Below are 57,671 nucleotides of genomic sequence, written 5' to 3'. Positions count from 1 at the left end.
CTAAATGTCTTCTAAGATCAGGAATTTTACTTGTTTTCAGTGATTTCAAATCCATTCCAACCACAGAACCTTGTCCTGATTGAAGCGGCAAATCACCATAAAGCACTTTCAATAAACTACTTTTTCCACTTCCTGTTTTTCCGATTAGGTAAACAAATTCTCCTTCGTTAAGTGTGAAATTAACGTCAGATAATACTAAATGATTTCTTTGATATATAGATGATTGACTTAACTCAATTACATTTTTAGCTTCCATACTTTCTACAGTCTTTAAAACAAATGTAAAAAAAAAGCTTGAAAGAACGACCTTCAAGCTTATTTTTTATGAATTGTAGCGATTATCTTTTAGCTCTTACTTCACTAACAGTTAATGCTTTTCTTCCTTTCTTTCTACGAGCAGCTAATACTTTGCGCCCGTTTTTAGAAGCCATACGCTCACGGAATCCGTGTTTGTTTCTTTTTTTTCTGTTACTTGGTTGAAATGTTCTCTTACTCATCTTTACTAAGTTTCTAATCCATTACTCGAATGGGTTGCAAATATACAGTTATTATTATTAATTCAAAAATCAAATTGATAGAAAATTACAAAAAAGCTGAATTAATAGTAAACCGCGTTCCGTTCTACACTTTGTAATTTTCGAAGTGCAAATATAAAAACATTTTTTTGTTAAGCAAGAGAAAATTAAAACAATAACAATTAAAACTTATCAACAATATCATTTGCGAAGATCAAACGAAGCTATTTTTAGAAGGATTAGAAAAGTTTCCTTAAAACTTTCATAAAACATCAAATATCTTGTTTTTATCAGTCTTTTTTTAGCTTAAAATTCGTATATTAGCCACCTTATATAACAAAACAATATGACTGAAGGAGAAAGACTAATCCCAATTAACATTGAGGATGAAATGAAATCCGCTTACATCGATTATTCGATGTCGGTAATCGTATCTCGTGCGCTTCCGGATGTGCGTGATGGTTTAAAACCTGTACACCGTAGAGTATTATTCGGAATGTATGAATTAGGTGTTTTTTCTAATCGTTCTTACAAAAAGTCGGCACGTATTGTAGGGGAAGTTTTAGGTAAATTCCACCCACATGGCGACATTTCTGTTTACGACACAATGGTACGTATGGCGCAACCTTGGTCTTTGCGTTACTTATTGGTTGACGGACAAGGTAACTACGGTTCTGTAGATGGTGATCCACCTGCTGCAATGCGTTATACTGAAGCAAGACTTCAAAAAATTTCAGACGAATTATTAGCTGATTTAGATAAAGAGACAGTTGACTTTCAACTAAACTTTGACGATACTATCCAAGAACCTACTGTATTACCTACTCGCGTTCCAAACTTATTAGTAAATGGTGCATCTGGTATTGCAGTTGGTATGGCAACAAATATGGCGCCACATAACTTAACAGAAGTTATTGACGGAACAATTGCTTACATCGACAATCGTGAGATTACAATTGACGAATTAACACAATACATCAAAGCACCAGACTTCCCAACAGGAGGTACAATTTATGGTTACGATGGTGTAAAACAAGCTTTCGAAACTGGACGTGGACGTGTTGTTTTACGTGCAAAAACTAATTTCGAAGAAGTACATGGTCGCGATTGTATTATTGCTACAGAAATTCCTTATCAAGTTAACAAAGCAGATATGATTGCAAAAACTGCTGAGTTAGTAAAAGATGGTAAATTAGATGGTATTTCTGAAATTCGTGACGAATCTGACCGTAAAGGTATGCGTATCGTTTATGTCCTTAAAATGGATGCGGTTCCTAACGTTGTTTTAAATAAACTATATAAATTTACTCAATTACAATCATCTTTCAGTGTAAATAATATTGCCTTGGTAAAAGGAAGACCAGAGCAATTGAACTTGAAAGATATGATTTATCATTTCGTAGAACACCGTCACGAAGTGATTGTTCGTCGTACGGAATATGAATTGAGAAAAGCACAAGAAAGAGCTCATATCTTAGAAGGTTACATGAAAGTAATCGGTACACAAGATGATCTTGATCGTGCAATTAAAATCATTCGCGAATCTGCAACACCAGACGAAGCGCGTACAGGATTAATGGAAGCTTTCGAGTTATCAGAAATTCAAGCACGTGCAATCTTAGATTTACGTTTACGTACATTAACTGGTCTTGAGATTGATAAAATTCGTGAAGAGTACGAAGAAATCATGAAAATGATTAACCATTTGAAAGATATTTTAGCAAACGAAGATTTACGTATGCAAATTATCAAAGATGAGTTATTAGAAATTCGTAAAAAATATGGTGACGAACGTCGTACAGATATCGATTACGCAGGTGGAGACTTAAATATCGAAGATTTAATTCCTGATGAGCAAGTTGTTTTAACGATTTCTCACATGGGTTACATCAAACGTACACCACTTTCTGAATACCGCAAACAATCTCGTGGAGGAGTTGGTAATAGAGCCGCTACAACACGTGACGAAGACTTCTTAGAATATATGGTTTCGGCATCTAACCACCAATACATGTTATTCTTTACAGAAAAAGGAAAATGTTATTGGATGCGTGTGTACGAAATTCCAGAAGGTTCTAAAACATCTAAAGGTCGTGCAATTCAGAATTTGATTAACATCGAGCCAGATGATAAAGTAAAAGCATATATCCTTACACATGATTTAATGAACGAAGAATACGTAAATAATAATTACGTAATCATGGTAACTAAAAATGGTATCATCAAGAAAACATCTTTAGAAGCTTATTCTCGTCCACGTGTTAATGGTATCAACGCAATTACTGTTCGCGAAGGTGACACATTATTAGAAGCATTATTAACAGATGGGAAATCTCAAATCATGATCGCTTCTAAATATGGTAAAGCTATCCGTTTCGAAGACGAAAAAGTTCGTCCAATGGGCCGTACAGCTTCTGGAGTTCGTGGTATCAATTTAGGAGATCAATCAGATAATGAGGTTATCGGAATGATTGTTGTGACTGATGTAGAAAAAGAAACTGTATTAGTTGTTTCTGAACAAGGTTACGGAAAACGTTCTTCTATCGAAGATTATCGTGAAACAAATCGTGGTGGTAAAGGTGTAACAACTCTTAATATTACTGATAAAACAGGAAAATTAATCGCGATTGAAGCTGTTACAGACGAAGATGATTTAATGATTATTAATAAATCTGGAGTTGCAATTAGAACTGGTTTAGATGAAATTCGTGTAATGGGTCGTGCAACGCAAGGTGTTCGATTGATTAACTTGAAAAAGAACGATGAAATTGCAGCAATTGCAAAAGTACAAGTTGAAGAAGAATTGGAAGACGAAGTAGAACTTGATGAAGAAGGAAATCCAATTGTTGTAGAAAACACAAACGAAAACAACGAAACTCAAGCAGAAGAAACACCTGCTGAGGATCCAAATAATGAATAATCAATGAAAAAATTATTATTTAGTTTAGGATTAGTTTTAGCAATGTCAACATCATTCGCTCAAACTAACACAGAAGAATTAACGACAGAACCTACAGTTTTAGCTGAAAAATATAATAAATCAGCAAAAGAAAACTTAGCTAAAGGTGACGTTACAAAAGCAAGTCAAGATTTAGCAAAATTATCTAAATACGAAAACGGTAAAGTTTGGCAAGTCAAAAATAAAGACTCTAAAAAAGACGAATTTTACTATTCTCAAGCCGATTTAGATAAAGCTACAGCTGGTGGTAATTACGCAAAAGCAAAAGAAGTTGCTTTGCAACCAAAATATGGTTTCTTGTTGCAATCTGAGGTTTCTAATTTAGCAAACAAAGAATTAGACGCTGCAAACAAAGCAATGGACGCAAAACAATTTGCTGAAGCTGGAACAAAATTCTTAAATGTTTTCAACTTAGTTGAAGCTTTAGGTACAAAAGAAGATATCTATAAATACCAAGCGGCAATCTGTTTTTACAATGCAAATGATTACGATAAATCGTTAACGATTTTGAAAGAATTAGCAGCAAAAGGATTCACTGGGAAATCAGCTAATCAAACAAAAGATTACAACCGTGATATGTATGTTTTAGCTCTTAATGGATTATACAATGCAAAAAAATACGATGCAATCGTAGAAGAAGCAACTACAAAATATCCAAAAGATGCTGACATCAACAATATCGCAACTGGAATTTACCAAGTTTCTGGAAACGCTGATAAAATGACAAAACGTATCGAAGAAGCGATTAAAATCAATCCAAACGATGCGCAAAATTATTACAACTTAGGTGTTTTATATTTAGATGACGCTTCTAAAGCAGCAGAATCTAAAAACTTGTTTAAAAAAGCGATTGAATTAAACCCTAAACATTTCGAGTCTTATAACAATTTAGTTTTAGCTATTTTGCAACCAGACAAAGAAATTGTTGAAACTATGAACAACAATTTAGGAACATCTAAAAAAGAGAAAGAAATTTATAATGCAAACGAAGTAAAACGCAAAGCTTTGTTTACAGAAGCAGCTCCTTATCTTGAAAAAATGTACGAAATTCAACCAGAAAATCGTCAAGTTATTCGTAACTTAATTCAAGCTTACAAAACTTTAGGAAACGATCAAAAAGAAAATTTCTATCGTGACGCTGAGAAAAAATTAGTAAAATAATTATTTCAATATAACACAAAAAAGGACTTCAATTGAAGTCCTTTTTTGTGCTTTATCATTCTGAATGTAGCTTAAGTAAAACTTAAAACAAATCCCAATTTCTTAAATCTGGTAAAAAATGATGGGCTGTCAAATCATAACGAACTGGCACAACAGAAACATAACCTTCCTCTAAAGCACGTTCGTCTGTATCTTCACCTTTGTCAAGATTTTTAAACTCTCCACTCATCCAATAATACGTTCTTCCACGAGGATCTTCACGTTTATCAAATTTTTCTTCCCATTTTGCATCAGCTTGGCGACAAACTTTAATTCCTTTTATTTCATGTCCTTTCAACTTCGGAATATTAACGTTCAACACTACACCTTTTGGTAATTTATGTTTTAAAACTTGATCAATAATTGTTTTAATAAATTCTTCTCCAGCTTTAAAATCTGCATTGTAAGCAAAATCACACAACGAAAAACCTATCGCAGGAATCCCTTCTATACCAGCTTCTACAGCTGCAGACATTGTTCCCGAATAAATCACATTCACCGACGAATTCGATCCGTGATTAATTCCCGAAATACACAAATCTGGTTTACGAGGTAAAATTTGTGAAACAGCCAATTTTACACAATCCACTGGCGTTCCAGAACACGCATACTCTTTTACATCTTCATCAACTTCTATTTCATCACAAAACAATGTCGAATTTATTGTCACCGCATGCCCCATTCCACTTTGCGGACTATCTGGCGCAACAACATAAACTTCTCCAAATCCTTTTGCAATCTCTATCAACGCTCTTATTCCAGGCGCAGTTACTCCATCATCATTTGTAACTAAAATTAGCGGTCTTTCCATATTTTATTCTTACTTTTATTCATCATTTTTACAAATGTAAAAAACTTCCTTCTAATTTCTTTTTTGTTTTATATTTGAAGGAGTCTTAAATTATTAATTTATATAATACCAACGCAATATGTTAATTAAAAAAACGTATGTATTACTATCGTTTTTATCAATGAGTTTGCTTGCTTTTTGCTTTTGCAAACCCATGTTAGACACAGATGAAGAAAGAGAAAAGTTAATCGTAAAAAATACACGAAACACCCTAACTTACCTACATTACAAACCTGCTACTGTAGATGATAAATTTTCGGAAAATGTTTTCAATAAATATTTAGAATACATTGATCCAAGCAAACGTTTTTTATTGCAATCTGATTATGATCTATTCAAAAAAGATTATCACAATTTAGATGATTATTACAAATCAGAAAACTTAGGTTTCTACAATTCTACTGTTGACACAATCTACAAACGTATTGCTGACGCTGAAAAATATTCGATGGATGCCTTGTCAAAACCTTTTGATTTCAATCAAAAAGAGAATTTCAACATCGATTATAAAACATCAAAATTCGCGAAAGATAAAACCGAAGCGAAAGATTTGTGGCGCAAGTATTTGAAATACAACGTGATGTTAGAAATCATTTCAATGCAAGACGAATTAAAAGGTCAAAAGAAAGATACATTAGACAACTCTTCTTCTATAAAACCTATAAAAGATCCTTTGGCAGATGAGAAAAAGAAAATCACAAAAGATACGCCTTTTGCAGAAGTAGAAAAGATGGCGCGTGAAGAAGTTAAAGACTTGATTTCTGACTATTTCCGTCGTATAAAACAAACAAAACGCGAGAACTATTTTTCTATTTACATGAACTCGTTCACAGAACAATACGATCCGCACACAACATACTTCTCTCCAACAAGTAAAGAGGATTTCGAATTCGAAATGTCTGGACAAATGGAAGGAATTGGAGCCAAAATACAAGACAAAAGAGGTTACGCTACAATTGCTGAATTAATTGTTGGCGGACCAGCTTGGAAGAGCAATAAATTAGAAGTTGGTGACAAGATCATTAAAGTTGCACAAGGGAAAAATGGTGAAGCTAAAAACATCGTTGGGATGATTTTAAGCGATGCTATTCGCCTAATTAAAGGGAAGAAAGGAACAGAAGTTGTCTTGACTATTCAGAAAAAAGACGGTTCTCAACAAACAATCTCTTTGATTCGTGAAGTGATTGAATCAGAGGAAGTGTTTGCTCGCTCATCTGTTATTACGGACGAGAAGGGAGATAAATACGGAATCATCTATTTACCTGAGTTCTACACTCCAATGGGAAAAGAAGGCGGACGTTATCCTTCGGATGATATCAAGAAAGAAATTGATATATTGAAGAAAGAAAACATCAAAGGTCTTGTCTTCGATGTTAGAAATAATGGAGGAGGTTCTCTTGAAGAGGTAGTTAAAATCTCTGGATTGTTCATCAATCAAGGACCAATTGTTCAGGTGAGACGTTCGGACGGAATGCTTAAAATTCACGAAGACAAAGATAATTCTATCGCATACGACGGACCTTTAGTAGTAATGGTTAACGAGCTTTCTGCATCTGCGTCAGAGATTTTTGCTGCAGCAATGCAAGACTATGGTCGCGCTGTTATCGTGGGTTCTCCGCAAACCTTTGGTAAAGGTACTGTACAAACAATCTTGCCTTTAGATCGTCAGTCGGGAAGTGATGAGTTAGGCGCTATTAAGTTAACAATACAAAAATTCTACCGAGTAAACGGAGGTTCTACACAATTGAAAGGAGTTCAATCGGACATTGCATTAGTTGATCAATTCACTTACGAAGATATCAGCGAAGCTTCTCGTTCAGAAGCCTTGAACTGGGATCAAATCAAACCATTGGTTATTGCAAAATGGCCTTCTGCTTTCGATTTAGCGAAGATTAAAACGAACAGTAAAACTCGTTTGGCAAACAATGCTCACTTAGCATTAATGAACGAAAGTTTCAAGTTCATCAAATCAATGGAAGACGTAAAAGAGATTCCTTTGAACTTAGAAGATTACAAAACGTACCGTAAAACACGCGAAGATAAAATCAAGAAATTCGAAACTTTAGACAAGTATAAAAACAATTTCAAATTTACAATGAATCAAAACGATTTAGCAACTACTAAAACAGATACTGTGCTAAAAGCTAAACGTAACAATTGGTTCAAAGATATGCAAAAAGACTTTTATTTAAACGAAGCTGTTAACGTTTTAAGAGACATTAAATAATGGAACAAGAAAACGGTTCATTTTCTCAAATCATATTCAATAAATTAAGAAAGAACACCCTTGGTGTTCTTTCTTTTAGTGTAATAGTATTAGCTGCAATCATTTCTATTTTTGCTTATGTCTTTGCGTCCGACAAAACGGAAAATGCAAACAGACAGGACCTAACCATTGCATATTCACCTATAGGTTATCAGCAAAAAACAATCGAAATCCCTTTACCTAATTATTCAGGAAAAACGAACTTTTCTGATTTTATATTCGGGAAAGAAATCGATACCGAACAAATAAGTATTACATCTTACAAAAGAGATGGACAAAGCATTACTTATATTCCATATATAGGGAACGGACTAAGTGGTGAAGCAATAAAGATAGATTTGTTAACTTGGACAAAGCATAACATCAAAACGCAAGATATAGAGAAGGATTTTATCTATACAAAAACCTATTTACTTGGAACAGATTCTTACGGAAGAGACTTTTATTCTAGATTAATCATCGGGACAAGAATTTCTTTTCTTATCGGGTTTATCGCTGTTTTCATTTCATTAGTTGTCGGAATTTCCTTGGGCGCTCTTGCAGGTTATTACAAGGGACGAACAGATAACATTATAATGTGGTTGATAAACGTTGTGTGGTCTATCCCAACATTACTATTGGTTATTGCAATTACCTTAGCTATTGGAAAAGGATTTTGGCAGATATTTATCGCAGTTGGACTAACGATGTGGGTAGAAGTTGCACGTGTAGTTCGCGGACAATTCCTATCATACAGAGAAAAAGAATTTGTAGAAGCAGCAAAAGCTTTAGGATTTTCGGACACAAGAATTATCTTCAACCAAATATTACCTAACGTTGTTGCACCTATTATCGTTATATCTGCTGCCAATTTTGCTTCGGCAATTTTAGTAGAAAGCGGTCTTAGTTTTCTTGGAATTGGCGCACAACCTCCTACTCCGTCTTGGGGAAATATCATAAAAGAACATTATAATCATATTATTTTAGGGAAACAACATTTGGCAATTCTACCGGGATTAGCTATTATGTTATTGGTTCTTGGGTTTAATATCTTTGGGAATGTATTGCGAGATATTATGGATATTAAGCAGTAAGAAGCTTATAAAGTTTTATACTTTTCTTTTTTTAATACTTTAAAACACAAGTTATATCTTTATCTATGTCTTTATGTGGTTAATATTTTATCTTTTTTAACCACATAGAGACATAGGTTAAATATTGATAAAGATTTGAATAGACTTATAGTTTTCACAGTAACTTTACTTAAGTTAATAACTGAAAGTTTATAAATAAATCACAATTAATCAATTTCTATGTTTCTATGTGGTTAATATTTTACCAAAACAAAATTAAAAATCTATCTATTCTAATAATATAAATACATGGGTTTAATAATTTGGAAGATGAGTAAAAAACTCATTAACATACGTTTTTTATCCTTCATTAAATATGTTAAAACAATTGAAGTTGATTAGTATTCCTTTTGGACATTTCAGTAGTTTCATATAAGTTAATAATTGAGCTTCATAAGTAGGAAAAATATCTTGCACAGCTTTTAACTCAACAACTATACTATTTTCTACATAGAGATCACAACGAAAATCAAGATCAAGCAGTTTTTCTTTATAGACAACTGGAACCTTCATTTCTGTGAGAAAATTTATTTTCCTATGATTTAATTCTTCTTTTAAGCATTGATGATAAACACTTTCTAATAATCCTCTACCCATTATTTTATGAACTTCTATAGCAGAACCTATTATTTCATAAGTTAATTCATCTAAATATTTTTTAGTTTTCATAGTCTATGTTTCTATGTTGTTAATGATTATTCAATTGAGATATAAATAAACTTTTTATAAAACCTCCTTATCTTTTATATAAAACATAAGGAGGTTTTAAACAAAACGTCAAGTGGTTTTAATGAAAACCACTTGACGTTTTTTATTTACTTCAATTAGAAATTAGAAAAATTATCTCAACTATTTCTTTTTCTCATACTTTAAAGTAGCTAAAGTATCTCGTAAATCGAGACCAGGTCTAAAAAGTATTTTAGCACTTTTTATAGAAGCAGAATTTACTTTGTTCATTGCATCCATTCCTTCGCTACTAATACTTATTTGAAAAGAACCAAAATCTCCTAAGCGAACAATCTTTCCATCAGACAAATGTTTCGATAACATTTTAGCCAAATCAATCAATGTTGCATACACATCACTCTCACTAACAGATGAGGTTTGCGCAATTTCTTTACTCAAATTTCGAAGTGATACTTCACCATCTGCAATAGAATTTGCGTAGAACTTTTTAGGCGCCATAGGATCTCCTGGGTAAGCCTTCTGAATAACGTTGTATTTTACAGCCATAATTAAAAGTATTTATAGATTAACAGTTAATTATCTTTAAGTTAATACTTTATATTTAATTAACAAAATAAAACTATTGATTATCAATAAAATACATTATATCATAAAAATAAAAAAGGCTTTCTTATATAAGAAAGCCTTGCTATTATCTTGAAACTTTGGTCGAAAGTTTTGCTGTTGTTTTTGGTACAATTGGTTTTTGATGCAATCTCATCGAATCTTTATTTGGTGCTTTTAGCGGATAAGTTCCTGTAAGTCCAGCCAATTTAAATGCACTATATATATTCTTATTCTGCTTGTTTCCTAATGCAATTACCGTAAATTGATTGTTAACATCGTGTACAAAAACGGTGTTATTCCCGTGCCACCAACCATTGTGATACAATAATTTTTTACCATTGTCATATTCTAACAAACGCATTCCAAGCCCATAATTTTTGAAACCTTTCTGCTCGTAACTATATCCTTGGAAAGCTTTTTTCTTAATATTCTTCGGTAAGAAATCATCTGAATACATGGCTACATCTAACTTGTACAAATCTCTTGGCGTTGAGTAAATATTTTTGTCTCCATACGTGCGGTCAAAATCATCCCAAGCCCACTCGTAACCATTGTATTTGTAGGAACGTGCTACTGTATCTTTATCGCGATCATACTCAAAAACAAAGGTATTATTCATCTCAAGAGGGTCAAAAACCATGTATTTCATTGCTTTCGGATAAGGTATTTTCATAATCTTTTCGATTACTAAAGCAAGGAAAGCGAAGTTGGTGTTCGAGTAATAAAACCCTTTGTCTGCGGGACGAATTTGTTTAACGTCAAATTCTCTAAAGATATCTAACACATCTTGATTAGAAATTGGTTTCTCGCGATCCATCATTACCTTCTTGTTATTCCACAAAACGTTGGCATAATTTGGCAAACCGCTGCGGTGATTTAGCAAATTACGAACCGTGATATCATCGTAAGGAAAACCTTCTAATATTGTATTTACTTTTTGATCTAATTTGATTTTACCTTTCTCGACCAGCTTAAGTATCGCCATAGATGTAAAAACTTTCGAGATAGATGCTATGTGAATAGGCGTTTCGGCAGTGATTGGACGCTTATGTCTTTCGTCTGCCATCCCTTGATATTGCTCTAAAAGTACTTGCCCATTCTTCACAACCAACAAACCTCCGCTCACTTTCCCGTCAACCCAAAAGTCTTTATAATAGGTGTTTAGTTTATTTCTGTAATCATTAAGTTCTGCTTGTGTGTACTTCATTGGCTTGAAATCTGCTTTCCAATCCAACGAATCATAGCGCAAAGTATGAGGATCCTTCTTTCTAACTTCTTCTTTTTGTTCGTTTTTCTTGCTACAGCTTCCCATAAACAGCATTGCAGAAGCAAGAACAACCGCTACATATTTCATGTGTTTTTTCTTAATCTTATTGTTTGTTTCTACTAAAGTATATATTTATTTGTGGAATAGTTACCCGTTTAGAAACATTAAGTTTTTTTTATGATTTGTGCGAAAGTTGAGACTTAAACTCGCCTAAGATGACACTTGTTGCAACAGCTACGTTGAGACTTTCGGTAGAACCATTTTTCCCAAAGAACGGAATACTTAGTTTATTTGTCGTTAACTTCTCGATTTCTGGAGAAATTCCATTCGCTTCGTTCCCCATTACCAAGATACCTTCTTGTGGAAGTGTTTGTTCATAAATAGATTCTCCTTCCATAAAAGTCCCGAAAATGTTTCCTTTATAGTCAGACAAGTATTTCTCCAAATCGATATAATGAACTTTCACTCGTGTAAAAGAGCCCATTGTCGACATCACAACTTTTGGGTTGTACATATCAACAGATTCTTTGGTACACAAAATATCCTCTACACCAAACCAATCAGCCAAGCGGATAATTGTTCCTAAATTACCTGGATCTCGAATATCATCCAAAGCAATACTTAAACCATTCAACTTGATGTTTTCGTTATAATTAGGTAATTCACAAAGTGCTAAACCTACATTCGGAGTAGTTAAGAAACTGATCTTTTTCAAGTCTTTTTCTTCAATAAAAGTCTTTTTGATATGTGTAGCTTCTGGCCAAAAGTCTTCAGTTATAAATAATTCTTTAATATTTATAGAACTTTTTATAACTTCCCCGATATTTTTAACACCTTCTACGACAAACAAATTATATTTTTGTCTATATTTTTTAGAACCCAGAGAAGTTATTATCTTAATAACGTTATTTGATAACATATTTATGCAAAAAAAAATTACAACAAATATAACACTTATCTCTTGTTTAGGATTACTTTTTTATAGCTGTAGTACAACTAAGAAAGTACCTGAAGGAGAATATTTGTTTGTAAAGAACAAATTTATCTACGATAAAGAAGATCCCGATATTAAGAAGAAAAAAACTATAATCAACAAAGATTTAAGTGATTATGTGAAACAAAAACCAGCTGGTAAGTTCCTTGGTTTTTTCCCTCTTTGGCAATGGGTTTATAATTGGTCTCCTGCAAAATTTGATGAAACTTTTCAGGAATATTATCGACAAGATGCTTCGGTTCGTAACCAAAAATTATTGGACAGTTTACTAACGAAGAATAATCTTAGCGAATATGTTGGGCACAGTTTATGGAAAGAACGTCTTTATTATAGTCAAGGTGAGGCTCCAGTTTTGTTGGATGAACAACAATCAGAATTTTCGGCAAAGAACTTAAATAGATTATTTCATGACAAAGGTTATTTCGATTCGAAAGTAGCTGTTTCCTATAATAAAGATTCTGTTGCGAAAAAAGCAGAAACTATTTATGATATTAAGTTAGGGGAACCTTCTTATATCGAAACATATGATCAAAAAATATCTGATCAAAAAATAGAAGAATATCTTAATTCTTCTATTGGAAAACAAACTGTTTTGCATGCTGGAGATCAATATAATTTTGACAAATTTGAGGAAGAACGCGATCGTATTATCGATTTGTTAAAGAATAGAGGTTACTATGATTTTAATGATTCGGGCGAAGATTTATATTTTGAAGCGGATACATTAAAAAGTAACAAACGCCTTGATGTAACGATGTTTATTGATAAATATATTCAAGATTCTTTGAAAACGGATAGTATTACACCTTTTACGCAATACCGTTTTGGGAAGATAAATATTTATGCAGATTCTCGCAGTTTTGTTGATGATGAAAGTAAATTAATCAAAGAAGAATATAAAGATTATAACGTTTTATATACAAAAGAACCAGAATATCGACCAAAATATTTTACAGATGCATTTGTAATTCGTCCTGGTCAACTATATCGTCAACGACAAGAAATTCAGACAAAACGTAATATTTTCAAGAAAGAAAACATTAACTTACATGGATTCAGAATTAATAAACAAGATTCTATCCTAAATGTAGACGTTTTCTTTACACCAAAAAAGAAATATGACTTGAATCTCTTTGTCGAAAGTTATGCTTCTCGCTATATGAACTTTGCAATTTCTCCCGGAATGACTTTAACTTCGAGAAATCTATTTGGAGGAGGAGAAAATTTAGAAACAACTTTGAAAGGAACTTTAGGTTCTGTCAACAAAGATTTCTCAATGAATAAAGCATTCTTAAATGCTTACGAAATCGCTATCGAAACAAAGTTGAAATTTCCTTATTTATTAACACCAATTAATCTTGATAATATTTTACCAAAACGTTTTACTGCCGAATCTGCTATTCGAATGAATGCAAGTACGCAGAAAAATGTAGGTTTAGACAAAACGACTTATGGTTTTGGTTTTGATATGGATATTTCGAGTTCGGAGTTTCAACACAAAGTTTCTTTGTTTAACACAGAATTTATTAGTAACCGAAAAAAAGATCGCTATTATGAAGTGTTTACAAAAGATAATAATACAAAAAACGAAGTAAAAGATTTATACTACGCATACAATCCTAATGCACCAATTTATCTAACGGATGATGAATTAACAGACGCAATCGAGGCTGACAAAGGATTCCAAAGTTCATTAACTGGAGAAAACGCAAAGTTGTATGTTGATTTTGAGAATATGTTATATAGAAAAGCTAATATTTCCCAAAATGTATTAATCAACTCTTTTATCTATCAATTTACATTTAATCAAGAAAATTCATTTCGACCAAAAAGTAATCCTTGGTTTATTCAAGCGAGAATTGAATTAGCCGGAAATGTATTAAGAGGTTTAGACAAAGCTTTTGGCTTTAATAAAGCTGAACCTGATCGAGACGGAAATCAAGCAGGTTTGATCTTTGGAATTCCTTATTCTCAATTCGTAAAATTTGATGTGGATGTTAGACGAAAATTCAAATTAAATTCAAACTCTAGCGTAGCGGGACGTTTCTTATTCGGAATCATTCACCCATATGGAAACTCAGATGTTGCACCCTTCGTAAGAAGTTATTCGGCTGGAGGAGCAAATGACGTTCGTGGTTGGGCGCCGTTAACTTTAGGTCCTGGAAGTAAACCACGTATCGATTCTAAAAATCAAAGTTTAGAATTTGAAAGCATGAAATTGTTATTCAATGCTGAATATCGCTTCAATCTTTTTGGAAGTTTGGAAGGTGCATATTTTCTTGATGCTGGTAATATTTGGGGTGTTAATAAAAATCGTCCAGAAACATTATTTAAGTTCAAAGATTTTTACAAAGAATTCGGAATTGGTTCTGGATTAGGTTTCCGTTATCACATTGGTACGTTTGCAATTGTAAGATTTGATTTAGGTTACAAAATTTATGACCCTTCTTACGAATTGGGTGATCGCTGGCAATTTGACAATTTTAATTTGCTTAAACCAAGAATCCACTTCGGAATTAATTATCCTTTCTAAAAAAACATCTATATTTGTTTCACAAAATACTAACATAATGAGCAGAAAATTTCCTGCCGGTGTTGCTACCGGTTCATTAGTTCAAGACATTATCAATGATGCAAAAGCAAATCAATACGCTTTACCAGCGTGTAATGTCATCGGTTCAGATACTATTAACGCTGCAATGGAAGCTGCAGTTGAAGTAAACTCTCCAGTTATTATTCAATTTTCTAACGGAGGTGCTGCTTTTAATGCCGGAAAAGGATTAAAAGGAGAAAATCAACTTTCTGCTATCAAAGGTGCTATTGCGGGAGCAAAACATATTCACACTTTAGCTGAATCTTACGGAGCTACTGTAATTTTACATACAGACCACTGTGCAAAAAAATTATTGCCTTGGATTGATGGAATTATGGACGCTAACGAAGAACATTTTAATAAATTCGGAAAGACTTTATTTAGTTCTCACATGTTAGATTTATCTGAAGAGCCTTTAGAAGAAAACGTAGAAACGTGCAAAAGATACTTAGAAAGAATGTCTAAAGTTGGAATGACTTTGGAGATGGAATTAGGTATTACAGGTGGAGAAGAAGATGGTGTTGACAATTCTAATGTTGACAATTCTTTATTATACACTCAACCAGAAGAAGTTGCTTACGTTTACGAAAACTTAAAATCTATTTCTGATAATTTCTGGATTGCAGCAGCATTTGGTAATGTACACGGTGTTTACAAACCAGGAAATGTTGTATTGACTCCAAAAATTTTAGATAACTCTCAAAAATACATCAACGAAAAGTATGGTGTAGACAACGCTGTAAACTTCGTATTCCACGGAGGTTCTGGTTCTACTTTAGAAGAAATTAGAGAAGCAATTAGCTACGGAGTTATCAAAATGAACATTGATACAGATTTACAATATGCATTTATGGAAGGAATTCGTAAATATTTTGACGAAAATGCAGCTTATTTACAAGGACAAATTGGAAATCCTGAAGGTCCAGAATCTCCTAACAAAAAATATTATGATCCACGCGTGTGGTTAAGAGCTGGAGAAGTTACTTTCAAAGATAGATTAATCCAAGCTTTCCACGATTTAAATAATGTTAATACTTTAGGATAATCTTTTCTTTAAGATTATTTCTATCAAATAAAAACAGAGAATATGCCTTGGTTTATTAGAAGCAAGAAAAATATTACAACGCCTACAGAGTCTAAAAAAGACGTTAAGAAAGGCTTATGGTATAAAACGCCATCAGGAAAAATTATTGAAACTGAAGAACTAAAAGCAAATGCGTATGTAAGTCCAGAGGATGATCATCACGTACAAATTGGTTCTCAAGAATACTTCGATATCTTATTTGATGATAGTAAATTCACAGAATTAGATACAAAAGTAGAAAGTAAAGACCCATTAAATTGGACAGATACAAAACCTTATAAAGATCGTTTAAAAGAGATTAAAAAGAAAACGGGAATGACAGATTCTATTCGCAATGCGACTGGAAAAATTCATGGACGTGACATTACAATTTCTTGTATGGACTTCAAATTTATTGGAGGTTCTTTAGGATCTGTAATGGGAGAAAAAATTGCACGTGCAATTGATTATTCTATCAAAAACAAAACTCCATTCGTAATTATTACACAATCTGGTGGTGCACGTATGATGGAAGCTGCAATTTCGTTGATGCAATTAGCTAAAGTAGAAGCTAAATTAATTCAATTAGCAGATAACAACATTCCTTATATTACAATCTTAACAAATCCATCTTTTGGAGGAATTACAGCTTCTTTCGGATCAATTGGTGACGTTATCATGGCAGAGCCAGGAGCATTAATTGGATTCGCTGGACCACGTGTTATCAAAGAAACTATTGGTAGAGATTTACCAGAAGGATTCCAAACTTCTGAATTTTTATTAGAAAAAGGCTTCGTTGATATGATCGTTCATCGTAAAAAGATGAAAGATAAAATAAAAGAAGTAGCTGATATGTTAATGCCTATCAACTAATTAAAATAAGTGCAAATATATTTTTAAAATTTTATTCAAATTTGATTTGGATTATTAGAAATTGATTTTATATATTTGCACTCCAATCGCGAGAATAGCTCAGCTGGTAGAGCGCAACCTTGCCAAGGTTGAGGTCGCGGGTTCGAGCCCCGTTTCCCGCTCTTTGAAATATAAAAATTCATAAAAATCAAATTTTGCCTTGGTGGTGGAATTGGTAGACACGCAGGACTTAAAATCCTGTGTCCATTAGGACGTGCGGGTTCAAGTCCCGCCTGAGGTACTTTTTAATTTGATTTTTACAATTTACACGCGGGAATAGCTCAATTGGTAGAGCGTCAGCCTTCCAAGCTGAATGTTGCGGGTTCGAGTCCCGTTTCCCGCTCTAACTTCTTTCTTAGAAGTGGATGCCTTGGTGGTGGAATTGGTAGACACGCAGGACTTAAAATCCTGTGTCCATTAGGACGTGCGGGTTCAAGTCCCGCCTGAGGTACAATAAAGCTCAAGAATTTATTTTCTTGAGCTTTTTTTATGCTCTAAATAATTATATCTTTATCCTCATAATAAAGTACGTTTTTATCACATGATTCAAAAATCATTTCTAAGAAAGACACTCTTTACTCTTACCTTTTTACCTTTATTTTCGTATAGTCAAGAATCGAAAAGTTCGGATGATTTATTTCAAGAAGCACGTCACAAAGCTTTCGAAGAAAAAGATTATGCAACTGCCAAGAAACTTGCATTACAAGCTTTGGATCAATCGCCAGAATATACAGATATCGCTGTTTTTTTGGGACGAATATGTACATGGAATGATGAAACCGAAGAAGCGAGAAAAGTTTTTCAGAATGTTGAAAAAAACATGGATCCCTCTACCGATTTCTATTTAGCCTACACATCACTTGAATATTGGAATGATAATTATACAGAAGCCGTTTCTATCATTGATCGTGGATTAATTAAATATCCTAAAAATGAAGAATTATTGTTATTGAAAGCTAAAGTTCTTAATTCGAATAACGCTTATGAAGAAGCTTCAAAAACAATCAAAGAATTATTAGCAATTAATCCTAAAAATACGGAAGCACGCGAATTAGCAAATCGAATCGAAATCAATAATACTAAAAATGCAATTAGTGTAAATTATAATTACTCACATTTTGACAAGCAATTTACAGATGATTGGCATCAAGTTTCGGTTAGTTATAAAAGACAAACTTCGATTGGTTCATTGATCTTTAAAGTAAATTACGCAAACAAGTTTAAAGATAACGGTGTTCAATACGAAGTAGAAGCTTATCCAAGACTTTCTAATACATTTTACATGTACGTTGGCGGTGGATATTCGGATAGTGATGGAATTTTCCCTAAATATCGCACAGGAGCATCTCTTTACGCTAATTTACCTAAAAGTTTTGAAGCCGAGTTAGGTTATCGTCAACTTCATTTTTCGGATGATGTTTGGATGTTTACAGGATCAATTGGGAAATATTATAAAAATTATTGGTTCAATTTACGTGCATTTGTAACACCAAGTAACAACAATATTTCGCATTCGTATACATTTACAACGCGTTATTATACGGGCGATGCAAGCAATTATTTAAGCTTAGCTATTGGTACAGGTATTTCGCCTGAAGATTTTAACAACAATCTTTTAGAAGATACAACTTACAAACTGAAATCCTTCAAAATTGGAGCAGATTATAATTTTTCGATCAATGATTTAAACTTAATTTCAATTGGTGCGAATTATTACAATCAAGAATATCGACCAAATCAAAAAGGAAATCAATTTGATGTAAGCGTTTCGTACAGCCGAAAATTCTAATTGATATAACGGTTAAAAATAGAATCAGGAACCATTTTTTGAGTATTTTTCAAAGAATGGTTTTTTGTTTTAAAGCTTTTCAATCGATTTTTCAACTCTGCTTCCATTTTCGAATTTTGTTCAACATCTTCTGTTAAATTCTTTTCAATTCGATATAACTTCCCTCCTGACAAATGATAATTTTGAAAAACATAATCATCTAAAATATTTTTATTCTGCATTAACGGAACGCCTTGTTTTCTGAAATTCGCTTTACCGTTTTCTAAATTCTGTCCCATCCAAGTCACATAATTCGGTAATTTCAGTTTATATGAATCTCTAAAATATGTCACAAAAGTTGGTGCAACATCAAAATGCGTCACAATATTTGACATCTTTTTCGGTGACTTTAACAAAGGAGAATAAACAATAATCGGAACATGAAAACGATCAATCTTTGTTTCCATCGGTACTTCTGGCATTCGATGATCTCCAGTAATCACAAAAATAGTTTGATTAAAATCTGAACGTTTTTGATAAGCTTCGAAAAAGTTTTTTACAGCTTCATCAACACTCAAAAAAGTCACCAATTGTTGTTTATATTTTTTTACTGTCGTCAAAGTTGTCGCATCATAATTTCGAGATTTAATCAACGTTTCAAACTGTTTATTATATTTCTCAACATTGTTTATTAAGAAAGGACTATGCGTCGCTAACGTCATCAAAACATTAAAATATGGTTGATTATTTTCTTTTTGCGTTGCTAAATATTTTTTAAACACTGAATGATCGTCAAATCCCCAAGAAAATCCATTATTCGACGGAATTTTTGCATAATTATTTTCGTAATCATTTTCATCAATAATTGTTTCAACACCCGAATAATTCAAGTATTTCGACATAAAATCGAAATCAGCATCGCCACCGTAAAAGTACCCCGTTTTATAACCATTACTTTTCAACAAATTATACAAATTGTAATGTTGAGGTAAACTCTTTTGTTCCATAAAACCATTTTCAGCAAATGGCAAAGAACCCGTCAATCCAGGTAAAACTCCATATGTTCTTCCCGTCGTACTTAATCCATTTTCCCAATACAAACTCTTTTTCGAAAGCTTATCAATATATGGTGTAAAAGAACCTAAATATGCACTTTCGTTACTAAAAGCTCGTCCCAAACCTTCAATCACAATAAAAACAACATTCGGTTTTTCTGTTGTTAAATTAAATTGATCCGCGAAGAAATTTTTGTTCTCATCTTGATACAAAAATGGATAATTAGTTTTATCGAAATAATGTCGATTATCTTCATTATTTGAACTCGAATTTGAATTTAAAAAATCAATTTCCGAAAGTTTATCTTCTGCATATTGTTCAATCGAGTTTGAGAAAAAATAAGACGATTTACTCAAAATTAGATTAGATGAAAACTCATCATTTTGAGAACTTTTTAAATCCAAATTAATTGGAACAATAAGCGATAAAAAACTCAAAATTATTAATGGTAATTGAAGAATTTTTTGGTTAATTTTTAATCTATAACTGTAAATAAATATCGTTGTTAAAATAGCAATTACAGCAATTGATAAAAGGATACTTATTGTATTGACAACACCTGATGCTCCAATAATTAATTTCAATTCTTCGAACGTATAAGAAAACAAATCTGAACCTAATAAATTGAGTGTTGTTTGAAAATATTTAATCAATAAAATATTCAAAATTATTAAAAAAGAATACGCAAAAATGATCCATTTTTTTGTCCAACTTATCGAATAAAATTGTAGTAAAAAATATATAAAACTTACCACAAAAATACTATCTAAAGCAAAATCGATATTATGTACGAATAAATCAAAAAATAAAGTTTGATTAGAAGTTGTTGTAAGATTTTCTTGATAAAGATAAAATTCAAGAATTGATGACAATCCAAAAATTAAAAAATATATCAGTGAAATAAACGTAGTTTGCTGAACTAAATTAATAAATCCAAGTTTCAGTTTTTGCCAAATAGATAATTCTTTCGCTTGATTTCCTCCAAAACCTTGTCGCGTCATTTCTCCCCACGAATTATTTTTCAGAAAGAAATCCTTCACGCCTTTCACTCCTGACAACACAACCAACGGATGAAATGTAAAAGGCTCTATAAACGCCGTAAAAAATAACTTCGGAATATCACCTTTCTTGTAATAAACGTTATACGTCATCAAATCAATCAGAATAGCATAAATCGAATATAAAATTCCATAAAGCAATACAAAAGCCATTAAAGGAAAGAAAATATGCCAATTAATTAACCCTAAAAAGAATAAAACAACGAAAATGATCCAACCAATATATTCGATAATCGGTCCTAAAAATTCGAAGAAAAACCAATACGGATAACTCATCATTCCAAGTTTTCCATATTTCGGATTGAAAAATAAAATACGATGCTTCCACAATGTTTCTATCGTTCCACGCATCCAACGATTGCGTTGTTTTGTTAAAATTTCTTTACTTTCTGGCACTTCTGTCCAACAAAGCGGATCGGGAATATTCACCACTTTATAGGCCAATTTTTGTTCGTGCATATAACGTCGCATTCGCACAACAAGCTCCATATCTTCACCAACTGTATCGTGATCGTAACCGCCACACTGGAGTACAATTTCACGATCAAAAGCACCAAAAGCACCCGAAATCAGCATCAAACCATTGGCGCGCGACCACGCCATTCTTCCCAAAAGAAATGCTCGAATATATTCTAACGCTTGCGCTCTTCCTAAACGAGTTTTTGGCAAATTAACATCGACAATTTTACCATCTACAATTGTACAATTATTCGCCAAACGAATTACGCCTCCACATGCAATTACTTTTGCTTTTGCTTCATCCATAAAAGGTTTCGCAAGCTTCAGAATCGCATCTTGTTCTAAAATACAATCGACATCAATACAAACAATATAATCGTTTGCTGCAATATTAATTCCGACATTTAGCGCATCCGATTTTCCTCCATTTACTTTGTCAACAATAATTAATTTCTTGAAAACAGGATTTGTACTTTTATAAATTGCATTAATTGGTTTCGTTTCTATATTTCCTTCAACGAAATAATCAATTTTAATCAAATCATACGCTTCAATTAATCGTTGCAACGAATCATCTTTGGAACCATCATTTACAATAATAATTTCGAGTTGATTGTAATACAACGACAACAAAGAACGCACGTTCTCCACAATCGTTGCACCTTCGTTATAAGCGGGCGCAATAAGACTAAAAGTTGGCGCATTGGGCGATGTTGCAATAAGCGAATAATCTGTAAAACTGTTTTTTCGTATATAAGATTTTATCGCTCCTTTTGCATAAAAACCTATCCATCCATAGACTAAAATTAATAGGATTGAATAAAAAAGGAAGCCGTAAATAAAAAAATCGAAAGCCGTTTCTAGCCAATTCATGATTAGTTTTCTTGGATAATTTGATTAATAATTTGTTTTAATTCAGGAGAGTTTGATTGATGTGCAAGTTTTTGTAAATTGGTTTTTGAACAACAATTATTTAACGCTCTTACACTTGCTTTTTTGACAGAAAATGATGGATTTTCCTTTGCTTGAGTTTCTAAAAATGTGTTATTTTCTGGATTTGAGATTTTTTCTAAAGCTTTTAAAATTTGAATTTGAAACTTTTCGTTACACGTTTCATATTGCTCAATCAATAATTTTGATGTTGAATCATCTTCGATTCTGACTAATGTTTTAATCGTTTCTTTAACAACTTTTTCATCAGAATCGTGCAAATTATCTGCAACCAAATCGTGCATTTGCAACAATTGAAACTTGCGAATTAATTTCATTGTTAGAATTTTCACACTTTGATTAGGTGATTTTAACCAATTCGAAATTATCTTATCAACCTCATCAATATTTGGTAAAATTGTAATTGCATCCAACAATTTCAACTGTTGCCAATCCGTCAATTGCTCTTGTAAATTATCCAAAAAATATAAACCTTCGAAACCAGCAAATTTCGTTAAACCATATTGCGCTTCAGATCGTACTAAATCATTTTTATGTTGTAACATACTTTTGATTTTTGGTAAAGTTTCAACATGATTCATCGTCGTAACTTCTTGTATTGCCTCGGCTATTTCATGATTTTTTTGACTATTTAATTTCTGTAAGGATATTTTTTTTAATTCATAATGGTCAAATAAATTTTGAATACTTTCTTTTGAATGTCCAGAAAAATTTTGTTCCGCTTTTAGTAATTTTTTGATAAAATAATGTTTGAATGAACTTGATTTCAAATAATCATTAAAGTCAGTATTCGAATTGGATTGATCATCCAAAATTGTTTCATAAATTTCTTGATCAATAATCGCATTCCACTTATTTTTCTTTGTAATGATTTTATATTCAATTATACTTGTCAATAACGTATAAATAATTGTCAAAAAAAGTAAAATAAGTAGAATATAAATTCCTACGATTAACTCGGTATAGGTTATAATTTGTAGGATAATCATGCTTTTATTTTAATAATTTCTTCACGCGAACAGACAATTCAATAGGGCTAAATGGTTTCACCATAAAATCATTTGCACCCAAATTAAATGCTTCCACCACTACATCTTCTTGCCCTAAAGAAGACAAAATAATCATTGGTGTTTCGGAATTTTTACTTTTTCTAACAGCACTAATAATCTCCAAACCAGACGCAAAAGGCATCATAATATCTGTAATAATCAAATCAATATCTTCATTCTCAATCTTACTGATTGCTTCTTTTCCATTTCGTGTTAAAACAACTTTGTAACCTTCTTTTTTCAGTTTGTGTTCAATTGTTTTTAAAATCAATTCATCGTCTTCGGCAATTAAAATCTGCATAATATTGGTTTTTAAATATTTTTTAAATAGTTAATAACTAATTCTATTTCGGTTTTTACTTTAATAATCAGCTGGTTTTCTTGTAGGTAATTGATCGAAGTTGATTTTTCTATTTGTTCGGTTAAATCAGCCAAAATTGTAAGTCCTGCAGTTTTTGCTGTTCCTTTTACTTTATGACCTAATTGATTTAATCCTTCTAAATTTTGTTTGTTGAAATAAGTTTCAAATTCTTGTACAGATTTTTCTAACTCATTAATAATTATTTCTATAAACATTTTTCTAAACGATTCGTCGTCTTTCGTATAATTATTTATCATAGAAAGATCAAGGTGATTTCCAAAATCGTTGGTTTCATTCTTTTCTTTTTTAGAAAAATCTAACCATTTTTCTAGGACATCAAAAATATCTTTTTCTCGAATTGGTTTTGCTAAGAAATCATTCAATCCAGCATCAAGACATTTTTCCTTTTCGCCTTTTACATTTCCCGCTGTCACTGCTATAATCGGAGTTTCTTGAAAATTATTTAACAAACGAATAACCCTAGTTGCTTCAATCCCATTCATTTCTGGCATTTGAATATCCATCAAGATTAAATCGATCTTATTTTCTTGACAAATTGATACGGCTTCCGCTCCATTCGCAGCTGTATACAAAATAGAATTTGGTGCAATATTTTTGATAATTTGCTGATTCAGAGCCATATTTACTAAATTATCATCTGCAATTAAAATGTGAAATTGTTTCGAAAAATCTTGCGAAATTTCTTCTTGATTTTCAATTTCTATGGTTTGAATTTCTTTCGAATCAATAATTGTTTTACGCAACGTATCAAACAATTCTTCCGACTTAATTGGTTTCAATAAACGCGAAGTAATTCCTAATTCTTTTGCTTTCTGAATTAGATATTCATCCTCAGAAGAACTATGCAATAACACTAAAGGAGTTTTTGTATCCTTTGTTACGAAATACTCTTTTATTTTCTGAATTGTTTCCAAACCATTCAAAACCGGCATATGATAATCCATCAAAATAACATCGTAAACATCGCCATTCAAAACTTTCTGTAGCGCTTCCATTCCATTATTTGCAATATCAGATGTTATATTTTTGAACTGTAACATATGTTGCAAAATCATTTGATTACTTTGATTATCATCTACAATCAACACATGATTTATTTCTTCCAAATGATCAAATTGTTGCTCAATATTATATTCGTAATCAACTTCTAAATCAAAGAAAAATGTAGAACCTTTATCTATTTCGCTTTGCAATTCTAGATGGCTTCCGAAATAATTTAGCAACTTATTCGAAATTGTTAAACCTAAACCAGTTCCTCCGAAACGTTTACTAACAGTACTATCCTCTTGAGTAAATGCATCAAAAATCTTGACTTGTTTTTCTGGTTTTATACCAATTCCTGTATCACGAACAGAGAATCTCAATTTTGCTTTTTCTCCTTTCACAATTGGTTCAACTTGACTAATTTTTAGTTCTATTTCTCCACTATCCGTAAATTTCACAGCGTTTCCAAGTAGATTAATTAGCACTTGTTTCAATCGAGCTTCATCAATCCAAATAAATTGAGGTAAATTATTATCTATATTCAACAATAATTCTATTTTTTTGTTTTCGGCTTGATAAAGAATCACATTGATTACTTGATTTCCTAACTCGAACAAATTATTTTTTTCTATCGAAACATCCATTCGACCCGATTCAATTTTAGAAAAATCTAAAATATCATTTATTATTGACAACAATGAATTTGCAGAATCATTAATAAAATTCAAATATTGTTTTTGAGTCGGATTAAGTGGCGTTTTCAACAATAAATCAGAGAAACCAATCACACCATTTAAAGGTGTTCGAATCTCGTGACTCATATTTGCTAAAAACTCAGACTTTGCCTTACTAGCGATATCCGCATTCTTTTTGGCTTTTTTAAGTTCTTTATTTTTCTTGACAGATTCTGTTATATTTTGCGAAAACATAATCAGACCACCAATCTGTTTTTTGTTGATATACCACGGATGAATCGCCCACGAATAGTGTTGATCTGTATCATATTTTGGTGTACGATAAATCATATCTTCATTCGAATAATTTTCGCCTTGCAAACAAGCTTCATAAATCGCTTTTCTTTCTGCTGGAACATTGTACATTTCGTAATGAGATTTTCCGATCACATTTTTCTTTTTTATCACAAATTCATCACACCATTGATTACTCAAAGTCAGATAATTCATTTCATTATCAAACATAGCAACAGAAGCAGGTACGTGATTAATAAATGTTTCGAAAATAGCTTTTTGTCGAGCCAACTCTAACGTATAACGTTTTCTCTCATTAATATCCTGAAAAATTCCAAAAACGCTAACACATTCTCCATTTACAAATTCTGGAATTCCTTTACATCTTACCCAAATTGTTTTTTCCTTTTTGGGTAACAATCTGCAACTCCATATCATATCCGATTCCTTTTTCTACCGCATCTTTAAAAGCTTTCTTTATTTTTGGATAACTACTTTTTGCTTCATAAAAATTGAGTGCAGTTTCTACATTTGGTTCATAATCTGGTTCAACTTCATGGATCTTTTTCGTTATATCAGCCCAAATTAATTTTTGCTTAACTAAATCATATTTCCAACCTCCAACATTCGCAACTTCGTACGTATGATCTAGTAACTGACGAACACGATTAAGATCTCTTTCCAACAACGTCCTTTGTGTCATATCCACAGCAGTACTCATTACAACAGGATTTCCTTCGTTATCTTTGTCCAAAATATTACTGTATAACCAATATGTTAGCGAACCATCTTTCTTAATCAAGCTCATCAAACCAGAATCTTGCTTTTTACTCAAAATCGTTTCTATATAGGTTTGATATTCTTTTTGATTAGATTTTGGAATTATTTTTTTCAGATTCAAATCTTTTGCCTCATTTTCTGAATAGCCCATAGATTCTAATCCTTTCTTATTTATCGACAAAATATTTCCATCTAAATCATGAATTGTCATTAAACCAAGCGAAGAATTGAAGAAGTTTCTAAACTTACGTTCACTGTTTTCTAATTCTACTTTTTTCGAATTTTCAAGCGTAATATCTCGACCAAAGAAGAAGATTTCGTTGTCAATTTTTAAGTTTGATCTTGTATACCATTCCACTAACTTCTCTTCTTGAGATTCGGGAGAATACATCAAACATTTGAAATTGATTGAATCTGTATTATTTTTAAGATTTGATAAATACGTATTAACTTTCTTTTTATCTTTTTCCGAAACAAAATCTAAAAAATTTTCTGTAATAATTGTCTTTTTATCTTTTATTCCTAAAACCTCTTTAAAAGCAGGATTTATAGATTTTAGAACACCATTAATATCGGCAACTCCAATCAGGTTATTAGATATTTTATAGATATTTTGAAAGTAAGCCGCATCTTTTTTGCGCTTTTTACTCACCAATAATTTGGTAATATTTTTCCCAAGTTGAATCAATAAATTGCGTTGTTTTTCGTCCAACGTTCTTGGATAATGATCGTTTACACATAATGTCCCCAACACATTTCCATTGTCATCAATCAACGGAACACCAGCATAAAACTGAATATTTGCAGCTTTTACTCCAGCAATATTTTTTGCAGGTTCAAATTTCGTCACATCATCAATCACCAAAATTTCTTCTTCCATTAAAGAAAATTGACAAATAGTTTGTTGACGTGGAACAATATCTACCTCGATTCCGCAATTGGCTTTAATCACTTGATAGTTTTCATCAAAAATAGAAACTAACGCAATTGGCGCATTACAAATCAAACTCGCAGCATTTGCAAAAACCTCTAATTCTTCGTCTTTATCATGTTCTTGTAAATTATAATCGTAAACCGCTTGCAATCTTTGCTTTTCGTTCGTTGGGATGGGAAAATTTTTCATTAAAAATTGATCTTATTTAATAGGAAAGTAGAGGTGGTTAAAGATATTACATAAATCCAAATATTCTAAATCAATTATTTCTAAAAATAAAACCAACCTTTTTATTCATAAAATCATCTCTATTATAAATCTAAACTTTAAAAAATATGAAAATCACAATTCCAATTCCTTGCAAAGAGAAATTAACAAACGAAAATTTCTGTGCAAAATGTCAACATAAAATCACTGACTTTTCTAATTTGACAAATGACGAAATTTCGAATGAATTTCAGAAAAGCAACGTTCATTGTGGTATTTTTCATCCAAGTCAATTAGGTCAAAATCTTTTTAAGAAAACGATTTCTAATGTCATGATTTTTTCTGCTTTTGGGTTATTAAATTCATGTACAAATGGACAGGATAAACCAAATTGTACAGAACCTTTAGTTGCAAAAAATGATTCGATTCACAAAGAAAAAATAAAATTCAAAATAAAAGTTAATTTTGGAAATTCTAACTTAGAAATCAAAACATATCGTTTGTTAATTAATGATGAATTAGTAGAAAGTAAATTAAACGTTGGCGAGGAATATACAATACAATTTGAGACTTTAAAAAATACTGAACTTAACCTAAGATTAGCTTCAAATGAAATAAATTCAGAAGTTTATAAATCTTATTCATTTAAAAATTTTCCGAATAAAGTTAATTTAAACACTTCTGATTTTGAAGAGCAAGTCGTTTTGATGGGAGATATAGTGATTGATGAAAATTTTGTCCCAGAAAAATAATTTATTACCTTGCTTGCACAAAAGGGAATCGAGTGCAAATCTCGAGCTGTCGCGCAACTGTAAGTAGAGAAAAACTATAAGCCAGACCACTTTTTAGATGATGCTTTCGCGATTGAAGCTCAATCAAAACTACATATATTTTTATTATTTGTTGAATTGATTGCACTTGATTTCGAAAGCATTTTTTTATTAAAATTTAGTTTAGTATAAAATGCAAAAAGAAGAAATTCAACACATTATTGATCTTAAAACAAAACCGCTTGGAGCTTTAGGTTTATTAGAAAAAATCGCACTTAAAATTGGTTTGGTTCAGCAAAAAAATCATTTAGAATTAATAAAACCTCATCTAATCGTTTTCGCAAGCGATCACGGAATTGCACAATCTGGTGTTAGTGCGTATCCAGCAGAAGTTACGCCTCAAATGGTTTTAAATTTCCTAAATAATGGAGCAGCTATTAATGTTTTTTGTAATCAAAATGAGATTAATTTAACGATTGTTGACGCTGGTGTAAATTATGATTTCGAGGATTATTCGGTTTTGAAAAATTGTAAAGTAGCCAAATCAACCAAAAATTTCTTGCACGAACCTGCAATGACCTTAGATCAATTGGAACAATGTTTTGATTATTCGAAGACAATTGTGAACGAAATCGCTCAAAACGGGACTAATGTTATTGGTTTTGGAGAAATGGGAATTGGGAACACTTCTTCTGCGTCGATGCTTGTACATTATTTGACCGATTTGCCTTTGGAGCAGTGTGTGGGACGCGGAACAGGATTGAATGATGAGCAATTACAGAATAAAATCAATATTCTAAATGAAGCGAAGAATACACATGGGAAAATTAATAATCCAAAACAAATTTTAGCCACTTTTGGCGGTTTTGAAGTTGCTCAAATGACAGCTGCAATGTTATCTGCTTACGAACACAATATGCTGTTGATGATTGATGGGTATATTGCTTCGGCTGCGATTTTGGTTGCTTCTAAATTGAAACCAGAAATTCTAAACAACGCTATTTTCTGTCATCAAAGTGATGAATCTGGGCATCAATATTTATTGAATTATTTCAACGAAGAACCAATTCTGAACATCAATTTACGCGTTGGCGAAGGAACGGGTTGTGCATTAGCTTATCCAATTATCAAAAGTGCGGTAAATTTCTACAATGATATGGCGAGTTTCGAATCTGCAGGCGTGAGTAACAAAGAAACTGAAGTGAAATGCTAAAAAAAGAAATCGCTTATTTTTTAACCGCATTGATGTTTTTTACGCGAATTCCGATTCCGTTCAAAATTCCATATAGCAACGAAATCATGAATCAATCACAAAAATACTATGCAGCGATTGGTTTATTGGTTGGCGCTTTTAATGCATTGATTTATACAATTTGTCAATTTATTTTACCAATTGATATCGCCATTATTATCACAATGATTACAAGTGTTTTGTTGACTGGCGCCTTTCACGAAGATGGTTTCACCGATGTTTGCGATAGTTTTGGTGGTGGTTATGGCAAAGAAAAAATCTTGACAATTATGAAAGATAGCCGAATTGGAGCTTATGGTGTCATTGGCGTTATCTTATTGTTGTTATTGAAATTCTCATCTCTTCAACACATTGCCGAAAATAATTTTTGGTTGATGATTTTCAGCTTGATTGCGGCACATTCGGTTAGTCGCTTTTTTTCTGGAATGATGATTTATACACACAAATATGTGACAGATATCGACAAAAGTAAATCGAAACCTATGGCAAACAAAGCACTTCCGATAAAAAATCTTGTCATAAGTTTTCTTTTCTGTCTTGTGCCTTTTATTGTTTTTGGCGAATGGAAATTCTTGTTGATTTTACCACTTTGTTACCTAGGAAAAGTTTATTTGGGCTGGTATTTCAAGAAATATATTGGTGGATATACGGGCGATTGCTTGGGAACAGTGCAACAAGTTACCGAAGTTTTGTTTTATCTTGGCGTTTTAATTCTATGCAAGTTTCTGTAATTCGACATACAAAAGTTAATGTTCATTCATCGGTTTGTTACGGGCAAACTGATGTGGAATTAGCTGACACTTTTCATCAAGAAGTGGTACAAATTCATACTAAGATCGAAAACGACTTTGAGATAATTTTTTCAAGTCCACTGAGTCGCTGTCAACGATTAGCAGAAACTTTCTCGAATGAAATTATTTTTGATGAACGATTAAAAGAATTCAATTTTGGAGATTGGGAAATGAAATCGTGGAACGAAATTCCTTCGGAAGAAATAGAACCTTGGTACGCCGATTTTGTCGAAACTAAAACACCAAACGGCGAATCAATGCAAGATATGTCTACGCGACTTTTTGATTTTATGGACGAGTTACGAAATACTCAACACGAAAAAGTGCTGATTGTTGCACATGGTGGAATCATCCGTTTGATGTGGTGTTATTTGTTGCAAATACCAATCAAAAATGCATTCAAAATACCTATAAATTATGGTGAAATGTTTCAGTTTAATTTAGGAAAAACAAATGAGGAAGATTTTATTTTAAGGAAAGAATAAACTACAAACATTTTATCTTTTCTAACGACTTCCATTCATGTTCGATATTGGTCATCAGAATTGCGTTATCAAACTGAACAGAACCTTTTAGAAAGATTGTTTCATTTTCAAAAAAACTTGATTTCACATGTAAAACTTCCAAAGGTTCTACTCCCCAATTATAGGTTTCGAGTTTTAGACCTTCAAAATTATTTCCATTTGGAGAATAACCGACAGAACCATTCTCGAAGAATTTTGAAACTTCATTCAACGTTTCGAAAATCGAATTCGAATTAAATTCAACAGATTTTTTTGCATCAATTTCAATTCGTGTATCGTCAGAACTCGTGAAATCTAAATGATAATTATCGTTTTCTTCTATAACATTAAACTTCGCAAAATAATGTTTCCCAGGAAAAACTCGACCACCAACAAGCGTATTCAATTTTAGAGAAGTATCTCTCATCGGGATATATACACCTTCTTTTGTCACACCATTTTCTTCCCATTCAACCGCGATTCGATGCGCTGCATTTTCAGAATTCACTCCTACAAAATCAGGTAAACCTTTTGGTTTTATATCTTTTAATCGAATCAAACAGATTCCAGCAATTGCTTTTCCTTTGTACAATTTTGGACGAAAAGGTTGAGGTAAAATCGTCTCAATATAGTGTGATTCTACACAAAAATTGATTAACATTCTACGTTCTATAATACCATAAATTGTAGGGATTTTCATAATTTATTCTTTGTAAGTTGTTTCTTGTATTTTCCAATAATTCAACGTCAAATTATCACTATATTTTAAATAAAGTTTAATTTCTCCATTTTGATCAATTTTACCAATTTTTTCTTGAATTAAATAAACCTCCATTTTATCTAAAATTTCATCAGGCTTACCAATCAATTTATAAACCTCATTTTTTGAAGTTCCATTTGAATTATATGAATCAAATTTTAAAACATTATTAACCAAATCATCCAACATCTTATAACGATAATTTTGTCCGTAAACTCCTTCCTCAAAAGGAATCCATTTATCTGATTCAAACTTTTTCTTAGAATTACAACTCATCACAAGAAGAAAAACACCACAAAAAATAAATAATTTCTCCATAAAATAATTCAATTCCCTAATTTCTCAAAAAAAATCAACAAGTCAAATATTTCAAAATTAATTTATTAGAAAAAAGTTGTAAAATTTATTCGAAAAACACTTGCAAAAGTAATATTAATGACCTTATATTTGCACTCACAACGCGGGAATAGCTCAATTGGTAGAGCGTCAGCCTTCCAAGCTGAATGTTGCGAGTTCGAGTCTCGTTTCCCGCTCTTTGAAATATTAAATTCAAAAATCAAATTTTGCCTTGGTGGTGGAATTGGTAGACACGCAGGACTTAAAATCCTGTGTCCATTAGGACGTGCGGGTTCAAGTCCCGCCTGAGGTACTTTTTAATTTGATTTGAAAATTTACGCGGGAATAGCTCAATTGGTAGAGCGTCAGCCTTCCAAGCTGAATGTTGCGAGTTCGAGTCTCGTTTCCCGCTCTGTAAAAGCCGAAGATTAATCTTCGGCTTTTTTTATTTAGAAAAATTTGATTCCTAAAACATAAAAAAACCTCAAACAATCACGTTTAAGGTTTTACTTTTTTATCTAATCGTTGTCTTATTTCGCTTCTTCAGCCAACATTTGTTTATATTTTTTGCCTTCGATTAATCTTTTTTCCGCCCAAATTGTTCCTCCAGGAATAACTGCTGCGATAAAAAAGATCATAAAAATTTTCCAAGACCAATTGTATTTTTCTTTCAATAAATAAACCAATATAATATAAGCTATAAACAATCCTCCGTGTACGCGTCCTGCGTGTGTTACCCATGTAGGATCTTCCCAAATATATTTCATTGGCATTGCGATAAAAAACAAAACTATCGCAGAAATAGCTTCTAAATATCCAGTAATTTTAAATAATTTCAACATTCATCTTAAATTTGAAGTCAAAAATAATTTTTAATTTCCACATGAACACTAATAGATATCAGTAAAACAAATACTTAACATCTATTTTACACGTTATTATAAGCAACAATGCGATTTTTAGGCTACATATTCTTCTTTTTTATCCAAACTATTTTTCTTTTTGGACAAGAAAAAACATATCATTTTTTACGGTATAATGATGATACAAAATCGTATACAAAAGATTTCGAAAGCAAAAATCTTGATTCATCTTTAGATTCGCTTCAAAAAACAGGTTATTATACTTTGACGATTGATTCGATAAAAAATGAAAAAGTTTATCTAAATAAAGGAAAATTGTACCAAACAATTTGGGTGAAAAACAATGAATTGTTCGAAAATAAAAATAATTATTTCCCAACAAATAATTTAGATTCTATTCTAAATAAAATAGCAACAACCAACACTAATCAAGGTTATCCGTTTGCGCAAATAAAACTTGTTCCAAATGGTTTTGAACAAAATGAACAGAAAATTGAATTGGTTTTAGACAAAGGAAATCTGCGAACAATAGATGGTGTAAAATTGGTTGGTTACGAAAAATTATCCAAAGGTTATTTGCGTCATGGACTCAATATAAAAACTGGCGAAGTATACAATGAACAGAAGTTGGCAACAATTTCGACATTAATGCAACAAACCAATTATATTGCAGAAGCGCAATTACCACAAACTTTATTTAAGCCTGATTCTACGATTTTATATTTGTATCCTCGCAAAGTAAATTCAAATTATTTTGATGGTGTTTTAGGTTTTGGAACAGATGATAACGGCGATTTTAGATTGAACGGAAATGTACAACTTTCGTTGAACAACGTGTTCAATAGTTTGGAAGAAATCAGGTTAAATTGGATTGGAACAGCAAATAAAAATACGTCGTTGAATATTGGTGTTAAAGTACCTTATTTGTTCAAATCTGCGATTGGTTCGGAAACGAATTTCAAGCTTTTCAAACAAGATTCTGTTTTTGTGAATTTAGATTTTTCGGAGCGATTATTTTATCAACTCAACCTCAACTCGAATATTGGTGTAAGCGGAATTATACAATCGTCTAACTTTTTGTTGGAAGATGATTCCTATCTAAAATCGAGCTACGACGATTATTCGAAAATTGGTTTTGGTTTGAGTTATCACTATTTCCTGAAACATCCTTTTCGTTTGATGGAAGGAAAATCTATGTTGAATGTTGTGGTAAATTCGATTCGTAAAAAGGAAAAGAATTTTTCGTGGACAGAAGATTTGGAAAATAAAACCGTCAATCAAATTGAAGTTGGTCTAAAAACATTTCGTTTATTCGAATTGTCCAAAAAACATTTCTTAAAAGCTGGTGCAGAATTTAGAGGTTTGCTCACGAAAGACGATGATTTCTCCGAAAACGAATTGTACAGAATTGGTGGTTTTGGTAGTTTTAGAGGTTTTAACGAAGAAAGTATTACAACAAATATGTACGGATTTTTGAGTGCAGATTATCGTTTTGTTCCAAGCGAAGCATTCTATATTGGACTTTTCGCCGATTATGGTTTTATAGATAACAAACGCGCAAATCTGAATACGTCTTTGTTAAGTTTAGGAACTGGAATTTCTTTTTTAACGAAAATGGGAATTTTCAATTTGAGTTATGCAGTTGGTAAAACAGACGAAACTTCATTCGATTTTAAAGAATCTAAAATCCACTTTGGGATATTAAGCCAGTTTTAAAAAAACATTACAAAGTTTATTTATCTGTAACCTACATTTATTTAAATCATATCTGTTTGTAATGTCCGTAAAAAAACTTTTATCACAAACAAGTCTGTTTTAATTTACCAAACGTACTGTGTGAATGAATACTAAGAATTTTTATTAAAAAAACTTTAAATTTTTATAGGTTTATTGTTAACATTTTCGTGAAATTAGCTACTTATAAAATACTCACACAAAATAAATTTAAAAATGCGTAAAATTTTTTATCCAGTTTTAGCTTCAGCTTTATTTTTAGCTTCAGCTCAATTGGTGTCTGCACAAGACAATTTAGTTAATTCTTTGAACAAAAATGTTAGTGAAAATAGTAAAGAAGCTTTCAAATTTACTGATGTTATCAATTTAGCTAAAACTCCAGTAGAAAACCAAGGTTCATCAGGAACTTGTTGGTCATATTCAGGAAATTCTTTCTTCGAATCTGAAATGTTAAGAATGGGAAAACAACCTATTCAATTGTCTCCAATTTTCAATGCGAGAAATACATATGTTGAGAAAGGAAAACAATATGTACGTATGCACGGTGCAACAACTTTAGGTGACGGAGGTTCTTTCTATGATGTTTTGAATACAATCAAAAAATACGGAGCTGTTCCAACTGAAACTTACACAGGTTTGAATTACGGAACAAAAACAAATCAATTTGGTGAAATGGCTGCAATTCAAGAAGGAGTTTTGAAAGCGGTTGTTGCAAATCCAAATGGTAAATTAACACCAAACTGGGAGAAAGCCTATACAGCTGTTTTGGATAGCTATTTAGGAGAATATCCAAAGGAATTCACGTATAACGGAAAAAAATACACACCACGTACATTTGCTGATCAAGTGGTAGGAATTAATCCAAACGATTATGTTGCGATTACATCTTTTAAAGATCACGACTATTACAAACCGTTTGTATTAGCGATTCCTGATAACTGGGCGTACGAATCTTTCTACAATGTTCCGATGACAGAGATGACTGATAACATTGATTATGCTTTGAAAAACGGATTTACAGTTGCTTGGGCAACAGACGTTTCTGAAAAAGGATTTAGCTGGAAAAATGGTGTAGCGTATGTACCAGAAGTTGATTTTGCAGATATGAATGCGCAACAAAAAGCAGATATGTTCAAAGGTCCAAAACCAGAAAAAGTAATTACAGAAGATATGCGTCAGGCTGCTTTTGATGATTACCAAACGACTGATGACCACGGAATGCACATTGTTGGTATTGCAAAAGATCAAAACGGAAAAGATTACTACATTGTGAAAAACTCTTGGGGTTTAACTAACGATTACGAAGGATATCTTTATGTAACAAAAGCTTTTGTTCAGTACAAAACAACAAATATTTTAGTTCATAAAAACGGTGTTCAAAAACAAACGTTGAAAAAATTAGGAATTTAATTTCTGATACAATCATAATAAAAGCATTTCTTCGGAAATGCTTTTTTTGTTTAAAAACGAATATTTCAAATGGTTTGATGTACTTTTGCAGTCTAATTTTTAGTCAATAAATATGCCTCAAAATGTAACGATACGCATATCTCCTACAGAAGCTGCAAACGAGAAACTTCTGAAACAACGTTTAGCATCTGCTGTTAAAACAAAACCAGAGAATATCAATGCTTACCAAATTATTCGTCGCTCTTTAGATGCACGAAGCCGAAATATTATTTCCCAATTACAAGTCAATGTTTTTGTAAATGAAGAATTCTCTGATGCTTTCGAGTTTCATCCAAATCTTCAAAATGTAGAAAATAAACACGAAGTTTATATTGCTGGTGCTGGTCCTGCTGGATTATTTGCTGCGTTAGAATTAATAGAACAAGGTCTGAAACCAATTATTATCGAGCGTGGTAAAAATGTTCGTGATCGTCGTCGTGATTTAGCTGCGATGAATAAAGAAGGAAAAGTAAATCCTGAATCTAACTATTGTTATGGCGAAGGTGGCGCTGGAACTTATTCGGACGGAAAATTATATACGCGTTCTACAAAACGTGGAAACATTCTGAAATCATTGCAATGGTTTGTCCATTTCGGTGCAACAGAGCGTATTTTACAAGAAGCGCATCCACATATCGGAACAAATAAGTTACCTGGGATTATCGCCAACATGCGCGAAGCAATTATCGAATGTGGTGGTGAAGTTTGGTTTGATACAAAACTAACGGATATTATCATCGAGAATAATCAAATCAAAGGAATTGAAATTAATCATGATAAAAAAATTAAAACTTCTTCTTTGATCTTAGCAACGGGACATTCGGCTCGTGATATTTTCAGAATGCTAGATGAAAAGAAAGTTTTAATCGAAGCAAAACCTTTTGCATTAGGCGTTCGTGTAGAACATCACCAAAGTTTGATTGATTCTGCTCAATATCATTGTCCAATCGGAACAGAACGCAACGAATTTCTTCCGCCAGCCTCGTATTCATTAGTTTCTCAAGAAGCAGGTCGCGGCGTTTTCTCTTTTTGTATGTGTCCCGGTGGAATTATCGCGCCCGCATCTACAGACGAAGGAGAATTGGTAGTAAATGGTTGGTCACCTTCTAAACGTGACGGATTCTTTGCAAACTCGGGAATGGTTGTAACAGTTGATGAAAAAGATTTTGCTAAATATGGTTTTACTGGACCTTTGGGTGGAATGAAGTTTCAACAAATGGTCGAGCAAAAAGCGTGGCAAGTTGGTGAAGGTAAATTAAAAGCTCCCGCACAACGAATGACTGATTTTGTTTCAGGGAAATTATCCAATTCATTAAACGATTGTTCTTATTTACCAGGTTTAACATCAGGTTTATTGAGCGAAGTTTTACCAAAAGAAGTTCATCAATCTTTGAAATTAGGTTTCCAAACATTTGGTAAAAAAATGAATGGTTACTATACCGAAAATGCAAATATTGTGGCAACAGAATCAAGAACTTCTTCGCCTGTTCGTATTCCGAGAAATGAAGAAACCTTAGAACATACGCAAGTTGCTGGTTTATTTCCTTGCGCTGAAGGAGCTGGTTACGCTGGTGGAATTATTTCTGCCGCAATGGACGGAGCAAAAGTTGCAATTGCTGTGAAGAATTTTATCGGAAAATAGTTTTATATTTAATACTCAAAATAAAATACAGATGTCAAGCTGAACTTGTTTTAGCTTCACATCTTTAGGAATGATGAATTTAGAAAAAGTAAATAATTTCAAATTTTTATTGATTTCAGTAGTACTGATTTTGATAGGTTATTCAATCAACTTAATCGGTTGGAATATTGGAACAATTACAATTGCTTATTTTGGATTAGGTTTATTCTTTTTAGGAATTATTTCATTCATCATTTTACTATTTTTAGCTTTAATTAAAATTGTTAATAGAATTTAATGAATCTCTTAAAATCTATACTATTTGTCGGTTTAGGTGGCGCTTTTGGTAGTGTTGCAAGATTTTTAATTTCGTACGGAATCGGAAAATATTATTCACAACCTTTTCCATTTGCTACGTTTTTGACAAATATTATCGGTTGTTTTTTGATTGGCACTTTATATGGATATTCAATCAAAAATGGTTTAGGAAATACCTATTTCAATTTTTTACTGATAACTGGATTTTGTGGAGGTTTCACGACATTTTCAAGTTTTTCGTATGAAAATTTCAACTTAATTCAACAACAAAATTACATCACACCAATTATTTATATTTTTTTGAGTGTACTCATTGGTTTACTCTTTACAATGATTGGTTTTAGATTAACAAAATAACTCTATATCGAAAATAGTTTTCTCTTATTCGTTTTAATGTATTACTTTTAAGCAACTTAAAAAATTAATACATGAGGAAATCTATTTTGATCTGCGGAATCATTTTTGGTTCTGTATTTACTCACGCACAATTAAAAACAGTGAAAAAAACTGACAATAAAGGATATACCTACGAAATGGTAGAAAATGATCCTTCGAATACAAGAATTTATACGCTAAAAAATGGTTTGAAAATCTATTTGGCTCAAATAAAAGACGAACCAAGAATCCAAACTCATATAGCTGTAAAAACAGGTTCTAACAACGATCCAGAAGACAATACTGGTTTGGCTCACTACTTAGAGCATATGGTTTTTAAAGGAACTTCTAAAATTGGAACACAAAATTGGGCTGTTGAAAAACCTTTGATCCAACAAATTTCAGATTTATACGAACAGCACAAAGCAGAAAAAGATCCTGCAAAAAAAGTAGAAATCTATAAAAAAATTGATCAAGTTTCGCAAGAAGCATCCAAATATGCTGTGGCAAACGAATACGATAAATTAATTTCATCTTTGGGAGCATCAGGAACTAATGCACATACATCTTTAGAAGAAACAATTTATCATAATAATATTCCGAATAATGAATTAGAGAAATGGTTAACAGTAGAATCTGAGCGCTTTAGTGAATTAACTTTACGTCTTTTTCATACTGAATTAGAAGCCGTTTACGAAGAATTTAATCGTTCACAAGACAATGATGGACGTTTAGTTTTTTATAAAATGATGGAAACATTGTTTCCAAAATCGCATTACGGAACACAAACAACTATTGGAACTTCAGAACATTTAAAAAATCCATCAATGGTTGCAATTCATAATTATTTCGATAAATATTATGTAGCGAGCAATATGGCTGTGATGTTGATTGGTGATTTCGATTTTGATACGGCTGTTCCAATGATTGACAAATATTTTGGAAATTATGCTACAAAAGCAGCTCCTGCACAATATGTTGCAAAAGAAGAGCCGATTAAAACAATTGTAACAAGCGAAGTTTTTAGTCCATCTTCGGAACGTGTTCAGTTTGCTTACCGTTTTAACGGAGCAAAAAGTTCTGATGCAAAATATGTAACATTAATTGATTATATTTTAAGTAATTCTACAGCTGGATTAATCGACTTAAATATCAATCAACAGCAAAAAACATTAGGAGCAGGAAGCTCTTCTTCTTTCTTTAGAGATTATGGTATGCATTCTTTTTCTGGATCTCCAAAACAGGGACAAAGTTTAGAAGAAGTACGTGATTTATTAATTGCTCAGATTGAAAAAATCAAAAAAGGGGAATTTGATGATTGGATGATAGAAGCAGTTGTAAATGATTTAAGAAAATCTCGTATGAAAAGCTGGGAAAATACTCGTTCTTTAGCAGCAAGTTTGTACAAATCATATATCAATGATGTTCCTTGGGCAGAAGTTGTCGATCAATACGATGATATGGGTCGTGTAACAAAGCAAGAACTAATGGACTTTGCAAAGAATAATTATACGAATAATTATGTAATTGTTTACAAACGTCAAGGTGAAAACAAGGATTTGGTACGTGTTTCGAATCCTGGAATTACGCCAATTCAATTGAATCGTGATGCTGAATCTACTTGGTACAAAGATTTCATGAAGATTAAATCAAGTGAGATTAAACCAGTTTTTGTTGACTTCAAAAAAGAATTGAACGAAAGTAAAATCAAGAATGCAAAATTCACTTCGATTCAGAACAAGACAAACGATATTAGCTCTGTTTACTATATCGCGGATATGGGATCAGACAATAACAAAAAGCTTGGTTTAGCGATTAATTACTTAAATTATTTAGGAACGTCCAAATATTCGCCAGAAAACTTGAAAAAAGAGTTTTATAAAATTGGTGTTGATTATGGAGTTAATCCTGGTACAGAAAGAACTTCTGTTTATATCACAGGTTTACAAAAGAACTTAACAAGCGGAATCAAATTATTTGAACATCTTTTAAGTGATGCCGTTGCAAATAATGAATCTTACCAAGAATATGTGAAAACAATCTTGAAATCAAGAGAAAATTCAAAAAAGAACAAAAACGTGATTTCTTCTTTGTTGAACACTTATGCGCAATATGGACCAAATAATCGCTCGAGAGATATTATTTCTGAAGCTGATTTGAAAGCTATTGATCCAAAAGAATTAACGCAAATCATCAAAGATTTCTTTAATTACAAGCACCAGATTTTCTATTACGGAAATAATGAAGCGGAAACGAAAAAAGCAATTGAACAAAATCATAATTTCGGGAAAAATTTAGATTATCCTAAGAAAAAAGAATATCCACAACCAGCTACAGATGGCAAAGTATATTTTGCTCCTTACGATATGGTACAAGCGGAAATTAATTTCTTTGCTCGTGATACTAAATATGATCCAACTTTGTTGACATCTACAGGAATTTTCAATGAGTATTTTGGTGGAGGTTTGTCATCTATCGTTTTCCAAGAAATTCGCGAGTCTAAATCATTGGCTTATTCTGCTGGTTCTTATTACATTAATGCAAATAAAAAAGATAATTACAATTATGTAAGAGCTGTAATTGGAACACAAGCAAACAAATTGCCACAAGCTGTTGACGCAATGAAAGAATTAATGAATAATATGCCAAAAGCAGAAAATCAATTCAATAATTCTAAGCAAGCAGCACTTAAGCAAATCGCTACAAGTCGTTATACAAAAGCAAATGTGTTCTTTTATTGGTTATCATTACAAGATAAAGGTCTAAATTATGATATCAATAAAGATATTTACGATCAAACATCTAAATTAACATTAGATCAATTGGATCAATTTTTCCAAAAACATATCAAAGGTCAAAACTTCAATGTTGGTTTAATTGGTAAGAAAGAAAACTTAGATTGGCCATCTGTTGAAAAACTTGGACAAGTAAAAGAATTAACGTTAGAAGAGTTGTTTAACTACTAATAATCAAACACATAAAAACAAATAAACGCGTTTAGGAAATCCTACAACGCGTTTATTTTAAAAACTAACCAATGAATGAAATCACTCAAACACCAAATAAGGCTCAATTTCCATAAACTTTTCTTCACTTATTGCATAACATCTTTTCAATGTTTTTGCATCTTTAAAACTCCCACCTAACGAACGTTTAAAATTAAGAATCGTATTTACTTGTTTCTCTGTGAAACCGAGTTTTATCCAATCCTCATGACTCAAATTATTTGGATTAAACTTACCTTTTATTTCTATTTTTTCTGCTACTTTATCTTCACTTTTTGACTGTTCAACTTTTGGCTGCTCAGCTTTATAAATTACATTTTCAGGTAAATCAATATAAGATTCCATTTCTGCATATTTTTCATCCGAAATCATATAACATTTTTTCAATTGTTCTTTCGATTTAAACTGACCTCCCAAAATATTTTTATATTTCATAATTGAAGCAGCTTGTTTAGACGAAAAACCTATTTTTTGCCAATCATTTTCAGAATAACTATTTGGATTAAATTTTACATATTGAATCTTTTTGCCACTTTGTTTTTTCTCATTTTTTTCATCTTCCTTTGATTTTTCTGGTAACAAAATATACGTTTTCATCTCTGCATATTTCGCATCATCAATCACAAAACATTTCCTCAATTGCTCTTTCGAGGTAAACTTTCCTCCAACAATCTGTTTATATTTCATGATTATTTCTGCCTGTTTTGGCGAAAAACCAAGTTTTTCCCAGCCTTGTTGTGGCAAATCATTTGGATTGAAATTTTTGTAAACTATTTTAGTTTTTGGTGATGAATAATCTATAAAACTCGATTTAGATTGTTCTGGTAAAAGAACAAAAGGAGCTAATTCATTATACTTTCCTTCATCGATAACATAACATTTCTTAAGCTGTTCTTTCGATGTAAATTCTCCGCCAACAATTCCTTTATATTTCAAAATGACTTCGGCTTGACGTTCCGAAAACCCTAAATTCATCCAATCTTCTAAAGATAATTCGTTTGGGTTAAAGGGTTTGATTGAATCTTTTACTTGTTTATTTGAAGTAGAATTAAATGTATAATTTTTCGGAGTTTTTTGATAATTTGCTAGCAAAGCTTTATCTGCTTCTGATAATTGATATGTTTCTTTTTCAACTGAAATATGTTGAAAAATCTCAAATAACAAAATCAAAACAAATAATAAATACAAGCCAAATCTTTGCGATTTATTCAGGTAAAAAGTAGATTTTTTTAAATATTTCATCTTGGTTGGAAAAGAAGTGAAAATAATATCCTTATCAAACACTCACGATATCGAAAACGACATAACCATCAAATATTTAACAAATTAAGAAATCTAAAATTAATAAAAGGTTTTAAGTATTTGTAAATATTTTTTACAAATCAAAAACCGATTTTCGTTTGATAACAAAACAATCTTTTACCCAAAAAAAGAATAACATAATAAAATAACCAATAAAGGTTAAACCGAAAGTTGCAAAGGTTAAATAAATGAAAATCAAACGTAATTTTGCAACGCGAATTCCCAATTTGTCTGCAAATCGCGAAATCACATTAAACCATTCTGTTTCGGTAAAATTCCTAATTTGATCTTTCATTTAACGTAAAATTTGTTGTCCGATAGCGCAATTTAAACATTTTTTTTCGGAGCAATATCTTTTTTTAAGTTGAATTAATTGTTGAGAATCTTTTGCGGTTTTATTTTCAAAACCAATTCGTTCAAATTCATCTAAAATCGAGTTATTTTCCGCTTCCATTTCATTTAATAAATCCAAATAAAAATCAATTTCTACCTCATCTTTTTGTCGCTCAAAAGCATAACGAATCGGAATAATAGAATTGATGAGCAAATTATTTATTTTATCTTTTGAAAGATTTTTGAGTTGAAATTTTGATTCGTTCTTAAATGTATAATGCGTTTCCCAAAAAGAATTTAATTCCAAATTTTCGAAGATTTTATAAAATTCTTTCAAATTTTTTGGCTGAATAATTTCAGAAAACAAACTTTGATAATTCACATAAATCGATGCTAATTGCGCCAAACGAATCGTCGGAAAACCAATTGGTCGCATTTTCGAAAATCGGAACAAACTATTTTCAATTGATTCTAATTGATATTTATTTTTCAGGAATTGATATTCGTTTTTTAATTGCTTAGAATAATCATTCTCATAGTTTTCTTCTAAAAAACTGGCTTGTCCAAAAAACAAGGCTTCAACTTTTTGGGCATTAAATTGTATTTTTTGCAAAACTTTGAACGGAAAAGAATTTGCCCAAATCTCAAAAGTTTCTACATTAACTTTTAATCCAAAATTCTTTGCCAAACTTTTGAACAATGTTTCTTCCCAATTGGAATTATTGTGTTCTAAAATTTGTACAATATCGTTTGTTTTTTCTTCGAAACGTTCGATTAAAATTCGTTCAAACCAAAAAGAAAATTGCTTCAAATCAATTGAATCTAAAAATTCTTCACAATAAATTTTATCCAACTTAGAATTAATAATATTTTGATAATTAAAAACAATTTCCGGTTTTACAAAATCTTGTAAAATCAAAGTTTGTACATTACGTTGACGCAAAATATCAACTTCACAATCGTGATTCCATACAACATGCAAAATCACATTTTGATACGATAAATCATTTGAATGTTGATGAAAATTCCAATCCGAAGAATTGACATGCATTTCGACACTTCCAATCCACAATTTATCGCCAATGATGATTTCTGCTTCCAAAAAATCTGGCCCAGCATGATGGTTTAACTTTCCAACTTTCACAATTTCAATGAAATCTCCATGAAAAGTTTGTAAGCTTTGATGTGAAAATTGATTCAATTTCCAAATATGATGTAGAAAAATTTCTTTCATAGACAAAAGTTAATCAATGAATTATAAAAAATCATTAAAATAAATACTTATTTTTTTTAAATTAATTAAACGTTTGTTTAACTTTGCACGTTCAATTTTTATAAGATGAAATTAAGTGAGAAGCAAATAGAAATTTTGGGCGCGGCTGAACGAGTTTTTGGAAGACGAGGAATTGATGCTGCAAGTGTTCGAGAAATTGCAAAAGAAGCAAACATTAACATTGCGATGATTAGCTATTATTTTGGATCAAAAGATAAATTGGTCGAGAATTTATTTAGTTGGCGTATCACAACTTTCAATGAATCATTGGCCTCGATTTCTCAAAATTCGACACTTTCTCCATTTGAAAAGTTACAGTCAATCCTAAAAGCTTATTTGAATAGAATTTTAGATAAACCTGAATTTCATGGAATTATGGCAAGAGAATATTCGAAAAGAGATTCAATTTTAGAAATTGATTGTAAAGTCAATGAGTTAAAAACGAAAAATTTAGAATATATCACTAACATTATTAGTGAAGGATATTCTGAAGGCGTTTTTAAACGAAAAGCTCCTGCCGAAGCTGTTGTAATGGTAGTTATTGGTGGAACATCTTATTTGATTTTGAACGAAAAAACATATATGAAACAATGGGGATTATCTTCTCATGAAGAGTTTACAGAACATATTCACGAAGAATATTACCCTTATTTAATAGATTCTTTAAAAGCAATTTTACTATACGATGAAAAATAAAATTTTCTTACCGATTTGTTTAGTTGTTGCTACTTTCGCTCATGCGCAGGAAACCAACGTTTCTTTGCAGGAAGTTATTCAACAAAGTTTGCAGAACAACAAATCTGTGAAAGTTGCCGAAGCTGCTAAAAATACAAGTGAGTATAAAGTACAAAGCGCGAAAAACAATCGTTTACCAGACATTTCGTTGAGTGGACAATATATGCATTTGTTTACGACAACAAATGTAGACATCAAACTTCCGATGCAATCTTCTGGTGGAGGAATGGGAGTTGAACCGAACCAATTATTATTAGGACAAGCAAGTGCTTCTGTTCCTGTTTTTGCTGGATTTAAAATTAAAAATGCAATCAAAAGCAATGAATTAATGGTTGATTTATCAAACTTACAAATCGAAGCAACAAAAGAAAATGTGGTTTGGCAAGCTATTAATTTATATTTTGGATTGTACAAAACGCAACGTTCTATCGATGTGTTGAATGAAAACTTAGTGAGAGCAAATCAACGTGTGAAAGATTTTCAAAACTTTTTGGATAACGGAATCATCGCGAGAAATGATTTGTTGAGAGCAAAATTGCAAGCATCGAATGTGCAAGTTGCAATTGATGAAGCCGAAACGCAATACAAAAACATCAATTACCGATTGAATTTATTGACTGGACAAGACGAAAGTAAAATCGTTCATGTTGATAATGTAGAAACCTTGAAAACCATCAATCAAAATTCTCAAGATTACGTCAATCGTACAGATATTAAATCATATGATGTAAAAAATCAGATTGCTGATAGTCAAATCAAAATTGCGAAAGCAGCTTATTACCCTCAATTAGCGGTTTCAGCTGGATATATTGCGATGGATATTGATAAAGTTGCTTCGGTTACAAATGCAACAAATGTTGGTGTCGGATTGAAATATGATTTATCTTCTTTGTATAAAAATAAAGCAGAAGTTGAAATTGCAAAAGCTCAGAAATTAGAAAATGAGATGCAAAAAGAAACGACAATTGATAAAGCTAAAGTTGAAATGAACGAAGCTTTTCAAAAGTATGATTTAGCAAAAAAGAAAAATAATGTTTACAAAGAAGCTGTAGAACAAGCGAACGAAAACTACAGAATTGTAAAAGATAAAAATGACAACGGATTGGCTGATACAGACGATTTATTAGAAGCGGATGTACAACAATTGCAAGCAAAAATCAATCAAGTTGTCGGAGATGCTGACGAACAATTAGCGATCTACGAATATTACTATACTACAGGAATTTTATTAGAAAACGTACAATAACACCTCTCGATATGGAAGAAAATAATCAAGAAAAGAAAAAAATAAATTCAAAATTTATCATCGTTTTAGGAGCATTAATCATCCTTGGAGGTGGATATGGAGTTTATAAATATTTACACGGACAAGCGCACGAAATTACTGATGATGCACAAATTGAATCAAAAATAACACCTGTTATACCTAAAGTTTCAGGATACATTCAGAAGATTTTAGTAGAAGATAACCAAATGGTTCACAAAGGTGATACATTAGTTGTTTTGGATGGATCTGAATTTGCCTTGAAATTGCAACAATCGCAAGATGCTCTATTACAAGCAGAAGGTCAATTAGGAGTTGCTCACGCAGGTGTTTCTCAAGCTGGTGCAGCTATTGGAGTGACAGAAGCTGGTGCAGTTGCAGCAAATACAACAATCGAAACAGCTCAAGCAAGTGTTAATACAGCTCAAGCAAATGTAGAAGCAGCAAAAGTACAAGTTTGGAGAACGAAAAATGATTTTGATCGTTACAATAAATTATACCAAAATCAATCGATCACAAAACAACAATACGAGCAAGCTTTAGCAGCAAAAGAAACAGCTGAAAAGCAATTGCGAATTGTACAAGAACAATTAGGTGTTTCTCGTGCTCAATTAGCTTCTACAGCAAAACAAGCGCAAGCTACAGCAAAACAAGTGAACACTTCGAAAGCACAAGCTGATGCTTCAAAAGCACAAATTAAAGTTGCGGAAGCAGCAATTGGTCAAAGCAAAACAAACATCGATAATGCAAAATTATATTTGTCTTATACGTATGTAATTGCAGCTGAAGATGGACAAGTTTCTAAAATTAATTTACAACCAGGACAATTGGTTCAAGCTGGTCAATCTTTGTTTAATATTGTGACAACAAATAATATTTGGGTTGTGGCAAATTACAAAGAAACTCAATTAGAAAAAATTAGAGTTGGACAAGAAGCCATCATCAAAGTAGATGCATATCCAAACCACGAATTCAAAGCGAAAGTAACGTCTTTATCTCCTGCAACTGGTGCTAAATTTGCGTTATTACCTCCAGATAATGCGTCTGGTAACTTCGTAAAAACAGTTCAACGTCTTCCGATTAAAATCGAATTTATCGATCAAAAAGACGAAATGTTGAAAATGATTCGTCCAGGTATGAACGTGGAAGCTGATATTCTTTTAAAATCGAATACTTCTGCAAAGTAATAACACCTATTCAGAAAAATTATGGAAGAAAATAATTTAGTTGAATATGGTGCAAGACGTGTAATCATCACCATTACCGCCATCATGTGTGCATTGTTAGAGATTGTTGATACAACAATTGTAAACGTTGCGATGAATGACATGAAAGGTAGTTTGGGTGTCTCTTTAACTGATATTGCGTGGGTGGTTACCGCTTACGCAATTGCCAACGTAATTGTAGTACCGATGACCAGCTGGTTGTCGCAACAATTTGGACGACGCAATTATTTTGCGGCTTCGATTATCATTTTTACAGTTGCCTCATTTCTTTGTGGAAATGCAACAACGTTGTGGGAAATTATCTTGTTCCGATTTATACAAGGACTTGGTGGTGGAGCGCTATTAGTAACTTCGCAAACCATCATTACCGAAAGTTATCCACCCGAAAAACGTGGTTTAGCGCAGGCAATTTACGGAATGGGAGTTATTGTTGGTCCTACGCTTGGTCCGCCTTTAGGAGGTTATATTATTGATAATTGGTCTTGGCCATATATATTTTACATCAATATTCCGATCGGGATTATTGCAGTATTGTTAACGATATCATTTGTTCGCAGTCCAAAATATGCAGAGAAATCAAAACTAAGTCAAGTCGATTTCTTGGGAATTATTTTGTTAGCCATTGCAGTTGGATCGTTACAATATGTATTAGAACACGGACAACAAGACGACTGGTTCTCAGATTCGACAATTGTAACCTTAAGTATTGCAAGTTTCTTCGGATTCATTTTATTTGTTTGGCGAGAATTAGTTTTCAAACATCCAATTGTAAATTTACGTGTACTGAAAGATAGCAACTTGGCAGTTGGTACTATTTTATCCTTCATCTTAGGATTTGGATTATATGGATCGACATTCGTTATTCCAATTTATACACAATCAATCTTAGGATGGACAGCAACTGATGCTGGTTTATTATTAATTCCTTCATCGTTGATGACTGCATTCATGATGCCAATCATCGCAACAATGTTACAAAAAGGTGTACCACCTAAATATATGGTTGCAGGAGGATTCTTTATCTTTTTCTGTTACAGTTTTTGGTCATACAAAATCTTAACACCAGACACAGGTTCCGAGCATTTCTTTTGGCCATTAATTGTTCGTGGAGTTGGATTGGGATTATTATTTGTACCTGTTACTACACTTTCACTTTCTAGTTTGACGGGGCAACAAATTGGTGAAGGAGCTGCCTTTACAGGAATGATGCGTCAGTTAGGAGGATCTTTTGGTATCGCGATTATTACAACATTTATTTCGCGTTGGACAGTTGGACACCGAACAAATTTAGTTTCGCATCTTGATACATCTGATTTTGATGTACAAAAACATATTCAGAATTTACAAATGAGCTTCGTGAGCAAAGGTTTTGCTCCAAATGAAGCTTTAAATAAAGCCTATAACCTACTCGATTTACAAGTTACCAAACAAGCAACTGTGTTAACTTATATGGATGTTTTCTTGTATTTGGGTGTAGTTTTCCTAATCTGTATTCCATTTATTTTGTTCTTTATCAAAAAAGGAGCAGGTAAAGTAATCAGTGCAGGACATTAAAAAAGAATAATTATTTTAATTTTCAGTTTTTTATAAATGTAAAATCCATCTCAATTTATTGGGATGGATTTTTTTGTTGAATTAAATAGAAATAGATTATTTTAGATACTCAATACTATTTATGAAAAATTCTATATTAACATCTATTACAGCTTATTTCCTCTTTTCTTTTTCTGTCAATGCGCAAAAAGTTTTTACATCAGACGTGGATAATTTTTGGACTGCTTATGATAAAATAACTCAAACTAAAGATTCTGTATTGCAATATAAATATTTGAATGACGACTATTTATCAAAAGGTACACAAGGTTTAAAATTAATTAGAGAAGCAAGAAATTATACCGAAAAAGATTATATCAATGCAATTAATACTTATCCTAAATTCTGGAATTCGGTTCGAAAAAATACCTTAAAGTCTAAGAATCTATCAAAAGATTTGAATAAAGGAATTAAAAAACTCCGATTGATTTATCCTGAATTAAAACCAGCTAATATTTACTTTACAATTGGTGCATTACGTACAAATGGAACAATAAAAGATGGAAGTGTTTTGATTGGAAGCGAAATTGCGATGACGGATAAAAATACCATTACAGACGAATTTCCTGAAAATCAACGCAACTCAAGACGTTTGTATTTTGATAGCGAACCGATTAATAATTTAATATTATTAAATGCGCATGAGTATGTACATACACAACAAAAATTACCAGCAAACAATCTTCTTTCTAATGTTATTTACGAAGGTATTGCAGAATTTGTCTCCACAAAAGCAATGAATGTACCATCGGTAGCTCCTGCAATAGCTTATGGTAAGAAGAATAACGAAAAAGTAAGAGCACGATTTGAACAAGAAATGTTTACTCTTAATAATTTAAACAAATGGCTTTGGGGAGATTCTCCAAATGAGTTTGGTGTAAGAGATTTAGGTTATTATGTCGGTTATCAGATGGCTGAAAACTATTACAATCAAGCGAATAATAAACAAAATGCAATAAAAGAATTAATCGAATTAGATTATGCAAACGAAGCTGTTATTGAAGATTATGTAACTAAATCAAATTATTTTTCTAAATCATTAGAAGAACTTCAAAAAGATTTTGAAAGCAAAAGACCTACTGTTCTTGGAATAAAACAATTTAACAATTACAGTAAAAATGTTGATCCCAAAACAAAAGAGATTACCATCAATTTTTCTGAACCTCTAAATGGATTTAATACTGGAGTAGATTATGGTGAATTAGGTGAAGCCGCATTTCCTAAAAGTGATTTCAAGAAAAGATATTGGTCAAATGATAATAAAAGTTGGACAATTAGTGTAGAATTAGAACCAAATAAAAAATATCAGTTTATGATTACAAGTAATTTTAGAAATACAACTAATTACCCTCTAAAAAATTATTTGATAGAATTTGAAACTTCTAATTAGGTTTTTGAATAAGTAAAATCCTTGTCAAGATTCAAAACTTTGACAAGGATTTTATTTTTTTAACCATTAACCGCTCTAAAAAAAGCGTCTAATTTCTTTTCATCTAATTTTCCGTCAGTTCTTACACCACTGCAAATATCTACGCCAAAAGGCTGAACAACATCAATCGCTTCACGAATATTATCAGGATGAAGACCGCCAGCCAAAAATAGAGGAATGTTAATTTCTTCTCTAATTTTTTTACTAATCGCCCAATTGTGCGTGCGCCCTGTCCCTCCCAGTTCTTTTACTTGTAAGTTAGGATTTCCGCTATCTAATAAAATAGCGTCTACAAACTGAGATTTCTCTATCGCTTCAGTTACCGAATTTTCATCAATTACATGAATCACTTGTACCAATTTTACCCAAGGTAATTCGTTTCTCAAAATTTGATATTCTTCGTTTTTCAGCTCATCAACCAACTGAATTGTATTCGTATAAACTTTTTTATAATGTTGAATAATTGTTTCTGAAGTTGTTTCACTTGTTAATAAAAACGAAGCTAATGTTGGCGGGATAATTTGTGTAATATCTTTGATTAAATCATCACCAATAATACCTGGTCCGCTTGGCATATTACCAACTAAACCTAATCCACTCGCTCCATATTTTATCGCTTGTTGTGCTTCTTCTTTGCTACTAATACAACAAATTTTAACTCTTGTTTTCATCATTTGTTTTATTCTTAATACTATAAATATATAAAAAAACACCTCAATTTCTTGAAGTGTTTTGTATGATCTAAGATTTAAAATTGATGTTAGAAATCTTCTTCCGAACCTTTTAATTTTTCTGCATTTTCTGCCATTTTCAATGCATCAATCATTTCTTGAATATCTCCATTCATAAAGTTATCCAAATTATAAATTGATTTGTTGATACGGTGATCTGTTACACGTCCTTGCGGATAGTTGTATGTACGAATTTTAGCCGAACGGTCACCAGTCGAAACTAACGATTTACGTTGAGCAGAACGTTCTGAATGTTTTTTCTCGAACTCGATTTCATACAATTTTGTACGTAATAATTGTAACGCTTTTTCACGGTTCTTATGTTGAGAACGCGCTTCTTGACAAACAATTACAATTCCAGAAGGTTTGTGCGTTAATTGAACTTTTGTTTCAACTTTATTTACATTTTGTCCTCCCGCACCAGACGAACGCGCTGTTTGATACTCCAAATCTGCTGGATTAATCACTACATCAACTTCCTCTGCTTCTGGTAAAACCGCAACCGTAATCGCCGATGTATGCACACGCCCTTGCGATTCTGTTTCAGGAACACGTTGTACACGGTGAACACCCGATTCGTATTTCATCGTTCCATACACTGCATTTCCTTCTACTTGCATCACCAACTCTTTGTATCCTTTTCCAGATGCTTCAGAAGTATTTAATACTTCGTGTTTCCATCCTTTTTCTTTGAAATACATCGAATACATGCGGTAAATATCTTCTACGAAAATCGCTGCTTCATCTCCTCCTGTACCAGAACGTAACTCGACAATGATGTTTTTCTCATCTTCTGGATCTTTTGGAATCAACATCATTTTGATTTCTTCCTCTAAAGGTGGAATCGCATTGATTGCTTCGTCTTTTTCTATTTTAGCTAACTCAACCATTTCAGCATCAGAACCATCTTGAATAATTTCGTCTGCTTCCTCAATTACATTGATTAAGTTTTCGTATTGTTTTTGCATTTCAACAAAGTCTTTCAAATCAGAATATTCTTTGTTTAATTTCGCATAACGAGCTTGATCTGTTACGATATCTGGTTGGATGATTAAATCTGCTACCTCATCGAAACGTTGTTTGATTGCTCTTAATTTATCTAATAGACCTAAATCTGCCATATACTTTTATTGGATTGCAAAGATACAATAACTCAAGGGATTCAGAAAATTTGAATAAAAAAAAACCGATGATTTCTCATCGGTTTTGTAATTTATTGTTGAAAATATTATCTCGTAAATAATAATTCTCTGTATTTTGTTAAGACCCAGTATTCGTTGTCTACCATTAATTCTAACTTATCCGCATGGTAACGAATTTCATCATAATATGGTTTTACTTTATCACAATAAGCATATGCTTTCTCTTCTAAAGATTCAACCACATTTGCTTCTTTACGCGCATCCATCATTAAGTGCAATTTTGCGTTTAATTCGTTTACATGCATCGAAATTTTCTTTAAAATGATTAATTGCTCGCCTGCATATTCTTCATAATCATCTCCAAAAATATCTTTGAATCCTTTAATGTTTTTGATCAATATATTTTGATATTTGAAAGCTGTCGGAATAATATGATTCCTAACAATATCACCTAAAACACGACCTTCAATCTGAATTTTCTTGATGTAATCTTCTAATTCGATTTCATAACGCGCTTCAACTTCTGTGTTGTTCATTACATTAAGCTCCGAGAATAAATCCAACGATTTTTGAGAAACTTTTGCTTTTAAAGCTGATGGAGTTGTTTTGTGATTTGACAATCCTCTACGAGCTGCTTCTTCTTCCCATTCTTTGCTGTATCCGTCTCCTTCGAATAATATATTTTTTGTTTCTTTGATATACTCACGTAAAACATTGAAAATTGCTTCGTCTTTTTTCAAACCTGTTTCAATCAACGCATCAACTTCTTTTTTGAAATCGATCAATTGTTTTGCTACAATTGCATTCAACGTTGTCATTGCATTTGCACAGTTTGCAGTCGATCCTACAGCACGGAATTCGAATTTATTTCCTGTAAAAGCAAATGGTGAAGTTCTATTACGATCTGTATTATCTAATAAAACGTCTGGAATTTTCCCAACAACGTTTAATTTTAAATCAGTTTTTTCTTCTGGAGATAATTTTCCTGTCGAAACACCTTCTAATTCTTCCAATACTTTTGTCAATTGTTGACCAATAAAAATTGAAATAATTGCTGGTGGCGCTTCATTCGCACCTAAACGGTGGTCATTAGAAGCAGAAGCGATAGAAGCACGTAACAATTCCTCGTAAATTGAAACTGCTTTGATGGTATTGATAAAAAACGTTAAAAACTGTAAATTGCTGTTTGGTGTTTTTCCTGGCGCTAATAAATTTACTCCAGTATCTGTTGCTAACGACCAGTTATTGTGTTTTCCCGATCCGTTAACTCCTTTGAATGGTTTTTCGTGAAACAATACTTTAAAATGATGACGCTCACCTACTTTTTGCATCACATCCATTAATAATGAATTGTGGTCAACTGCTAAATTCGTTTCTTCGAAAATTGGCGCTAACTCAAATTGATTCGGCGCAACTTCGTTGTGACGAGTTTTTACAGGAATTCCCAACAACATACATTCGTTTTCTAAATCGCGCATATAATTTAAAACACGTGTAGGAATCGAACCAAAATAATGATCTTCTAATTGTTGACCTTTTGCAGAAACATGTCCTAACAACGTTCTACCAGTTTGTAAAATATCTGGACGAGAAGCCGCTAAAGCATCATCAATTAAAAAATATTCTTGTTCCCAACCTAAAGTCGGAGTTACTTTCTTCACATTTTTATCGAAGAACTTCGCTACTTCTGTAGCTGCTTCATCAATTGATAAAAGCGCTCTTAACAAAGGTGTTTTATTATCTAGAGCTTCTCCTGTGTACGAAACAAATACTGTCGGAATGCATAAAGTTGTTCCAAAAATAAATGCTGGTGAGGTTGGATCCCAAGCTGTATATCCACGTGCTTCGAATGTATTACGAATTCCTCCATTTGGAAAAGAAGATGCATCTGGTTCTTGTTGAACTAATAATGATCCACTAAATTTTTCTACAGGATCTGCTCCATCAAATGAAGTTTCGAAAAAAGCATCATGTTTTTCTGCTGTTGTTCCTGTTAATGGCTGAAACCAGTGTGTATAATGTGTTACACCTTTGCTCATCGCCCATTCTTTCATTCCTAAAGCAACAAAATCTGCCATTTTACGGTCGATTTTAGTACCATAATCCATTGCAGAACGAACGGCTTTATAAGCTTCTGAAGTTAAATGTTGACGCATTGCTTTGTCATTGAAAACATTGCTTCCAAAAATTTCTGATTTTTTCCCTAATTCAGGAACAGCTACCGGTTTGCGATTGCTTGCGGCTTTTAATGCTTCAAAACGAAATGATGTCATAAGAAAATTACTTTGTGTTGTTTTATGATGCAAAAATAAATAAAAATTAAACACAAAATAAAAACACCCCTATTTTTTTAGGGGTTAAATTATAATTTCATTACAAATAAATTCAACACCCCTTTATTTTAGTTTAGATTTTCAAAACATCAGTGTAAAATTAATTTTTATTTAACATTCGAATAAACTTCTTTAAACGAAAAAAGCAGTTTCAATTGCTTGAAACTGCTTTTAGACACTCATAATATAAAAAGTTTTTGGTCTATCTGAAACGGTCTACTGATTTTACAAGATCATCATCCTTCTTAATCAAACGATTGGCAATTGACAGAAGCACAATCGAAGCTAAAGGAACTAATGCCCAAATACCTTTCTCAGAATTTCCTTCTCCAGGTAATGTTAATAGACAATATACAAAAGAACCAATTAATAAAACATTCAAAATAATGTTTAACCATCCTAAGCTAATCTGTAACTTACGTTTTTTGAAAAACATAATGGTTAAAAATGAAATTAAAGCTGATGAGAAAAAGGCTAACGAAAAAATGTAATCTCCTTTCTCCGGATTTTGTAACCAATTTAATGGAATATCAAACAGCTTATCAAAATTCATGGCGAATATACTCGAAATTATTCCACTTAAGAATAAATATATACTTTGCTTTCTTTGAATCATTTCTTAAATTTCGAATACAAATGTAAAAAAACTTTTTGAGTTTTTATAATTATTCGTACTATTGCATTAATAAATCTCAAATTTATACGCTTTATAACAATTCTATTGTTATGATTCCCAATTACTTTATTGAATAAAAAAAATATAAACACATTAATACCTTCATTATAGGATTATGTTTGATATCGAAGAATTAAAATCATTCAAATTACCAGATTTACAACAAGTTGCAGAGCAACTGAAAATCGATGGGTATAAGAAATTAAAAAAAGGCGAATTGTTAGACGCTGTTTTAGGTTTTATCAACAGCCAACCAAAGGTTGAAGAAAAAGCTGAAACAAAACCTGCTAAAAAAGATAAAGCTGAAAATCTACCTACAGAAGAAAAGAAACCGAAACGCAAACGAGTTCAGAATTCGGAAGGAGAAGTTCAACAAAAAGAGGCTGTTGCAGAAGAAGTAAAAACTGAAAAAGTTGAAAATATTTCTACCGAAACAGAAAAAAAGGAAGAAAATAATCCTCGCGTTAATAAATTTCAGGAACGAGCAAACAAAAGCCAAGATCTGAAAAAGAATAACCAAAATAATCAGAAGAAAAATAATCAATCTGATAATCGTAATCAAAACGATCAATCTCAACAAAATAATCACCACAACAATCAAAATCAAAAAAATAAATATCGCGCTGCGAATTATGAATTTGATGGAATTATTGAAACTGAAGGTGTTTTAGAGATTCTACCAGATAATAATTATGGTTTTTTACGTTCATCTGATTTTAATTATTTGTCTTCACCTGATGATGTGTATGTTTCGCAATCTCAAATTAGATTATTTGGATTAAAAACGGGAGATACAATTACAGGAGAAGTTCGCCCTCCAAAAGAAGGTGAAAAATATTTTCCTTTAATCAAAATCAAAGAAATCAACGGTCGTACGCCAGATTATGTACGTGATCGTATCGCTTTTGAGCATTTAACTCCTCTTTTCCCTAACGAGAAATTCAATTTAAGTAATTCTAAATCTTTATCAAATCGCGTGATTGACTTATTTACACCAATAGGTAAAGGTCAACGTGGTATGATTGTGGCGCCACCAAAAACGGGTAAAACAACGTTATTGAAAGATATTGCGAATGGAATTGCACAAAATCATCCAGAAGTTTATTTGATTGTTTTATTAATCGATGAACGTCCGGAAGAGGTAACAGATATGAAGCGTTCGGTAAACGGAGAAGTTATTGCATCTACGTTTGATGAGGAAGCAAATCGCCATGTGAAAGTTGCGAATATCGTTTTAGAGAAAGCAAAACGTATGGTAGAATGCGGACATGATGTGGTGATTCTTTTAGATTCTATTACACGTTTGGCACGTGCTTATAATACTGTTTCGCCAGCTTCTGGTAAAGTATTGTCGGGTGGTGTTGATGCAAATGCGTTGCACAAACCAAAACGTTTCTTTGGAGCAGCTCGTAATATCGAAAATGGAGGTTCTTTAACAATTATTGCAACTGCATTGATTGATACAGGTTCTAAAATGGATGAAGTTATTTTTGAGGAATTTAAAGGAACAGGAAACATGGAATTACAATTGGATCGTAAGATTTCGAATAAACGTATTTTCCCAGCGATTGATTTGGTAAGTTCTTCTACGCGTAAAGATGATTTGTTATTAGACGACAAAACACAACAATTAATGTGGGTTCTTCGCAACCATTTATCGGATATGAATCCTGTAGAAGCGATGGAATTCTTACACGATCGTATCAAACATACGCGCTCTAACGAAGAGTTTTTAATCTCTATGAATAAGTAATTTATTACAACTTATAATTTCAAAAACCATCTAAAGTTATTTAGGTGGTTTTTTATTCATTTTTTTCGATTAATATTTTACTAAGTTTTTCAAAATCTCCATCTTGCCCAAAATCTTCTACATTTTTAATAGTACCACGAATAATACTTTGCCTACATTCAAAACATATCTTAGCAATACCTGATATATTTCCTTTATTTTTAAAAATTAAAATATCTCTAAACCAAGGTATACATCCCATAGAATATGAATCAACAACTTTCTTTTCACTAAAAATAGAATTGATTTCATTGTAATATTTTGGTTCTATAGTTTTTTTAAAATATCCTATTTGCAACAACTTTTCTTGAAAATTTTTATCAGATATACCATTAGGTTTATATCCATGAATAATATTGAATTCAAAATTTTCTATTTTTAAAGAATCCTTATCTTCAATTACTTTTATATTTTTAGATAGTTCGATATAGTTAGAATCTAATCT

The 57,671-nt window shown here is 32.0% G+C and carries 47 protein-coding genes, 7 tRNA genes and 1 riboswitch (1 of these 55 running past the window's edge); of the genes, 31 read left to right on the top strand and 23 right to left on the bottom strand.

All coding sequences use genetic code 11. The features are described from left to right. Together N5E64_RS07390 and rpmH are read right to left on the bottom strand one after the other, a co-directional pair. On the bottom strand, window positions 1-256 hold the 5' portion of the coding sequence (locus tag N5E64_RS07390; RefSeq protein WP_038333079.1) for a cell division ATP-binding protein FtsE. 437 nt of this gene lie to the left of the window's left edge; only the first 256 of its 693 coding nucleotides appear in the window; the start codon lies at window positions 254-256; its stop codon lies beyond the left edge, outside the window. A gap of 82 nt (window positions 257-338) precedes the next feature. Continuing rightward, a complete protein-coding gene (gene rpmH, locus N5E64_RS07385) occupies window positions 339-497 on the bottom strand; it encodes a 50S ribosomal protein L34 (protein WP_019974979.1) in 159 nt (52 codons plus the stop codon). Window positions 498-861: 364 nt separating this feature from the next. Between rpmH and gyrA the strand changes: the two genes are divergently transcribed. Then, on the top strand, window positions 862-3,435 hold the full coding sequence (gyrA, locus tag N5E64_RS07380; protein WP_280036731.1) for a DNA gyrase subunit A: 2,574 nt from the start codon (window positions 862-864) through the stop codon (window positions 3,433-3,435). 3 nt (window positions 3,436-3,438) lie between these two features. Next, window positions 3,439-4,635 (top strand): lipopolysaccharide assembly protein LapB, encoded by a 1,197-nt coding sequence (locus N5E64_RS07375; protein ID WP_280036729.1) that lies wholly within the window; start codon window positions 3,439-3,441, stop codon window positions 4,633-4,635. A gap of 82 nt (window positions 4,636-4,717) precedes the next feature. Here N5E64_RS07375 and surE read toward each other — a convergent pair whose 3' ends face one another. After that, a complete protein-coding gene (gene surE / locus N5E64_RS07370) occupies window positions 4,718-5,485 on the bottom strand; it encodes a 5'/3'-nucleotidase SurE (RefSeq protein WP_115001644.1) in 768 nt (255 codons plus the stop codon). Between the two features lie 193 nt (window positions 5,486-5,678). Here surE and N5E64_RS07365 point away from each other — a divergent pair, with 193 nt between their 5' ends. Further along, the gene (locus N5E64_RS07365) at window positions 5,679-7,751 is read left to right on the top strand and encodes a carboxy terminal-processing peptidase (protein WP_280036726.1); all 2,073 of its coding nucleotides are present in this window, start codon (window positions 5,679-5,681) and stop codon (window positions 7,749-7,751) included. After that, complete coding sequence (locus N5E64_RS07360) at window positions 7,751-8,863, top strand: ABC transporter permease (RefSeq protein WP_219033706.1); 1,113 nt, start codon at window positions 7,751-7,753, stop codon at window positions 8,861-8,863. The genes N5E64_RS07365 and N5E64_RS07360 overlap by 1 nt, the downstream gene beginning before the upstream one ends. Before the next feature lie 339 nt (window positions 8,864-9,202). Here N5E64_RS07360 and N5E64_RS07355 read toward each other — a convergent pair whose 3' ends face one another. The 4 genes from N5E64_RS07355 to N5E64_RS07340 form a co-directional block, all read right to left on the bottom strand. After that, on the bottom strand, window positions 9,203-9,571 hold the full coding sequence (locus tag N5E64_RS07355) for a GxxExxY protein (RefSeq protein WP_219033707.1): 369 nt from the start codon (window positions 9,569-9,571) through the stop codon (window positions 9,203-9,205). Between the two features lie 180 nt (window positions 9,572-9,751). Beyond that, window positions 9,752-10,135: an HU family DNA-binding protein gene (locus tag N5E64_RS07350; RefSeq protein WP_280036721.1), complete on the bottom strand. Its 384-nt coding sequence runs from the start codon at window positions 10,133-10,135 to the stop codon at window positions 9,752-9,754. A 145-nt stretch (window positions 10,136-10,280) separates the two neighbouring features. After that, window positions 10,281-11,549 carry a serine hydrolase gene (locus tag N5E64_RS07345; protein WP_280036718.1) on the bottom strand — a complete coding sequence of 423 codons (1,269 nt, stop codon included), beginning with the start codon at window positions 11,547-11,549 and terminating at the stop codon, window positions 10,281-10,283. An 88-nt stretch (window positions 11,550-11,637) separates the two neighbouring features. After that, window positions 11,638-12,381 (bottom strand): RNA methyltransferase, encoded by a 744-nt coding sequence (locus N5E64_RS07340; RefSeq protein ID WP_115001648.1) that lies wholly within the window; start codon window positions 12,379-12,381, stop codon window positions 11,638-11,640. A 4-nt stretch (window positions 12,382-12,385) separates the two neighbouring features. On the opposite strand from N5E64_RS07340, the gene N5E64_RS07335 reads away from it, so the two are divergent. The 8 genes from N5E64_RS07335 (at window position 12,386) to N5E64_RS07300 (ending at window position 18,813) form a co-directional block, all read left to right on the top strand. Beyond that, entirely contained in the window at window positions 12,386-14,989 is a 2,604-nt protein-coding gene (locus N5E64_RS07335; protein ID WP_280036714.1) for a BamA/TamA family outer membrane protein, read from the top strand. 37 nt (window positions 14,990-15,026) lie between these two features. Further along, the gene (gene fbaA, locus N5E64_RS07330) at window positions 15,027-16,094 is read left to right on the top strand and encodes a class II fructose-bisphosphate aldolase (protein WP_115001650.1); all 1,068 of its coding nucleotides are present in this window, start codon (window positions 15,027-15,029) and stop codon (window positions 16,092-16,094) included. Between the two features lie 42 nt (window positions 16,095-16,136). Then, a complete protein-coding gene (gene accD / locus N5E64_RS07325) occupies window positions 16,137-16,985 on the top strand; it encodes an acetyl-CoA carboxylase, carboxyltransferase subunit beta (RefSeq protein WP_115001651.1) in 849 nt (282 codons plus the stop codon). Between the two features lie 88 nt (window positions 16,986-17,073). Then, a tRNA-Gly gene (locus N5E64_RS07320) sits at window positions 17,074-17,146 on the top strand. Between the two features lie 35 nt (window positions 17,147-17,181). Continuing rightward, window positions 17,182-17,265, top strand: a tRNA-Leu gene (locus N5E64_RS07315). Window positions 17,266-17,294: 29 nt separating this feature from the next. Beyond that, window positions 17,295-17,367, top strand: a tRNA-Gly gene (locus N5E64_RS07310). Between the two features lie 24 nt (window positions 17,368-17,391). Further along, window positions 17,392-17,475 (top strand) — tRNA-Leu (locus tag N5E64_RS07305). Between the two features lie 90 nt (window positions 17,476-17,565). After that, a complete protein-coding gene (locus N5E64_RS07300; RefSeq protein ID WP_280036711.1) occupies window positions 17,566-18,813 on the top strand; it encodes a YaiO family outer membrane beta-barrel protein in 1,248 nt (415 codons plus the stop codon). On the opposite strand, the gene N5E64_RS07295 is transcribed toward N5E64_RS07300, so the two are convergent. Genes N5E64_RS07295 through N5E64_RS07275 form a run of 5 tightly spaced genes read right to left on the bottom strand, consistent with a single transcriptional unit; the run spans window position 18,810 to window position 27,602 of the window. Then, a complete protein-coding gene (locus tag N5E64_RS07295; RefSeq protein ID WP_280036710.1) occupies window positions 18,810-22,238 on the bottom strand; it encodes a sulfatase-like hydrolase/transferase in 3,429 nt (1,142 codons plus the stop codon). The two genes, N5E64_RS07300 and N5E64_RS07295, sit on opposite strands and share 4 nt — an antisense overlap. Window positions 22,239-22,240: 2 nt before the next feature. Then, window positions 22,241-23,305 (bottom strand): HEAT repeat domain-containing protein, encoded by a 1,065-nt coding sequence (locus N5E64_RS07290; protein ID WP_280036709.1) that lies wholly within the window; start codon window positions 23,303-23,305, stop codon window positions 22,241-22,243. Between the two features lie 4 nt (window positions 23,306-23,309). Beyond that, complete coding sequence (locus N5E64_RS07285) at window positions 23,310-23,666, bottom strand: response regulator transcription factor (RefSeq protein WP_221854151.1); 357 nt, start codon at window positions 23,664-23,666, stop codon at window positions 23,310-23,312. 11 nt (window positions 23,667-23,677) lie between these two features. Further along, window positions 23,678-26,119, bottom strand: a complete 2,442-nt coding sequence (locus tag N5E64_RS07280) for a response regulator (RefSeq protein WP_280036706.1) — start codon at window positions 26,117-26,119, stop codon at window positions 23,678-23,680. Next, on the bottom strand, window positions 26,079-27,602 hold the full coding sequence (locus N5E64_RS07275; RefSeq protein WP_280036704.1) for a PAS domain S-box protein: 1,524 nt from the start codon (window positions 27,600-27,602) through the stop codon (window positions 26,079-26,081). Before N5E64_RS07275 ends, N5E64_RS07280 begins: the two co-directional genes overlap by 41 nt. Window positions 27,603-27,748: 146 nt before the next feature. Here N5E64_RS07275 and N5E64_RS07270 point away from each other — a divergent pair, with 146 nt between their 5' ends. The 4 genes from N5E64_RS07270 to cobC all read left to right on the top strand — a co-directional run bounded on the left by N5E64_RS07270 (window position 27,749) and on the right by cobC (window position 30,918). Beyond that, window positions 27,749-28,372: a hypothetical protein gene (locus N5E64_RS07270; protein WP_038333041.1), complete on the top strand. Its 624-nt coding sequence runs from the start codon at window positions 27,749-27,751 to the stop codon at window positions 28,370-28,372. Then, a riboswitch (cobalamin riboswitch) is annotated at window positions 28,350-28,482 on the top strand. Its footprint overlaps the gene before it by 23 nt. Window positions 28,483-28,583: 101 nt before the next feature. Further along, a complete protein-coding gene (gene cobT / locus N5E64_RS07265; protein WP_280036702.1) occupies window positions 28,584-29,603 on the top strand; it encodes a nicotinate-nucleotide--dimethylbenzimidazole phosphoribosyltransferase in 1,020 nt (339 codons plus the stop codon). Then, window positions 29,597-30,373 carry an adenosylcobinamide-GDP ribazoletransferase gene (locus N5E64_RS07260; RefSeq protein ID WP_280036701.1) on the top strand — a complete coding sequence of 259 codons (777 nt, stop codon included), beginning with the start codon at window positions 29,597-29,599 and terminating at the stop codon, window positions 30,371-30,373. Before cobT ends, N5E64_RS07260 begins: the two co-directional genes overlap by 7 nt. Then, window positions 30,358-30,918 carry an alpha-ribazole phosphatase gene (gene cobC / locus N5E64_RS07255; RefSeq protein WP_280036700.1) on the top strand — a complete coding sequence of 187 codons (561 nt, stop codon included), beginning with the start codon at window positions 30,358-30,360 and terminating at the stop codon, window positions 30,916-30,918. Before N5E64_RS07260 ends, cobC begins: the two co-directional genes overlap by 16 nt. 1 nt (window position 30,919) lies before the next feature. On the opposite strand, the gene N5E64_RS07250 is transcribed toward cobC, so the two are convergent. Then, window positions 30,920-31,636, bottom strand: a complete 717-nt coding sequence (locus N5E64_RS07250) for a DUF2071 domain-containing protein (RefSeq protein WP_280036699.1) — start codon at window positions 31,634-31,636, stop codon at window positions 30,920-30,922. Window positions 31,637-31,639: 3 nt separating this feature from the next. Further along, the gene (locus N5E64_RS07245; RefSeq protein WP_125350484.1) at window positions 31,640-32,014 is read right to left on the bottom strand and encodes a hypothetical protein; all 375 of its coding nucleotides are present in this window, start codon (window positions 32,012-32,014) and stop codon (window positions 31,640-31,642) included. 142 nt (window positions 32,015-32,156) lie between these two features. Between N5E64_RS07245 and N5E64_RS07240 the strand changes: the two genes are divergently transcribed. From N5E64_RS07240 to N5E64_RS07230, 3 genes are all read left to right on the top strand, one after another. Then, window positions 32,157-32,229, top strand: a tRNA-Gly gene (locus N5E64_RS07240). A gap of 32 nt (window positions 32,230-32,261) precedes the next feature. Continuing rightward, window positions 32,262-32,345, top strand: a tRNA-Leu gene (locus N5E64_RS07235). A 26-nt stretch (window positions 32,346-32,371) separates the two neighbouring features. Beyond that, window positions 32,372-32,444, top strand: a tRNA-Gly gene (locus tag N5E64_RS07230). A gap of 118 nt (window positions 32,445-32,562) precedes the next feature. Here the strand turns inward: N5E64_RS07230 and N5E64_RS07225 are convergent. Beyond that, the gene (locus N5E64_RS07225) at window positions 32,563-32,874 is read right to left on the bottom strand and encodes a DUF3817 domain-containing protein (RefSeq protein WP_125350851.1); all 312 of its coding nucleotides are present in this window, start codon (window positions 32,872-32,874) and stop codon (window positions 32,563-32,565) included. 108 nt (window positions 32,875-32,982) lie between these two features. Here N5E64_RS07225 and N5E64_RS07220 point away from each other — a divergent pair, with 108 nt between their 5' ends. The 6 genes from N5E64_RS07220 to N5E64_RS07195 all read left to right on the top strand — a co-directional run bounded on the left by N5E64_RS07220 (window position 32,983) and on the right by N5E64_RS07195 (window position 41,358). Further along, entirely contained in the window at window positions 32,983-34,611 is a 1,629-nt protein-coding gene (locus N5E64_RS07220; protein ID WP_280036696.1) for a hypothetical protein, read from the top strand. Between the two features lie 234 nt (window positions 34,612-34,845). Then, the gene (locus tag N5E64_RS07215; RefSeq protein WP_280036695.1) at window positions 34,846-36,039 is read left to right on the top strand and encodes an aminopeptidase C; all 1,194 of its coding nucleotides are present in this window, start codon (window positions 34,846-34,848) and stop codon (window positions 36,037-36,039) included. Window positions 36,040-36,151: 112 nt separating this feature from the next. After that, entirely contained in the window at window positions 36,152-37,720 is a 1,569-nt protein-coding gene (locus N5E64_RS07210; protein ID WP_219033725.1) for an NAD(P)/FAD-dependent oxidoreductase, read from the top strand. Window positions 37,721-37,790: 70 nt separating this feature from the next. Next, a complete protein-coding gene (locus N5E64_RS07205; protein ID WP_125349604.1) occupies window positions 37,791-37,997 on the top strand; it encodes a hypothetical protein in 207 nt (68 codons plus the stop codon). Continuing rightward, on the top strand, window positions 37,997-38,374 hold the full coding sequence (gene crcB / locus N5E64_RS07200) for a fluoride efflux transporter CrcB (RefSeq protein WP_125349605.1): 378 nt from the start codon (window positions 37,997-37,999) through the stop codon (window positions 38,372-38,374). Before N5E64_RS07205 ends, crcB begins: the two co-directional genes overlap by 1 nt. Window positions 38,375-38,445: 71 nt before the next feature. Then, window positions 38,446-41,358, top strand: a complete 2,913-nt coding sequence (locus tag N5E64_RS07195) for a pitrilysin family protein (RefSeq protein WP_115001672.1) — start codon at window positions 38,446-38,448, stop codon at window positions 41,356-41,358. A gap of 81 nt (window positions 41,359-41,439) precedes the next feature. Here the strand turns inward: N5E64_RS07195 and N5E64_RS07190 are convergent, their stop codons facing one another. The 3 genes from N5E64_RS07190 to N5E64_RS07180 form a co-directional block, all read right to left on the bottom strand. Next, on the bottom strand, window positions 41,440-42,639 hold the full coding sequence (locus N5E64_RS07190; protein WP_219033727.1) for a helix-hairpin-helix domain-containing protein: 1,200 nt from the start codon (window positions 42,637-42,639) through the stop codon (window positions 41,440-41,442). 133 nt (window positions 42,640-42,772) lie between these two features. After that, window positions 42,773-42,994 (bottom strand): PspC family transcriptional regulator, encoded by a 222-nt coding sequence (locus N5E64_RS07185; protein WP_125349608.1) that lies wholly within the window; start codon window positions 42,992-42,994, stop codon window positions 42,773-42,775. Further along, window positions 42,995-44,266 carry a DUF2851 family protein gene (locus N5E64_RS07180; protein WP_125349609.1) on the bottom strand — a complete coding sequence of 424 codons (1,272 nt, stop codon included), beginning with the start codon at window positions 44,264-44,266 and terminating at the stop codon, window positions 42,995-42,997. 105 nt (window positions 44,267-44,371) lie between these two features. Between N5E64_RS07180 and N5E64_RS07175 the strand changes: the two genes are divergently transcribed. From N5E64_RS07175 to N5E64_RS07155, 5 genes are all read left to right on the top strand, one after another. Beyond that, window positions 44,372-45,001 carry a TetR/AcrR family transcriptional regulator gene (locus N5E64_RS07175; protein WP_219033728.1) on the top strand — a complete coding sequence of 210 codons (630 nt, stop codon included), beginning with the start codon at window positions 44,372-44,374 and terminating at the stop codon, window positions 44,999-45,001. Next, the gene (locus tag N5E64_RS07170; RefSeq protein WP_052217631.1) at window positions 44,991-46,286 is read left to right on the top strand and encodes a TolC family protein; all 1,296 of its coding nucleotides are present in this window, start codon (window positions 44,991-44,993) and stop codon (window positions 46,284-46,286) included. Before N5E64_RS07175 ends, N5E64_RS07170 begins: the two co-directional genes overlap by 11 nt. 11 nt (window positions 46,287-46,297) lie before the next feature. Next, on the top strand, window positions 46,298-47,491 hold the full coding sequence (locus tag N5E64_RS07165) for an HlyD family secretion protein (protein ID WP_038332984.1): 1,194 nt from the start codon (window positions 46,298-46,300) through the stop codon (window positions 47,489-47,491). A gap of 21 nt (window positions 47,492-47,512) precedes the next feature. Continuing rightward, the gene (locus N5E64_RS07160) at window positions 47,513-49,084 is read left to right on the top strand and encodes a DHA2 family efflux MFS transporter permease subunit (RefSeq protein ID WP_038332982.1); all 1,572 of its coding nucleotides are present in this window, start codon (window positions 47,513-47,515) and stop codon (window positions 49,082-49,084) included. A gap of 121 nt (window positions 49,085-49,205) precedes the next feature. Next, a complete protein-coding gene (locus N5E64_RS07155; RefSeq protein WP_115001677.1) occupies window positions 49,206-50,513 on the top strand; it encodes a DUF2268 domain-containing putative Zn-dependent protease in 1,308 nt (435 codons plus the stop codon). A 59-nt stretch (window positions 50,514-50,572) separates the two neighbouring features. On the opposite strand, the gene N5E64_RS07150 is transcribed toward N5E64_RS07155, so the two are convergent. From N5E64_RS07150 to N5E64_RS07135, 4 genes are all read right to left on the bottom strand, one after another. Beyond that, window positions 50,573-51,226: a phosphoribosylanthranilate isomerase gene (locus N5E64_RS07150; protein ID WP_260391979.1), complete on the bottom strand. Its 654-nt coding sequence runs from the start codon at window positions 51,224-51,226 to the stop codon at window positions 50,573-50,575. Window positions 51,227-51,312: 86 nt separating this feature from the next. Continuing rightward, window positions 51,313-52,404 (bottom strand): peptide chain release factor 1, encoded by a 1,092-nt coding sequence (prfA, locus tag N5E64_RS07145; protein WP_038332970.1) that lies wholly within the window; start codon window positions 52,402-52,404, stop codon window positions 51,313-51,315. A gap of 107 nt (window positions 52,405-52,511) precedes the next feature. Then, window positions 52,512-54,698 carry a glutamine synthetase III gene (locus N5E64_RS07140; protein WP_125349613.1) on the bottom strand — a complete coding sequence of 729 codons (2,187 nt, stop codon included), beginning with the start codon at window positions 54,696-54,698 and terminating at the stop codon, window positions 52,512-52,514. A gap of 262 nt (window positions 54,699-54,960) precedes the next feature. Beyond that, a complete protein-coding gene (locus N5E64_RS07135; RefSeq protein WP_038332961.1) occupies window positions 54,961-55,374 on the bottom strand; it encodes a DUF4293 domain-containing protein in 414 nt (137 codons plus the stop codon). A gap of 175 nt (window positions 55,375-55,549) precedes the next feature. Here N5E64_RS07135 and rho point away from each other — a divergent pair, with 175 nt between their 5' ends. Continuing rightward, window positions 55,550-57,187 (top strand): transcription termination factor Rho, encoded by a 1,638-nt coding sequence (gene rho, locus N5E64_RS07130; protein WP_280036679.1) that lies wholly within the window; start codon window positions 55,550-55,552, stop codon window positions 57,185-57,187. Window positions 57,188-57,239: 52 nt separating this feature from the next. Here rho and N5E64_RS07125 read toward each other — a convergent pair. Further along, on the bottom strand, window positions 57,240-57,671 hold a 432-nt coding region (locus tag N5E64_RS07125), incomplete at its 5' end, for a hypothetical protein (protein ID WP_280036677.1).

This window comes from Empedobacter sp. GD03739, assembly GCF_029843245.1.
GTDB lineage: Bacteria > Bacteroidota > Bacteroidia > Flavobacteriales > Weeksellaceae > Empedobacter > Empedobacter falsenii_B.
This window is presented reverse-complemented; position numbering and strand designations above follow the sequence as displayed.

Excerpts from the sequence above, each read along its gene's own strand:
- rpmH (WP_019974979.1), bottom strand. The coding sequence starts at position 497 with ATGAGTAAGAGAACATTTCAACCAAGTAACAGAAAAAAAAGAAACAAA.
- gyrA (WP_280036731.1), top strand. The coding sequence starts at position 862 with ATGACTGAAGGAGAAAGACTAATCCCAATTAACATTGAGGATGAAATG.
- N5E64_RS07375 (WP_280036729.1), top strand. The coding sequence starts at position 3,439 with ATGAAAAAATTATTATTTAGTTTAGGATTAGTTTTAGCAATGTCAACA.
- surE (WP_115001644.1), bottom strand. The coding sequence starts at position 5,485 with ATGGAAAGACCGCTAATTTTAGTTACAAATGATGATGGAGTAACTGCG.
- N5E64_RS07365 (WP_280036726.1), top strand. The coding sequence starts at position 5,679 with ATGTTAGACACAGATGAAGAAAGAGAAAAGTTAATCGTAAAAAATACA.
- N5E64_RS07360 (WP_219033706.1), top strand. The coding sequence starts at position 7,751 with ATGGAACAAGAAAACGGTTCATTTTCTCAAATCATATTCAATAAATTA.
- N5E64_RS07355 (WP_219033707.1), bottom strand. The coding sequence starts at position 9,571 with ATGAAAACTAAAAAATATTTAGATGAATTAACTTATGAAATAATAGGT.
- N5E64_RS07350 (WP_280036721.1), bottom strand. The coding sequence starts at position 10,135 with ATGGCTGTAAAATACAACGTTATTCAGAAGGCTTACCCAGGAGATCCT.
- N5E64_RS07345 (WP_280036718.1), bottom strand. The coding sequence starts at position 11,549 with ATGAAATATGTAGCGGTTGTTCTTGCTTCTGCAATGCTGTTTATGGGA.
- N5E64_RS07340 (WP_115001648.1), bottom strand. The coding sequence starts at position 12,381 with ATGTTATCAAATAACGTTATTAAGATAATAACTTCTCTGGGTTCTAAA.
- N5E64_RS07335 (WP_280036714.1), top strand. The coding sequence starts at position 12,386 with ATGCAAAAAAAAATTACAACAAATATAACACTTATCTCTTGTTTAGGA.
- fbaA (WP_115001650.1), top strand. The coding sequence starts at position 15,027 with ATGAGCAGAAAATTTCCTGCCGGTGTTGCTACCGGTTCATTAGTTCAA.
- accD (WP_115001651.1), top strand. The coding sequence starts at position 16,137 with ATGCCTTGGTTTATTAGAAGCAAGAAAAATATTACAACGCCTACAGAG.
- N5E64_RS07300 (WP_280036711.1), top strand. The coding sequence starts at position 17,566 with ATGATTCAAAAATCATTTCTAAGAAAGACACTCTTTACTCTTACCTTT.
- N5E64_RS07295 (WP_280036710.1), bottom strand. The coding sequence starts at position 22,238 with ATGAATTGGCTAGAAACGGCTTTCGATTTTTTTATTTACGGCTTCCTT.
- N5E64_RS07290 (WP_280036709.1), bottom strand. The coding sequence starts at position 23,305 with ATGATTATCCTACAAATTATAACCTATACCGAGTTAATCGTAGGAATT.
- N5E64_RS07285 (WP_221854151.1), bottom strand. The coding sequence starts at position 23,666 with ATGCAGATTTTAATTGCCGAAGACGATGAATTGATTTTAAAAACAATT.
- N5E64_RS07275 (WP_280036704.1), bottom strand. The coding sequence starts at position 27,602 with ATGAAAAATTTTCCCATCCCAACGAACGAAAAGCAAAGATTGCAAGCG.
- N5E64_RS07270 (WP_038333041.1), top strand. The coding sequence starts at position 27,749 with ATGAAAATCACAATTCCAATTCCTTGCAAAGAGAAATTAACAAACGAA.
- cobT (WP_280036702.1), top strand. The coding sequence starts at position 28,584 with ATGCAAAAAGAAGAAATTCAACACATTATTGATCTTAAAACAAAACCG.
- N5E64_RS07260 (WP_280036701.1), top strand. The coding sequence starts at position 29,597 with ATGCTAAAAAAAGAAATCGCTTATTTTTTAACCGCATTGATGTTTTTT.
- cobC (WP_280036700.1), top strand. The coding sequence starts at position 30,358 with ATGCAAGTTTCTGTAATTCGACATACAAAAGTTAATGTTCATTCATCG.
- N5E64_RS07250 (WP_280036699.1), bottom strand. The coding sequence starts at position 31,636 with ATGAAAATCCCTACAATTTATGGTATTATAGAACGTAGAATGTTAATC.
- N5E64_RS07245 (WP_125350484.1), bottom strand. The coding sequence starts at position 32,014 with ATGGAGAAATTATTTATTTTTTGTGGTGTTTTTCTTCTTGTGATGAGT.
- N5E64_RS07225 (WP_125350851.1), bottom strand. The coding sequence starts at position 32,874 with ATGTTGAAATTATTTAAAATTACTGGATATTTAGAAGCTATTTCTGCG.
- N5E64_RS07220 (WP_280036696.1), top strand. The coding sequence starts at position 32,983 with ATGCGATTTTTAGGCTACATATTCTTCTTTTTTATCCAAACTATTTTT.
- N5E64_RS07215 (WP_280036695.1), top strand. The coding sequence starts at position 34,846 with ATGCGTAAAATTTTTTATCCAGTTTTAGCTTCAGCTTTATTTTTAGCT.
- N5E64_RS07210 (WP_219033725.1), top strand. The coding sequence starts at position 36,152 with ATGCCTCAAAATGTAACGATACGCATATCTCCTACAGAAGCTGCAAAC.
- N5E64_RS07205 (WP_125349604.1), top strand. The coding sequence starts at position 37,791 with ATGATGAATTTAGAAAAAGTAAATAATTTCAAATTTTTATTGATTTCA.
- crcB (WP_125349605.1), top strand. The coding sequence starts at position 37,997 with ATGAATCTCTTAAAATCTATACTATTTGTCGGTTTAGGTGGCGCTTTT.
- N5E64_RS07195 (WP_115001672.1), top strand. The coding sequence starts at position 38,446 with ATGAGGAAATCTATTTTGATCTGCGGAATCATTTTTGGTTCTGTATTT.
- N5E64_RS07190 (WP_219033727.1), bottom strand. The coding sequence starts at position 42,639 with ATGAAATATTTAAAAAAATCTACTTTTTACCTGAATAAATCGCAAAGA.
- N5E64_RS07185 (WP_125349608.1), bottom strand. The coding sequence starts at position 42,994 with ATGAAAGATCAAATTAGGAATTTTACCGAAACAGAATGGTTTAATGTG.
- N5E64_RS07180 (WP_125349609.1), bottom strand. The coding sequence starts at position 44,266 with ATGAAAGAAATTTTTCTACATCATATTTGGAAATTGAATCAATTTTCA.
- N5E64_RS07175 (WP_219033728.1), top strand. The coding sequence starts at position 44,372 with ATGAAATTAAGTGAGAAGCAAATAGAAATTTTGGGCGCGGCTGAACGA.
- N5E64_RS07170 (WP_052217631.1), top strand. The coding sequence starts at position 44,991 with ATGAAAAATAAAATTTTCTTACCGATTTGTTTAGTTGTTGCTACTTTC.
- N5E64_RS07165 (WP_038332984.1), top strand. The coding sequence starts at position 46,298 with ATGGAAGAAAATAATCAAGAAAAGAAAAAAATAAATTCAAAATTTATC.
- N5E64_RS07160 (WP_038332982.1), top strand. The coding sequence starts at position 47,513 with ATGGAAGAAAATAATTTAGTTGAATATGGTGCAAGACGTGTAATCATC.
- N5E64_RS07155 (WP_115001677.1), top strand. The coding sequence starts at position 49,206 with ATGAAAAATTCTATATTAACATCTATTACAGCTTATTTCCTCTTTTCT.
- N5E64_RS07150 (WP_260391979.1), bottom strand. The coding sequence starts at position 51,226 with ATGATGAAAACAAGAGTTAAAATTTGTTGTATTAGTAGCAAAGAAGAA.
- prfA (WP_038332970.1), bottom strand. The coding sequence starts at position 52,404 with ATGGCAGATTTAGGTCTATTAGATAAATTAAGAGCAATCAAACAACGT.
- N5E64_RS07140 (WP_125349613.1), bottom strand. The coding sequence starts at position 54,698 with ATGACATCATTTCGTTTTGAAGCATTAAAAGCCGCAAGCAATCGCAAA.
- N5E64_RS07135 (WP_038332961.1), bottom strand. The coding sequence starts at position 55,374 with ATGATTCAAAGAAAGCAAAGTATATATTTATTCTTAAGTGGAATAATT.
- rho (WP_280036679.1), top strand. The coding sequence starts at position 55,550 with ATGTTTGATATCGAAGAATTAAAATCATTCAAATTACCAGATTTACAA.